Origin of the sequence: Brachyspira suanatina (genome assembly GCF_001049755.1) — a bacterium.
GTDB lineage: Bacteria > Spirochaetota > Brachyspiria > Brachyspirales > Brachyspiraceae > Brachyspira > Brachyspira suanatina.
In genome coordinates this window covers 344928-402598 of sequence record NZ_CVLB01000003.1, presented here as the reverse complement: position 1 = coordinate 402598, position 57671 = coordinate 344928, and the positions used below count along the sequence as shown (strand labels likewise).

General features: G+C 26.1%; 50 protein-coding genes (1 of these 50 only partly in view). 29 read left to right on the top strand and 21 right to left on the bottom strand.

The annotated features are described in order from the left end of the window. The 6 genes from BRSU_RS13585 to BRSU_RS13560 all read left to right on the top strand — a co-directional run. Positions 1–47: the 3' portion of a MaoC family dehydratase gene (locus tag BRSU_RS13585; protein ID WP_048596121.1), read on the top strand. It extends 358 nt beyond the left edge of the window; the window shows 47 of its 405 coding nt (coding positions 359–405); its start codon lies beyond the left edge, outside the window; it ends in the stop codon at positions 45–47. A 60-nt stretch (positions 48–107) separates the two neighbouring features. Then, positions 108–1253, top strand: a complete 1146-nt coding sequence (locus BRSU_RS13580) for an acyl-CoA dehydrogenase (protein ID WP_048596120.1) — start codon at positions 108–110, stop codon at positions 1251–1253. A 37-nt stretch (positions 1254–1290) separates the two neighbouring features. Next, positions 1291–2076, top strand: a complete 786-nt coding sequence (locus BRSU_RS13575; protein ID WP_012671413.1) for an electron transfer flavoprotein subunit beta/FixA family protein — start codon at positions 1291–1293, stop codon at positions 2074–2076. 38 nt (positions 2077–2114) lie between these two features. Next, complete coding sequence (locus tag BRSU_RS13570; RefSeq protein ID WP_048596119.1) at positions 2115–3134, top strand: electron transfer flavoprotein subunit alpha/FixB family protein; 1020 nt, start codon at positions 2115–2117, stop codon at positions 3132–3134. A gap of 195 nt (positions 3135–3329) precedes the next feature. Next, positions 3330–3860, top strand: a complete 531-nt coding sequence (gene hpt / locus BRSU_RS13565; RefSeq protein WP_048596118.1) for a hypoxanthine phosphoribosyltransferase — start codon at positions 3330–3332, stop codon at positions 3858–3860. Between the two features lie 313 nt (positions 3861–4173). Further along, positions 4174–5634 (top strand): polysaccharide biosynthesis protein, encoded by a 1461-nt coding sequence (locus tag BRSU_RS13560; RefSeq protein WP_425339097.1) that lies wholly within the window; start codon positions 4174–4176, stop codon positions 5632–5634. A 711-nt stretch (positions 5635–6345) separates the two neighbouring features. On the opposite strand, the gene BRSU_RS14420 is transcribed toward BRSU_RS13560, so the two are convergent. After that, complete coding sequence (locus tag BRSU_RS14420; RefSeq protein WP_083997923.1) at positions 6346–7362, bottom strand: Gfo/Idh/MocA family protein; 1017 nt, start codon at positions 7360–7362, stop codon at positions 6346–6348. A 168-nt stretch (positions 7363–7530) separates the two neighbouring features. Between BRSU_RS14420 and BRSU_RS13550 the strand changes: the two genes are divergently transcribed. Next, positions 7531–7935: a hypothetical protein gene (locus BRSU_RS13550; RefSeq protein ID WP_048596116.1), complete on the top strand. Its 405-nt coding sequence runs from the start codon at positions 7531–7533 to the stop codon at positions 7933–7935. Between the two features lie 102 nt (positions 7936–8037). Here the strand turns inward: BRSU_RS13550 and lepA are convergent, their stop codons facing one another. Next, on the bottom strand, positions 8038–9849 hold the full coding sequence (lepA, locus tag BRSU_RS13545) for a translation elongation factor 4 (protein ID WP_012671408.1): 1812 nt from the start codon (positions 9847–9849) through the stop codon (positions 8038–8040). 200 nt (positions 9850–10049) lie between these two features. On the opposite strand from lepA, the gene BRSU_RS13540 reads away from it, so the two are divergent. From BRSU_RS13540 to BRSU_RS13520, 5 genes are all read left to right on the top strand, one after another. Further along, positions 10050–10826, top strand: coding sequence for a basic amino acid ABC transporter substrate-binding protein (locus tag BRSU_RS13540; RefSeq protein WP_048596115.1), 777 nt, complete (start codon positions 10050–10052; stop codon positions 10824–10826). Between the two features lie 96 nt (positions 10827–10922). Next, a complete protein-coding gene (locus BRSU_RS13535; RefSeq protein ID WP_048596114.1) occupies positions 10923–11693 on the top strand; it encodes a transporter substrate-binding domain-containing protein in 771 nt (256 codons plus the stop codon). A 141-nt stretch (positions 11694–11834) separates the two neighbouring features. Beyond that, the gene (locus BRSU_RS13530) at positions 11835–12263 is read left to right on the top strand and encodes a PTS sugar transporter subunit IIA (RefSeq protein WP_048596113.1); all 429 of its coding nucleotides are present in this window, start codon (positions 11835–11837) and stop codon (positions 12261–12263) included. Positions 12264–12327: 64 nt separating this feature from the next. Next, complete coding sequence (locus BRSU_RS13525) at positions 12328–13104, top strand: MgtC/SapB family protein (RefSeq protein ID WP_048596112.1); 777 nt, start codon at positions 12328–12330, stop codon at positions 13102–13104. A 9-nt stretch (positions 13105–13113) separates the two neighbouring features. Continuing rightward, positions 13114–13959: a hypothetical protein gene (locus BRSU_RS13520; protein WP_048596111.1), complete on the top strand. Its 846-nt coding sequence runs from the start codon at positions 13114–13116 to the stop codon at positions 13957–13959. A gap of 559 nt (positions 13960–14518) precedes the next feature. Here BRSU_RS13520 and BRSU_RS13515 read toward each other — a convergent pair. Next, complete coding sequence (locus BRSU_RS13515) at positions 14519–14905, bottom strand: hypothetical protein (protein ID WP_048596110.1); 387 nt, start codon at positions 14903–14905, stop codon at positions 14519–14521. Between the two features lie 400 nt (positions 14906–15305). Here BRSU_RS13515 and BRSU_RS13510 point away from each other — a divergent pair, with 400 nt between their 5' ends. The 4 genes from BRSU_RS13510 (at position 15306) to BRSU_RS13495 (ending at position 20938) form a co-directional block, all read left to right on the top strand. After that, entirely contained in the window at positions 15306–18164 is a 2859-nt protein-coding gene (locus BRSU_RS13510) for a chromosome segregation SMC family protein (protein WP_048596109.1), read from the top strand. Positions 18165–18809: 645 nt separating this feature from the next. Continuing rightward, complete coding sequence (locus tag BRSU_RS13505) at positions 18810–19046, top strand: immunity 17 family protein (protein WP_048596108.1); 237 nt, start codon at positions 18810–18812, stop codon at positions 19044–19046. After that, positions 19043–19756: a uracil-DNA glycosylase family protein gene (locus BRSU_RS13500; protein WP_048596107.1), complete on the top strand. Its 714-nt coding sequence runs from the start codon at positions 19043–19045 to the stop codon at positions 19754–19756. Before BRSU_RS13505 ends, BRSU_RS13500 begins: the two co-directional genes overlap by 4 nt. 75 nt (positions 19757–19831) lie before the next feature. Next, on the top strand, positions 19832–20938 hold the full coding sequence (locus tag BRSU_RS13495) for an ankyrin repeat domain-containing protein (protein WP_048596106.1): 1107 nt from the start codon (positions 19832–19834) through the stop codon (positions 20936–20938). 69 nt (positions 20939–21007) lie between these two features. Here BRSU_RS13495 and BRSU_RS13490 read toward each other — a convergent pair whose 3' ends face one another. Next, positions 21008–21673: a redox-sensing transcriptional repressor Rex gene (locus BRSU_RS13490; protein WP_048596105.1), complete on the bottom strand. Its 666-nt coding sequence runs from the start codon at positions 21671–21673 to the stop codon at positions 21008–21010. 774 nt (positions 21674–22447) lie between these two features. On the opposite strand from BRSU_RS13490, the gene BRSU_RS13485 reads away from it, so the two are divergent. Next, entirely contained in the window at positions 22448–23179 is a 732-nt protein-coding gene (locus BRSU_RS13485) for an NAD-dependent deacylase (protein ID WP_048596104.1), read from the top strand. Between the two features lie 64 nt (positions 23180–23243). Here the strand turns inward: BRSU_RS13485 and BRSU_RS13480 are convergent, their stop codons facing one another. The 4 genes from BRSU_RS13480 to BRSU_RS13465 all read right to left on the bottom strand — a co-directional run bounded on the left by BRSU_RS13480 (position 23244) and on the right by BRSU_RS13465 (position 29151). Beyond that, positions 23244–23717, bottom strand: coding sequence for a bacteriohemerythrin (locus BRSU_RS13480; RefSeq protein ID WP_048596103.1), 474 nt, complete (start codon positions 23715–23717; stop codon positions 23244–23246). A gap of 10 nt (positions 23718–23727) precedes the next feature. Then, entirely contained in the window at positions 23728–24171 is a 444-nt protein-coding gene (locus tag BRSU_RS13475) for a bacteriohemerythrin (protein ID WP_048596102.1), read from the bottom strand. A gap of 937 nt (positions 24172–25108) precedes the next feature. Continuing rightward, complete coding sequence (eno, locus tag BRSU_RS13470; RefSeq protein WP_048596101.1) at positions 25109–26404, bottom strand: phosphopyruvate hydratase; 1296 nt, start codon at positions 26402–26404, stop codon at positions 25109–25111. 365 nt (positions 26405–26769) lie between these two features. Continuing rightward, on the bottom strand, positions 26770–29151 hold the full coding sequence (locus tag BRSU_RS13465; RefSeq protein WP_048596100.1) for a DUF2142 domain-containing protein: 2382 nt from the start codon (positions 29149–29151) through the stop codon (positions 26770–26772). Between the two features lie 270 nt (positions 29152–29421). Between BRSU_RS13465 and BRSU_RS13460 the strand changes: the two genes are divergently transcribed. The 4 genes from BRSU_RS13460 (at position 29422) to kdsB (ending at position 31660) form a co-directional block, all read left to right on the top strand. Beyond that, positions 29422–29862 (top strand): hypothetical protein, encoded by a 441-nt coding sequence (locus tag BRSU_RS13460; RefSeq protein ID WP_048596099.1) that lies wholly within the window; start codon positions 29422–29424, stop codon positions 29860–29862. 66 nt (positions 29863–29928) lie between these two features. After that, positions 29929–30315, top strand: coding sequence for a hypothetical protein (locus BRSU_RS13455; protein ID WP_048596098.1), 387 nt, complete (start codon positions 29929–29931; stop codon positions 30313–30315). Positions 30316–30374: 59 nt separating this feature from the next. Next, positions 30375–30860 carry a PTS sugar transporter subunit IIA gene (locus tag BRSU_RS13450; protein ID WP_048596097.1) on the top strand — a complete coding sequence of 162 codons (486 nt, stop codon included), beginning with the start codon at positions 30375–30377 and terminating at the stop codon, positions 30858–30860. Between the two features lie 29 nt (positions 30861–30889). After that, positions 30890–31660 (top strand): 3-deoxy-manno-octulosonate cytidylyltransferase, encoded by a 771-nt coding sequence (kdsB, locus tag BRSU_RS13445; protein WP_048596096.1) that lies wholly within the window; start codon positions 30890–30892, stop codon positions 31658–31660. Between the two features lie 403 nt (positions 31661–32063). On the opposite strand, the gene gpmA is transcribed toward kdsB, so the two are convergent. Then, entirely contained in the window at positions 32064–32810 is a 747-nt protein-coding gene (gene gpmA, locus BRSU_RS13440; RefSeq protein ID WP_012671388.1) for a 2,3-diphosphoglycerate-dependent phosphoglycerate mutase, read from the bottom strand. Positions 32811–32939: 129 nt separating this feature from the next. On the opposite strand from gpmA, the gene BRSU_RS13435 reads away from it, so the two are divergent. Then, positions 32940–34505, top strand: coding sequence for a DUF6348 family protein (locus BRSU_RS13435; RefSeq protein WP_048596095.1), 1566 nt, complete (start codon positions 32940–32942; stop codon positions 34503–34505). Between the two features lie 429 nt (positions 34506–34934). Here the strand turns inward: BRSU_RS13435 and BRSU_RS13430 are convergent, their stop codons facing one another. The 11 genes from BRSU_RS13430 to BRSU_RS13380 all read right to left on the bottom strand — a co-directional run bounded on the left by BRSU_RS13430 (position 34935) and on the right by BRSU_RS13380 (position 49403). Further along, positions 34935–36347 (bottom strand): glycoside hydrolase family 1 protein, encoded by a 1413-nt coding sequence (locus tag BRSU_RS13430; RefSeq protein ID WP_048596094.1) that lies wholly within the window; start codon positions 36345–36347, stop codon positions 34935–34937. A 23-nt stretch (positions 36348–36370) separates the two neighbouring features. Then, positions 36371–37732 (bottom strand): PTS transporter subunit EIIC, encoded by a 1362-nt coding sequence (locus tag BRSU_RS13425; protein ID WP_048596158.1) that lies wholly within the window; start codon positions 37730–37732, stop codon positions 36371–36373. Between the two features lie 26 nt (positions 37733–37758). Then, positions 37759–38601: a BglG family transcription antiterminator LicT gene (gene licT, locus BRSU_RS13420; RefSeq protein WP_048596093.1), complete on the bottom strand. Its 843-nt coding sequence runs from the start codon at positions 38599–38601 to the stop codon at positions 37759–37761. 577 nt (positions 38602–39178) lie between these two features. Further along, entirely contained in the window at positions 39179–41065 is a 1887-nt protein-coding gene (locus tag BRSU_RS13415; RefSeq protein WP_048596092.1) for a tetratricopeptide repeat protein, read from the bottom strand. A 146-nt stretch (positions 41066–41211) separates the two neighbouring features. Next, positions 41212–41778: a DUF4234 domain-containing protein gene (locus tag BRSU_RS13410; RefSeq protein WP_048596091.1), complete on the bottom strand. Its 567-nt coding sequence runs from the start codon at positions 41776–41778 to the stop codon at positions 41212–41214. A gap of 268 nt (positions 41779–42046) precedes the next feature. Next, complete coding sequence (locus tag BRSU_RS13405) at positions 42047–42871, bottom strand: hypothetical protein (RefSeq protein ID WP_048596090.1); 825 nt, start codon at positions 42869–42871, stop codon at positions 42047–42049. Positions 42872–42974: 103 nt separating this feature from the next. Further along, complete coding sequence (locus BRSU_RS13400; protein WP_048596089.1) at positions 42975–43844, bottom strand: hypothetical protein; 870 nt, start codon at positions 43842–43844, stop codon at positions 42975–42977. Between the two features lie 359 nt (positions 43845–44203). Continuing rightward, positions 44204–45022, bottom strand: a complete 819-nt coding sequence (locus tag BRSU_RS13395) for a hypothetical protein (protein ID WP_048596088.1) — start codon at positions 45020–45022, stop codon at positions 44204–44206. 353 nt (positions 45023–45375) lie between these two features. After that, positions 45376–46407, bottom strand: coding sequence for an ankyrin repeat domain-containing protein (locus BRSU_RS13390; protein WP_048596087.1), 1032 nt, complete (start codon positions 46405–46407; stop codon positions 45376–45378). A 191-nt stretch (positions 46408–46598) separates the two neighbouring features. After that, positions 46599–47177 (bottom strand): ankyrin repeat domain-containing protein, encoded by a 579-nt coding sequence (locus tag BRSU_RS13385; RefSeq protein ID WP_047108528.1) that lies wholly within the window; start codon positions 47175–47177, stop codon positions 46599–46601. 756 nt (positions 47178–47933) lie between these two features. Next, positions 47934–49403 carry a S41 family peptidase gene (locus BRSU_RS13380; RefSeq protein ID WP_048596086.1) on the bottom strand — a complete coding sequence of 490 codons (1470 nt, stop codon included), beginning with the start codon at positions 49401–49403 and terminating at the stop codon, positions 47934–47936. 212 nt (positions 49404–49615) lie between these two features. Between BRSU_RS13380 and BRSU_RS13375 the strand changes: the two genes are divergently transcribed. From BRSU_RS13375 to BRSU_RS13355, 5 genes are all read left to right on the top strand, one after another. Next, a complete protein-coding gene (locus BRSU_RS13375) occupies positions 49616–50314 on the top strand; it encodes a hypothetical protein (protein ID WP_048596085.1) in 699 nt (232 codons plus the stop codon). 23 nt (positions 50315–50337) lie between these two features. Beyond that, entirely contained in the window at positions 50338–51447 is a 1110-nt protein-coding gene (locus BRSU_RS13370; protein ID WP_048596084.1) for a glycosyltransferase family 2 protein, read from the top strand. An 83-nt stretch (positions 51448–51530) separates the two neighbouring features. After that, positions 51531–52049 carry a YcxB family protein gene (locus BRSU_RS13365; RefSeq protein ID WP_048596083.1) on the top strand — a complete coding sequence of 173 codons (519 nt, stop codon included), beginning with the start codon at positions 51531–51533 and terminating at the stop codon, positions 52047–52049. 66 nt (positions 52050–52115) lie between these two features. Further along, positions 52116–52724, top strand: coding sequence for a regulatory protein RecX (locus BRSU_RS13360; RefSeq protein ID WP_048596082.1), 609 nt, complete (start codon positions 52116–52118; stop codon positions 52722–52724). Between the two features lie 81 nt (positions 52725–52805). Then, on the top strand, positions 52806–53639 hold the full coding sequence (locus tag BRSU_RS13355; RefSeq protein WP_048596081.1) for a DinB family protein: 834 nt from the start codon (positions 52806–52808) through the stop codon (positions 53637–53639). A 317-nt stretch (positions 53640–53956) separates the two neighbouring features. On the opposite strand, the gene BRSU_RS13350 is transcribed toward BRSU_RS13355, so the two are convergent. Then, positions 53957–54943, bottom strand: coding sequence for a D-alanine--D-alanine ligase family protein (locus BRSU_RS13350; protein ID WP_048596080.1), 987 nt, complete (start codon positions 54941–54943; stop codon positions 53957–53959). A gap of 176 nt (positions 54944–55119) precedes the next feature. Here BRSU_RS13350 and trhA point away from each other — a divergent pair, with 176 nt between their 5' ends. Beyond that, positions 55120–55791: a PAQR family membrane homeostasis protein TrhA gene (gene trhA / locus BRSU_RS13345; protein WP_048596079.1), complete on the top strand. Its 672-nt coding sequence runs from the start codon at positions 55120–55122 to the stop codon at positions 55789–55791. Positions 55792–55844: 53 nt separating this feature from the next. Then, positions 55845–57503, top strand: a complete 1659-nt coding sequence (locus tag BRSU_RS13340; protein ID WP_048596078.1) for an AMP-binding protein — start codon at positions 55845–55847, stop codon at positions 57501–57503. Positions 57504–57671 lie beyond the last annotated feature (168 nt).

Genomic DNA, 57671 nt, shown 5'->3' with positions numbered 1-57671 from the left:
AAGGCAAAGTTGTTTTATCTGGAAAAGCAACTATAATGAAAAAATGACAATTGTTAAATTTATTATAAATAAAAAAAATTGATAAAGATATTATCAGGAGGACTAGAATGGAATTTAATTTGCCTAAAACACATGAACTTTTCAGACAAATGATCAGAGAATTTGCTGAAAAAGAGGTAAAACCTTTAGCAACAGAAATTGACGAGGAAGAAAGATTTCCTGTTGAAACTGTTAAGAAAATGGCTGAAATCGGACTTATGGGTATACCTATTCCTAAGGAATACGGTGGAGCTGGTGGAGACAACTTAATGTACGCTATGGCTGTTGAAGAATTATCAAGAGTTTGCGGTACTACTGGTGTTATTCTTTCTGCTCACACTTCTCTTGGAACTTGGCCTATATTACAATTCGGTACAGACGCTCAAAAACAAAAATATGTTCCTAAATTGGCTAGCGGTGAATGGCTTGGAGCATTCGGACTTACTGAACCTAATGCTGGTACAGATGCAGCAGGTCAACAAACTGTAGCTGTATTAGATGAATCTACTCAGGAATGGGTACTTAATGGTTCAAAAATATTCATAACAAATTCAGGATATGCTAATGTATATGTAATATTTGCTATGACAGATAAATCAAAAGGATTAAAAGGTATTTCTGCTTTCATAGTTGAATCAACAACTCCTGGATTTAGTGTTGGTAAAAAAGAGAAAAAATTAGGTATTAGAGGTTCTGCTACTTGCGAATTAATATTTGAAAATGCAAGAATACCTAAAGACAACCTATTAGGAGAATTAGGAAAAGGATTTAAAATTGCTATGATGACTCTTGATGGAGGAAGAATAGGAATTGCTTCTCAAGCATTAGGTATTGCTCAAGGTGCACTTGATGAAACTGTTGCTTATGTAAAAGAAAGAAAACAGTTCGGAAGAACAATAGCTAATTTCCAAAATACTCAATTCCAATTAGCTAACCTTGAAGTTAAAGTAGAAGCTGCAAGACTTCTTGTTTATAAAGCAGCTTGGAGAGAAAGCAACCATCTTCCATATTCAGTAGATGCTGCAAGAGCTAAATTATTCGCTGCAGAAACTGCAATGGAAGTAACAACTAAAGCCGTTCAGCTTCATGGTGGATATGGTTATACAAGAGAATATCCTGTTGAAAGAATGATGAGAGATGCTAAGATTACTGAAATCTATGAAGGTACATCTGAAGTTCAAAGAATGGTAATAGCAGGAAACCTTTTAAAATAAGCCAATTAGTAAATAAAACATTTATGGAGGAATAGAAATGAAAATAGTAGTTTGTATAAAACAGGTTCCAGATACAACAGAAATTAAACTAGACCCTGTAAAAGGTACATTAATAAGAGATGGTGTTCCTAGTATAATGAACCCAGATGATAAAGCAGGTTTAGAAGAAGCTTTAAAATTAAAAGATAAATATGGTGCTCATGTAACTGTAATAACTATGGGACCTCCTCAAGCTGAAGCTATATTAAGAGAAGCTTATGCTATGGGAGCTGATAGAGCTATTCTTATAACTGATAGAAAATTCGGCGGTGCTGATACATTAGCTACTTCTAATACATTAGCAGCTGCTTTAAGAACTTTAGAATATGATATTATTATTTCAGGAAGACAAGCTATAGACGGTGATACTGCTCAAGTTGGACCTCAAACAGCTGAACACTTACAAATACCTCAAATTTCTTATGCTAAAGAAATTCAGTATAATGAAGCTGATAAATCATTAACTGTAAAAAGAGTAATAGAAGATGGATATTACCTATTAAACGTTCAATTACCAGCATTAATAACTGTATTATCAGAAGCTAATAGCCCAAGATACATGAGAGTTAAAGGTATTGTTGAGGCTTATGATAAAGAAATTGAGATTTGGTCTTCTGAAACTATCAAAATTGACCCTTCTTTGATAGGTCTTACTGGTTCTCCTACAAAAGTTAAAAAATCATTTACTAAAGGAGCTAAACAAGCCGGTAAAGTATTTGAAGTTGATACAAAAGAAGCTGTTAATATCATAATTGAAAAATTAAAAGAAAAATTTGTTATTTAATTTTAATTAACAAAGAACCTTAGAAAAGGAGATAGATAATGAATTTAAGTGATTACAAAGGAATATTAGTATTTGCTGAGCAAAGAGACGGTGTAATTCAAAACGTAGGTTTAGAATTAATTGGTGAAGCAAAAAAACTTGCTGCTAAATTGAATGTATCTGTAACAGCAGCTTTAGTAGGACATAAAATAGAAGGTTTAGCTCAAACTTTAGTTGAGTATGGTGCTGATAAAGTTGTTGTTGTTGACAATGAACTTTTAAAACAGTACGATACTGAAGCTTATGCTCAAGCATTAACTGCAATAATCAATGCTAAAAAACCTGAAATAGTATTATTAGGTGCTACTACTTTAGGAAGAGACTTAGCTCCTAGAGTATCTTCAAGAATCTCTACAGGACTTACTGCTGACTGTACAAAATTAGATATAGATGATGAAACTAAAGTTTTCGGAATGACAAGACCTGCATTCGGCGGAAACTTGATGGCTACTATTGTTTGTCCAGATCATAGACCTCAAATGGCTACTGTAAGACCTGGCGTAATGCAAAAATTAGCTAAAGAAGAAGGTAAAAAAGGTGAAGTTGAAGTATTACCTTTAACTATAGACACTTCTAAAATGAAAGTTAAAATCTTAGATGTTGTAAAAGAAACTACTAAGAAAGTTGATATTACAGAAGCTAAAATATTGGTATCTGGCGGTAGAGGTGTAGGTTCTAAAGAAAACTTCAAGAATCTTGAGGCTGTAGCTTCTAAAATTGGTGCTATCGTTTCTGGTTCAAGAGCTGCTGTAGATGCTGGATACATAGAGCAGGCTAGACAAGTTGGTCAAACAGGTAAAACAGTAAGACCTAATATATACTTCGCTTGCGGTATTTCTGGTGCTATTCAGCACATGGCTGGTATGGAAGAATCTGAATACATTATTGCTATAAACAAAGATAAAGATGCTCCAATGTTTGGAATCGCTGATTTAGGTATAGTAGGTGATGTTAACAAAGTACTTCCTCTATTAGCTGAAGAGTTAGCAAAAGCAATAGAAGCTAAAAAAGCTAATTAATTTAATTTAAGCTTAAGCTTTTAATAAAAAACAAAGCCGATGGATAAAATATTTTATCTGTCGGCTTTTAATTTAACATATATTTTAATATCATTAAACTATAAAAATGAAAATACTTAAAATATATTTTTAATTAAATTATTATTTATATACGATAATATATAAAAAATCACTATAAAAATTAAGGAATAAATTATGAGAAAAGATGATCATATATCAAAAGTACTTATATCTGAAGAGAATATAAAAAATAGAGTTAAAGAATTAGCAGAACAAATTTCTAATGATCTTAAAGATAAAGAAAACATACCATGCATAATAGGACTTTTAAAAGGTTCTTTTATATTCATTGCTGATTTATCAAGACATATTGATGTACCTGTAGAAATTGATTTTATGATAGTATCTAGCTATGGAAATAATAAAATAGGTTCTGAAATTAAAATACTTAAAGATGTTGATATACCTCTTACAGGAAGAGATGTAATCATAGTAGAAGATATAATAGATACAGGATACACTTTAGAAAAAATTTGTGAGGTATTAAAAACTAGAAATATTGCTTCTCTAAAAATATGCACACTTTTAAATAAACCTTCAAGAAGAAAAGTTGATATAAAAATAGATTATAATGGTTTTGATATAGAGGATGAATTTGTTGTAGGATACGGAATTGACTATGCTCAGAAATACAGAAATCTTCCGTATATTGGAGTAGTTGAATAAAAATAAATTACCGCACGCTAAGCAGTATTATAATTATAATGAATTTATAATTATAATACTATTATACAATAATATAAAATTAACCGTGCGTTGAGTAGATTTCAAATTTAAAAAAAACTTGGGTGGGTCCAAAAATTATAATATAAGTTTTAAAATCTTAATAAAGTTCTAATAAAAAAATAGGCTATCAAGTCTTAAAGGGCTGGGTATGTAACTAAAATTCAAAATGATTTTAAAATAAACTATATAATAAAATCCTTGTATAATAAATAAAAAAAATATATACTATAAATCGAATTTTAATATATTTGGGATTGTATATAAAATGAATAAAAAAAATATAGTTATAATTGGGGCTGGAAATGCAGGTGAGACACTTGCATATGAAATATTAACTTCTGATGATAGTAATGAATATAATATACTTTGTTTTTTAGATGATGATGAAAACAAAAAACAAGTAAATATTAATAATAATTTAATTGATGTAAAAGGCAAAGTTAAAGATATAGAAAACACAATAGAATATTATAAAAATCAAAATATCAAAATAGAAGAAATCATTATTGCAATACCAACTTTAAAACAAAAAGAACTTCTTGAAATATTAGATATTATATATCCTACAGGAATAAAATATAAAATACTTCCAGGATTTTTTGAGATAATAAAAGGAAATGCCTCTATAAAAGATATTAGAAATATTGAACCATCTGATTTGCTTGGACGAGAAGAAATTGGCTTTGATGAAAAAGAAATATCGGCATACTATCAAGATAAAACAATACTAGTTACAGGCGGAGGAGGATCTATAGGAAGTGAGCTTGTTAGACAATTAATTACATTACCTGTAAAAAAAGTTATGGCTTTAGATAATTCTGAAAGTGCAATTCATTCTCTTATAATGTCTATAAATGACAGAAAAAACGAAAAAAACAAACATAAATTCCAATATATAATTTCAAATGTAAGAGATTACGTTAAAGTTGATAAAATATTAAAAGAAGAAAATCCGGATATAATTTTCCATGCAGCCGCTCATAAACATTTGCCTTTTATGGAAGCCTATCCTGAAGAAGCAATTAAAAATAATATACTAGCAACTGAAAATATAGCTACTCTTGCAATTAAAAATAATATTAAAAATTTTGTATTTATATCAACAGACAAAGCAGTTCGCCCTACTTCATTAATGGGAGCAAGCAAAAGAATATGCGAAAGAATGATAATGTCATTATCTCATGAACAAAACAGTACTGCATTTAAAATAACAAGATTCGGTAATGTTTTAGGAAGCAGCGGAAGCGTTATACCTGTATTTGAAAAGCAGATTAGAGAAGGAAAGCCATTAACTGTGACTCATCCTGAAATGGTAAGATTCTTTATGTCTATAAGAGAAGCTGCAAGATTAGTTATTAAAGCATGCACTTTAAATGACGGGATAATATTTACTTTGGATATGGGAAAGCCTGTTAAAATTTTAGACTTAGCTAAAAACATGCTTAAAATGTACGGACTTACTGAAAAAGATATTCCTATAATATTTACAGGAATCAGAGAAGGTGAAAAACTTTATGAAGAAATTTTAATGGACGATGAAACATTAATACCTTCGCAGTATAAAAAATTATTCATAGCAAAAGATCCTGTAAAATGCTTAACACCTGAGGAACGCAAAGTAATGATTGATGCTTTTGATATTGCCTCACTTGATGCTGATAAAGAAACAATAAAAATGCTTATGCGTAAGTATATAGAAGAGTATACCGGATAATTTTTTATTACTGATAGAGCTATATTATTACAAACTACTTGTTTTATAATAAAAAAATACGCACGCTAATTAAAATTTAAAATATAAGCTATGTTAAAATTATAATTCAAACAATAAATAAAAATAAGCTTACCGTGCGTTAATAAAAATTTTAAATCTAAATAACACTTGGGTGGGTTCTATCATTTATGATTTAGCTTTAAATATAATTAAAACTAGAATTCAAAAAATATCAGCAAATATTAAAGGGCGGGGTATGTTAATAAAATTTTGAACTTATTTTTATCAATTTTTACCGGACTTCGTCAAAGTTGCAAAAGCACATAATTAATATAGAAGTCATATAAAATAATTTTAATATTCTAGTTTTATTTAAATAAAAAAATGTATCATATCATTTTGTCTTTTTTGCAAATTAAAATATTAAATTTAAAGTAATGCTGTAAATTTAAGAAGGCTGGGGTATATAATTTAAGTTTTAAACCTTTTTACACTACCCACCCTTTAGACTTTATAATTTATATTGATATTTTTATTTTTTATTTTTTTACTGCTCAATTAGAAATGTTAACACCCACCCAAGTGGTATTAAATTTTTTACTTTATTCAACGCACGTTTAAATAGATTTATTATATAATAAAAACTTGAATTTAAAATAAATATATATTTTTTACTTTGCCCTGCGTGCGTTAAATTAATAAACTACAACTTTATAAATCTATTTTAGTTTTTGTGTCTGATGATAATTTAATACTCTCTATAATTTTTACAGATTCCAAAGCAGTAGAAGCATTTGATATTGGCTGTCCTCCATTTTCTAAACATTCTATAATATTATTAACAGCATCAAGCATTCTTTCATTCTCATAATTTCTATTGTATTGTTTTGTCAAAGTTAAAGCTTCATATCCTGACCCTGCCTCATTATCATCAACTTTTTTGTATTGATATAATTCAAAACTATTTCCATTATTGTATAATCTTATTCTTCCATTCTCCCCCATTATATCCATTTCAAGCATATATTTAAAAGGAGATGTGCTTAATGCTTTAATAAATCCAACAGCACCGGATTTAAATTTTATCATACCGCATCCTCCATGATCACTAATACCATGAACTTCCCTTACAAAATCTGTCTGTTTTTCTCCTACAATATACTCTGCTTCAGAGTTTGTAAAATAAAGCATTAAATCTATAATATGACTTGCACTTGTATGCAAAGCGGTAGCTCCATATCCCACTATTGTATAAATTTTACCTATAGCATTTTCTTCTATAAGTTTTTTTATTTCTTTATTAATATTATCCCATCTTAATATATAATTAACTGCAAATACAGTATTATGCTTATTTGATAATTCTAATATTGATTTTGCCTCTTCTATTGAATATGATAAAGTCTTTTCACAAAAAATAGCTTTAACTCCTGTTTCTATACACTTCTTTGCTATATCGTAATGAAACTCTATAGGTGTGCATATACTCACTATATCAAAATCATTTTCTTCAAGCATTTTTTTATAGTCAATATATCCTTTCTCTATATTTTCATCTTTTTGTATTCTCTTAACTAAATTAAAATCACTATTACCGCATATGGCTGTAATTTTAGTATCTTCTGTATTTTGATAAGCCTTTATATGCGACCATATTATTTTCCTGTTAGGGTCTTTATCTATAAAATATGCTATTTGTCCAAGACCTATTATGCCAACTTTATACATGACAAACTCCATTATTATAATGATAATATTATATAATACAGATATTCTTTAATTTATACAATCATATAATATGGATAACTTAAAACCTTGATTATTTTCTATGTATAAATTAAATTATTATAGCTATTTTATATTATTAGTTTTTTAAACTCATTGGAATATTATTATATGAACATAAAAATAATTAAAGCAGCAATATTAACTGTAGGAATATTATTAATACTAGGAGCAATATCAGGATTCTTTTCCATTTTTATTGCTTCAAAAAAGTATGTACATACCGTATGCATAGTTAAACAATATAATACTAAAAAAGTATATAAATCTAGAAAATTAAGATACGAAAATACAATGCTTATAAGTTATGAAACTGAAAGATACGGAACACTATATACAACATTAAAAAGCTATTACCCTTTTAGAAAAGTCGGTGATAAATTAACTTTATGGTTCGATCCAAATAAACCAAAAAATATAAAACTTCCTTTTTCTGAAAGCTGTATTTATATGTTATTAATAGTTTCCGGATCAATATGTATATATGCCGTAATTTGGCTGTATGGTAAAAAATAAAATTGATAATATTTGTAATAAATGAACTTATAATAAATTTTGATTCTTGATTTTATATATAAAAATAGGCATTATTTCTAATGCCTATTAATTATTATTAAATTATTTTGTGTTATCGTCAGTTTTAAGTACGCTTATAAATGCATCCTGAGGTATCTCAACATTACCAATAGCCTTCATTCTCTTTTTACCCTCTTTCTGCTTTTCAAGAAGCTTTCTCTTTCTTGTGATGTCACCTCCATAACATTTTGCTGTAACATTCTTTCTTAATGCACTTATATTCTCACGCGCGATTATTCGTCCGCCTATTGCAGCCTGTAACGGAATCTGGAACATATGCTTTGGAATAAGATGCTTTAATTTTTCTATGATTTGTCTGCCCCTAGTTTCAGCATTGCTTCTATGCGACATAAATGATAATGCATCCACTACTTCGCCATGAACAAGTATATCAATTTTTTCTATTTGGCTTTCTCTGAAATCTGAAAAATCATAATCGAATGAAGCATAACCTCTTGATATAGATTTTAATTTATCATAAAAGTCATATACTACTTCGATTAATGGCAAGTCAAATTTAATCTCTGCCCTTTTATCATCTAAATAAGTTAATGATGTTTGTGTTCCTCTTCTGTCTATACAAAGAGAAATAATATTTCCTAAATAATCGGTTGGTACTATTATAAGAGCATTTATGAAAGGCTCATAACATTTTTCTATATACTGCCCAGACGGAAAATCTGCAGGGTTATCAATTAATTTTTCTTCGCCGTTTGTGAGTTTTAATTTTACTTCTACAGAAGGGCTTGTTATTACAAGATTAAGATTAAACTCTCTTTCAAGACGCTCTTGAACAATCTCTAAATGAAGAAGCCCTAAAAATCCGCATCTATATCCAAACCCTAAAGCAATAGAACGCTCAGGCTCATAAACTAAAGAAGCATCATTTAATTTTAATTTCTCCAATGCCTTTTGTAAGTTTGTATAATCTTCATCTTCTGCCGGGAAAATTCCTGCAAATACCATAGGAAGTACTTCTTTATATCCTATCAAAGGTTCATCTGAAGGGTCTTCTTCAAGTGTGATAGTATCCCCTATTTTTATATCGGATATGTTTTTAATGCCCGCAATAATATATCCAACTTCACCGCTTTTTAATCCATTAGCAGATTTAAGCCCAAGCAAAAGAGTTCCGCATTCTTCAACTTCATACTTCGCTTTAGTTTCCATTAAAAGAAGTTTATCATCTTTCTTTATAGAGCCGTCAAATATTCTCACTATCATAACAGCACCGCGAAAAGGATCATAGTAAGAATCGAATATCAAAGCTCTTGTTTTTTTATTAGTATTATCTTTAGGAGCCGGTATCATCTTAACAACTGCTTCAAGTATCTCATCTATGCCTATATCATTTTTTGCACTTGCTAAAACTATATCATCTTTATTAACACCAAACTCTTTTTCCATCTGCTCTTTACAAAGTTCGATATTAGCAGCAGGCAAATCTATTTTATTAATAACAGGTACAATCTCCAAATTATTTTCAAATGCAAGATAAAAATTAGAAATAGTTTGAGCCTCAACACCTTGAGCGGCATCAACTACAAGTATAGCTCCTTCACAAGCAGCAAGAGAACGTGAAACTTCATAATTAAAGTCAACGTGTCCCGGTGTGTCAATCAAATTAAGAGTATATACTTCTCCGTCTTTAGCCTGATATGATAATTTAACAGCCTGACTCTTTATTGTTATTCCTCTCTCTCTTTCTATATCCATAGAGTCTAGTATTTGTGCTTTCATCTCTCTGCTTGATACTGCTTTAGTATGTTCTATAATTCTGTCGGCTAATGTACTTTTTCCATGGTCTACATGTGCTATAATACAAAAATTCCTGATTTTTTCTGCGTATGACATTTATTAAAATATATCCTTATATTAAAAATTGATAAAATTATTCTTATTAGTGATGATATATTATAATATAGTGAGTATGTTTTTGCAAATATTTTTATGTATATTTTTTTTACAATTCTATATAAAAAAATATTGACTTTTTTCTATAAAATATTATTTTATAATTGCAACATTTAATACTTAATAAATATATTTTTCAAATGAAAAACATTATTATTTTTATACTATTAATCTTTATTACCGCCTGTAATAACTCTTCAAATGCAAATATATCTGAAAATACTAATGAAACATCCAGCATCACAAATAATATTTATTCCAACAAAACATTAAGAGTAGGAATATACCTTTATGATTATCCTATGCTGTATATAAGTAATGATAATATAAACGGTTTTGATTATGATATAATAAATTCAATAGCCAATGAAGAAAATTTAAAATTAGAATTTGTACCAATTCAATTTTCAGAATTAATACCAGCATTACAGACAAATTATATAGACCTTATTATTGCTGGTATGAGTATAACAGAAGAAAGAAAACAGCTTGTAAATTTCTCTGATAAGTATTGCAGCTCCGGACAAGGTATCATACTAAATAAAGAAAATGATGAAATAAAAATCAATGATGATTTAATAGGAAAAACTGTAGGAGTTATAAAGGGTACTATATCAGACAATATTATATCTAAAGTAGAAGGAGTTAATGTAGAAAGATTTGATGTTGCAAGCAGTGCTTTACTTTCATTAAAAGTAAATAAAATAGATGCTGTTATGCTCGATACAATTACTTGCGAAGACTATGTAGAATTTGATAATACTATAAAATTGGCTGAAAATATATCATTTAAGTTAATGGATTATGCAATAGCTGTGAGAAAAGATGATAATACTTTACTTCAAATAATTAATAGAGGTCTTCATACTATAATGTCTAATGGAGTATATCAAAAATTAGTTGATAAACATCTATAATTATTGCTTTAAATTAAAATAAACTCTTGACTTTTTTATGTATACATATTAATTTATTATCTAAAACTAAACAATATTTGATGTTAGGAAAAGACAATGAAAAAAATCATATTAATTATTTTGATGATTTTATCATTAGTAATATTATCATGTAAAGACTCTTCCAAGAATATCACAATTAAAAATGAAAGCCATACAAAGCAATATATCAATATTGGTATATATGTTTATGATTATCCTTTTGGTTATTTATCAAATGGAAATATAGGCGGATTTGATTATGATTTAATGAATGAGATATCAAAAATATCAGGCTCTAATATGAATTTTATTCCTATGCGTTTTGAAGAACTTATACCAGCTTTAGAATCTAAAAAAATAGATGCTATCATAGCAGGAATGACTGTAACTGAAGAAAGAAAACAATATCTTAATTTTTCTGATAAATATTATACATCAAGTCAGGCAGTTTTAATAAGAACGAATGATGAATCAATACAAACTGAAGAAGATTTAATAGGCAAAAAAGTAGGAGTAATAAGAGATACAGTTGCAGACACTATGATTTCCGCAAAAGAAGGAATAGAGATAGAAAGATTCGATACAGGAAGCAGTATAATACTTTCATTAAAAGTAGGCAATGTAGATGCTGCTATATTTGATAGATCAACTTGCGAGCATTATATTTTATATGATAAAAGTATTAAACTTGTAGAAAATATAAAATATCCTGAAGAAGATTATGCCATAGCTTTTAGAAAAGATGAGAATGTATTATTAGATGAAATAAATAAAGCTCTATCACAAATAATGACTAATGGCTCGTATGATAAATTAGTAGAAAAGCATTTAGGTACTAATCAATAAATCCCAACATCCTTAATTGTAAAATTATTGTACAAAAATAGTTGTTTAAGTAAAATTTTATTCAAATTAAATTTGAATAATGAAAAACAATTATTATATTTATAATATAAAAGCAATAAAATGTGAATGGGGGGATTGATTATGAAACCTAATTTAATATTAATGAGTCATGGCAATTTAGCATCCACACTTATTGAATCTGCCAAAATGATCTTGGGCGATTTACCAAAAGATGATTATGATGTAATACATCTGCATACGGATAACACTTTCGCCCAAATAGAAAATCAACTAAAAGAATTATTAGATAAATTTGGAAATAATCAAATCTTAATAATGACAGATCTATATGGCGGAACTCCTTTTAATATAGCGAGTAAATTTTATAGAAAAAATGATAATATCTGTTTAATAAGCGGAATGAATCTGGATATGGTTATAGAATATTTCTCTTCGGACCTTCATCATAATATAAGTAAATTTATAGATGAAATTATCAGTGTTTCAAAAGATTCTATAGCATTGTACACAAAAAATGAATCTGAAATATATGCCGACATAGATATATAAACTGTAATTATTAATATTTTTTTTCGATAATACTAATGCTCATTAAATATTTGGATATTATTTTATGTTTACAGAATATATTAAACATACATTAGGCGACTTTAGTATTGTAGAAATAACAACAAGAATATTAGTTGCATATATTATGGGTATATTTATAGGCTGGGAAAGAGAACAGCATAAAAAACCTATAGGAAGCAGAACTACAAGTATTGTTTGTATGGGAGCAGCTCTTTTATCATGCTATGAGGATGTATTTGCACGTGCTGTAATATTAGAAAATGCTGAGCTTATTAAATTAGGAATAGATGCTTTGAAAAAAGTACCTGATTATAACAGAATATCTGCTCAAATAGTTTCCGGAATTGGTTTCTTAGGGGCAGGAATGATCATACAAAATAGAGGAAAACTGCATGGCATAACTACTGCCGCTATAGTATGGGTTACTGCTTGTATAGGAATAGTAATAGGCTCTGGACAATGGGTACTATCTACTATAGGCTGTATATGTATATTTTTAAGTACTTCTATTTATAGATTTTTTATACCATATTATATATCAAATAAGAAAAGAGCCATAGTATACTTAATCGAACATTCTTCAAAAATAGATTTTGAAACTGAATTAGGCGAATATGGAATTAGACTTATTAATTTAGAGATAGTAGGCTGGAAAGAAAATAATGATAAGAATACTCCTAATATCATAAGCAAAATAAATATATTTGTACCGAAATTAGATTATAAGAATATAGAAAATATTTTTATAAGTTTAAATATAAAGCCTTTAAAAATGCTGCGTAATATGAGAGAAAAAATTGATTTTGACAGTATTGAATAGATAATTATTATGAATATAAGCGTATATATAGAAAATCTAAAAATATATGATTATCATGTAAAAGAAAAAGAAATAAAAATATCGCCTATAACCATATTTTCAAAGAAAGATATTAATATAGCAAATTTAATTTGGTATATAAGTAATTTCCATTTTTTTGATTTCTATAAAATAAATGATTATGAATTATTATCCATAAGTAAAATAATAAGTGCAATAATGGAAAATTATAAATATAATGGCAATATAGATAATGATATGATATTAGAATGCATCGATTTTCTAAATGATATATTAGAGTTTTCAAAGAAAGAAATACTTTTAAAAATATTTAAATGGCATAGTAATATTGATATAGAAAAAATTTATTTAAAATTAAATTATAATGCTGAAATAAATATTAATTCATTCTTTGAGTCTGACAATATAATAAATATTATTTTCACATATAATAAAAAAAGTTTTTCATCAAAAGTTCTTTTCAACAGAAAAATTGATATTTTTTTCATTGTTCTTGAAAACATATTTAAGATTTTGATTAATAATAATATATTAAATACTTTATATATATCTGATTTTCAAAATATTGATTTAGCAAATGCTGATAAAAAAAATATGCCTGAAATGGATTTTATATTTAAATTAAATGAGATATCTCAAAAAGAAAATATTGAAAACATAAATAATAAACTAGACTTAATAAAAATATTTATGAAGTATTATAATCATAATATTATGATAGAATATTTTGAAGATAAAGAACTATCAAATATAATTTCAAGTAATCTTAATAGAAGAAATTTTTTATTAGTATCTGATGATACAGAAAATTTAAATAATTTAATTTATATGTAATTTTTAAATTTTAGTTGAGTTATATTATATAGCCTTACTCTACGTGCGTAAAAATTAAAATACTTAATAGAATATATTCAAAAAGAGATATAAGCTATAAAATTAATTAATATAAATTTGCACTTTTGCAACTTTTGCGGCGGGAAAAGTTGATAAAAATAAGTTTTGAATTTTATTAACATACCCAGCCCTTTAAACTTTACTGCCTTGTTCTGAAATATAATTTTATTTATTTTTACAGCTTTAATTGTAAACTAAGAACCCACCCAAACTTTATTTAAATTTAAAATTTATTTAACGCACGATTAATAAAATTTAAATTTATAAATGAATTATAATTAAGAATTTATTTATATTTAAAACTTTACTCTGCGTGCGTTATTTAATCAATAAATTTTAAAAACTCTTGGGCGGGTGCCAAAAATCCAATTAAAATAATGAAAAAATATAAAGCTAAAATTACAAAATAATTTTTTTAAAACTAAAGGGCGGGATTTAAAATGAGGCAAAATAAAAGGCTTGACTAATATAATTAATCAAGCCTATATATGATTATAATTCATTGTTTTTTAGTAAGATTATATTTAGTTGTTTTATTGCCTTCTTGAGAAATTTCTACTGAACATGTAGAAGTATCACTAAATAGTATTTTTACTATCATATCAGGTGCATTTGGACCGCTGTAAGTAACAGTATATGAACTTCCGCTTCCTTCAATTCCTTTAATGGCGGCACCTTGAGCTTCTATACCTGGAAATGAAATATTTCCATTAGAATCTACTTTCATTACTAGTTCTGGAACTGAGTCATCAGTATACCAATCACCTGCATATTTAGCAGTTGAATTTCCATCACCTGAACCTGTTTTATCTTTATTGGAACAGCTTACAGATAAAATACCTACTAAAAATAGAGTGAATAAAATACTAAATAGTTTTTTATTCATATTATAACTCCTCATGTATTTATCATTTGTTTATATAAAATATTCTAAAATATTAAATTATTATGTCAATATTTAAAATAAATTTATTAACAATAATGAAAAATAAAATGCTTATGTTATAAGTTTTCTAATCTATAAAGGAAAGGCTTGTAACTTTAAGAAAATTTATTTTATACACGCTAATAATATTTGCTTAATTTTCATAAAAAATACTTCATAAATATAATAAAATTATCTTAATCTTCATATTTAATATGCATTATACCGAAAATAGTTAGGACTAATAACATATAAAAACAAATAAATTTACAGTGTTTTTATATATTGTTTATTTAATTAATTGATTATTTTTTAATAGAATTGTATAATTAACTAATATATATTTAATACAGGAAAAGAGATGTACATAAAGAATCTTAATTTGCACGGATTCAAATCATTTGCCATAGAAACAAATATAGAGTTCAATGAGGGCGTTACTGTAGTGCTTGGACCTAACGGAATAGGGAAAAGTAATATAGTAGAGGCTTTTCTATGGGTTATGGGCGAGCAGTCCGCAAGCAGATTGAGAATCGACAGTGCTAAAGGGCTTGAAAGTGTTATATTCCATGGTACAGATACTAGAAAGCCATCATCTCTTGCACAGGTAGCTCTTACTTTAGATAATAAATCCAGATGGATAAAAAAATACGATCTTGATGAAGTTATAGTAACACGTAAATACTATAGAAAAGGACTATCAGAATACTATATCAATGATGAGCAAGTACGTTTAAAAGATATAGTTGATATGTTTTTGGATACAGGACTTGGTAAAAATGCCTATTCGGTTATAAAGCAGGGTACTGTTTCAGAGATAGCTAAACAGAAGCCTGAAGAAAGAAGAAGCATTATTGAAAATGCCGCAGGAATAAGTAAATATCTTGAAAGAAGAAGAGAAGCTGCTAAAAAGCTAGAAGAGTCAGAAAGAAATCTTGATAATGTTAAAATAGAAATAAAAGACGCTGAAAAACATTATAAATCTTTAAAAGAACAGGCAGCAAGGACCGAAAGATATTATAATCTTAAAGATGAACAGAAAAAAATAAATATAAGTTTAAATGTTAATCAGGTAAAAAAATTAAAAATCACTTTAGAAGATCAAAATAAAAGCCTTGAAGAACATACAAATAAAAAATCTGAATTAGAAAAAGAGCTTCAGGATTTGGATAAACAGAAACAGCAGGAGCTTTTAAAATTCGAAGAAACAAGAACATTATCAATAGAGCTTGATAAACAGGTTTCGCTTATAATGACAGAGCTTACTCATATAGAGAAGATGTCTAATCAATTAAAAAATCAGCTTGATAATGCCGGAAAAGAAAAAGATGAAACTATTAGCAGGAAGAATTCTCTTCTAAAAAGAATAGAAGAAGATAAAGCCCAAATAGCAGAACTTGAAGAGGCAGTAAAAACTATAGCTGAAAATATAGAAAAATCACTTAAAGAACAAGAAGCAGAAGAAACTAATATTGCAAATGAACAAAATAAAATAGCGAGCTTAAATGATCAAATATCTACTTTGACAAATGACAATCAGAATGCAACATTAAAAATTGCTGATGCTAGAGAAAGACAGTTAGAAGTTATAAATAAAATAATCACAGAGATAGATGAAAAGAAAAAAGATGTAATGGGTAACAGCTTTTATCAGAATATAGGAAAGCATGAAACTGACATTGATATAGGATTTAATAATCTTTTAAATGCTATAAATATAAAGATGAACACAATAAAAGAATTTGAAGAAGATGGAGTATTATCAAATTTAAATGAGCTTAGCTATAATTCATTATGCAGTTTTATTCGTAATTTAGGTGAGAGTTTAGATACAGAAAAAAAAGATGCATTATTTTTGCAGGGTATATTTAAAGAGTATACAAAAATAAAAGACCCTTTTGTTGATTTGCTTTTCGACAAGGAAGGTACTTATATGCAAAAAGAAGCTATAGATAAAGAAATCGCCGATTTAGAAAGTTTTATAAAAAATAATATAGAAAAAATCGAAGAAATAAATAATGAAATAAAAATAGCTACTGATAATATTAATAAATCAAATGCTAATCTTACTACACTAACAATAGAAAGAGCAAAATACGAAACAAATAAAAAAGCATCTGAAGACAGAAAAGAAATGATATTAAAAAGTATGAAGATGATAGAAGATGAATTTGGCTCTCTCAATGAGAAAATAAACAGATTAGAAGAAGAGTATAAAAAACTTAATGAAGAATATAAAGAAAACTCCATTAATTATAAAGAATTAGAGAAGAAAAAATCCAAAACTGAAAGCGAATCAAGACATAAAGCAAATGAAATCAAAAAGGCAGAATCTGCATTATCCAATTTTGAAACTAGTTTAGCGAAAAGAGTTAAAAAACTTAATGAGATAAATGAAAATATAACAAGAGTTGGTGAGAGAATAAATCAAAGCAATGATAAAATAAAAGATATTTATAGTCATTTCTATGAAAATTATGCTCTTAACTTAAAAGACTTTGAAGAAAATACTCAGAACTTAATAGATGAAGAATCTTATAAAAATAAACTCAATACTATTAATGAAAGAATAAAAAATCTCGGACATATAAACGAGATGGCACTTGATGAATATCAGGAAGCTAAAAATAGATTTGAATTCCTTACTAAACAAAAAGAAGATTTGGAAAAATCAAAAGAAGAGATATTAAAAATAATAGCTGATGCTAACAAAAAAGCCGGTGAAGATTTCTTAAAAACATTCAATGAAATAAATAAAAAATTCTCAGAAACATTTAAGATATTATTTGGCGGAGGAAATGCCGGACTTAAAATACAAAATGAAGAAGATTTATTAAACAGCCCTATAGATATATTCGCTCAGCCTCCGGGAAAAAGAATGGAGAACATTGTATCTTATTCAGGCGGCGAGCTTACTATGACAGGGCTTGCTTTAGTATTTGCGATATTCCTATATCGTCCTAGTCCTTTCTGTATACTTGATGAGGTGGATGCTGCACTTGACGGAGCGAACATTATAAGATACAAAAACATGGTTAAAAATCTATCTGATAAAACTCAGTTCTTAATCATTACGCATGATGAAGTATCTGCAACTATAGCTGATGCTTATTATGGAATAACTGCTGAAGAGAAAGGCGTTTCAAAAATATTCACTGTAAAAGTAGACAAAGATGGTAAAGTTAATGGCAGTGAAGAAAAGCTAGTTAATCAGGAATAACTCACCACACGTTAGATAAAACTAAAAATATAAGTTTATCTCAAACTCAAATTTCATCATATTAAAAAAATTATCTATACGTGCGTTGAAAAAAATTTTAAATCTAATAAACACTTGGGCGGGTGCTATAATTTATAATTCAAGTTTTAAAAATAAATAAAGTTTATATTTTTTATAAAAGTACAGAATCTAAAAGGGCGGGCAAATGTAATTAAATTTTTAAATTTATTTTTATCAACTTTTCCCGAACTTCATCAAAGCTGCAAAAGCACATATATATAAAATAATTTTAATATTCACATAAACAATAAACAAAAATGTCATAGCAGTGAATCTTAAATATAGTGCAATGTAATTAAAGTTTTAAAAATTTATTTTCATCCCCCACCCTCTAGGCTTTTTAATTTATTTTGCAATTTTAATTTTTTATTTCTTTATAATCTAATTAGAATTTTTTGGCTACCCACCCAAGTGTCATTTAAATTTACAATGCATTCACCGCACGCAGAATATTATTATAATTATTGAGCGTATTATTTAATTGCAATTATCATTATATATAAGAGTTTACTTACCGTGCGTTATGGAAATTTAAAAATTTAAATAATTTTGATTTTATAAATAAATATAATATAATTATAATATATGGAAAGTTTAATAAATTATATAAAAAAATTTCCCTATTTATTTGGAATATTAATAGGACTTCTATTTATTCTAGCTGCGATTTTTAAATGGAATTGGCTTTTAAACAATAACAGATCAAATTTTATGATAAGCATATATGAAATGTTCGGTGAGATTGGAGTTAGAATACTTACTGGCATTTTAGGAGCTGTAATAATAATAAGCTCTATAATTATTTGGATAATAAAAAAATGAATATTGAAAAGCATTTATTTAATGATATAAATTTCTTTCCTAATAAAATGAAAATTTTGATATTAGGTACTTTTCCTGTTCCATTGTATTCTAATATAGAAAAGTTTGAAAAATTAAGTAAAGAAGAACAAAATAATGCCTGGTATTATTCAAGTAAAAGAAGCGAGTTTTGGAAAATAATAGCTGACTGTTTTTGTATAGATTATAAAAGCTCCGATGATTTTCTCTTTAATAAGATTAAGAAGAAAAAACTTTTTGAAGAAAATAAAATAGGTATAGCAGATGTATTTTCAAAATGCAAAAGAAAAAATGAGAATAGTGCAAGAGATACAGATTTAATAATATTAGAGCATAATAATATACTTAAGAATCTTATTACAGATGAAAATAATTATAGAGATTTACAGGCTATTATATTTACAAGCCGCTTCACAGAAAAACACTTTTTTAAAATACTTAATGATCTACAGTATAATATTGAAGAAAGCAAAGAAGTTTATGAATACTACAATAATGGAATCAATGAAAAAGGAATAAGTATTGATATAATAAATGCCTTAAGGGAAAGATATTTATATGTTAATGCTTCAAGAAAGATTAAATTATCTACAATAACTTTGAAAATAAGCCCTATAAAAGGTGTAAGTTTATATTCTACTAAAAAAGAACTTTATAAATATTATTTAAATAATAGTAAAAATAAATCATAAACTAATTAAAATTAATATATCTTATTCCGAAATTTGATAACAGCAAAAATTCTATACTTTAAGGAAGAATTAAAAATGCGTTATTTAAGTTTTATTTTGATATTTTTAAATACTTTTTTCGCCTTGTTCGCACAAATGCCTAATACAGGAAGATTAGATCAGTTACTAGATTATGCTAATGCTGGAGATACTAACGGCATAAAAAGATTAATCTCACAAGGACCTATTTCAAGTTTCATAGACTACGGAGATAGTCAAGGGCATAATGCCTTAATCACAGCAGCTTCTAAAGGATATAAGGATATTGTACTTCTTCTTTTATCCCAAAATGCAAATGTTAATCTCACATGTATACATGGAAAAACAGCTTTAACTTATGCCGCAGATGCAGGCTATGTTGATATAGTTTCTTATTTGCTTGCTAAAAATGCTAATCCTAATATAAAAATAAATAGTGGTACAACAGCATTATTACAGGCAGCAGGAAAAGGATATTACAGCATAGTAGAAATGATAGTTAATGCAAATGCAGATTTAAAAATGATGGGTACTTATAGAAGCGGAAATGATGATGGAATAAATTATAATATGACTCCTTTAATGGTAGCTTCTTATAATAACCATGACTTAATAGTAAGATTATTATTAGATAAAGGAAGCGATATTAATTATATAAATGAATATGGTGCTAATGCCCTATTCTATGCTATAGCCAGAGGAAATAATGATATTGCAAGACTTTTATTAGAAAGAGGAGCTGATGCAAATATAGTTGCTACTTATGGCCCTTATGGTAATATTACACCTCTTGCCCTAGCCTCTACATTAGGTTTAACAGATGTTATATCATCATTACTCATAGGAAAATCTGATATAAACTTCAAAATGAGAGATGGAAGAACTGCTTTAATATGGGCAGCAATTGCTGGTAAAAGTGAGGCTGTAAATTCTTTAATAATGAATAAAGCAAATTTAAATATTGCTGATAATGACGGAAAAACTGCTTTAATGTTTGCTGCTGAAAACGGAGATTATGCTTCAGTAGAATATTTAATTAATGCAGGTGCTCATTTAAATACTTTAGATAAATTTAAAAAGACTGCTTTAATGTATGCTATGGAAAATGGCAACACAGAAGTTATTGATTTACTCACTAGAGCAAGTCTAACTTATAATAAATAATGCATTAATAAATATAGAATACAAAAATAGGGACTGCATAAGTCCCTATTTTTTATTTTCATAACTTTATCAATTATTTTTATCTGCTTTTTCTTTATGCTTTTTACTGCTTGAAGAAGTATCTTTCACATCATTTATAAAATAGAATAAAGATTCAATCTCATCAGCTATATTAACATCATTGATTATACAATCAGGTCTTTCTAAAAGTTTTATAGGAGCAAAATTTAAAACACCTTTTATACCGGCATTACATATAACATCAAACATTCTTTGAGCTTCCAAATCAGGTACAGTCAATATTGCTATTTCTATTTTATTATTGATTATAAAATCTTTTAATTCTTCTATAGGAAGTATTGGTATAGATGCATTTCTATCAATTTTTTCAGGATTATGATCAAATGCTGCAACTATTTTTATAGATTCACTTTCAAATCCTCTATAATTAACTAGAGCTTTTCCTATTTTACCATATCCTACAAGTATAATATTATGTGATATTTGTTTACCTAATATGCTGTCAATTTGTTCTAGTAAATCGTCTATATTATATCCGCCTTTCTTATTTCCAGAAATGTTAAATAATGAAAAATCTTTTCTTACTTGAACTGATGTTATACCTATTGCATCCCCTAAATTATTAGAATATGCTTTTATAAATCCGAAACTCTTCATGCGTCTTAAAGCATTCTTGTATTTTAATAAACGCATAATTTGTGTTCTGCTAATCATAATATATCCTTAAATTTTTTCTTCTAGTTTACTATACAGTAATATGTTATATTATAACATATTAAAGTTATCTGTCAATAAAATATTAGTATAGAATGTCTATTTTATTGTATATTATATACAAACTAAGAACATTAATAATATTTTTTATAGTATTTGATTTATTAAAAAAATACTAATTTATTATAAAACTATAGTATATAAAATTATATTAATAAATAAAGTTTATATTATGTTATAACTTAGATCTATTATTAAATTGTGTTATATAAAAATAAAAGAAATTATTATTTCTAACAAGTAAAATATATGTTATAATTAACACTTATTATATTTAATTTTTTAGTTCTTTATGAATAATAATCAAAAAATAAATATTTGTCTATCTTTTAATTATAATTCTGGCAGATATATTTATACAAAAATGATTTTCTAAAAATTCTATATATAATTTCATTTATTATATAGAGAAAATATATGATAAAAAGTAGATTACTATATTTAAAAATGAAAAATTGTGAAATAAATTTCTATACCCAATATAGAAATTTATTAGAAATGTTTCAAAATGTAATTATAAATTTGCAATACTTGATTTTTATATACTCTCATTAAAAAAATTTTTTAATCTTCAACAATTTATAAATAAAAATAGCTTTACATATTAAAATAAAAAATTAATATATAATTTTATAAGTAAGTTTTTTTAATAAAATTGTAGAAAAAAAGACATTATATTATATAATTTGAAAAATAAATAATTAGGTTAATATTATGATAGATTATAAATTAATAGCACAAACAATAAAAGAATCAAAATATGCTGTATCTTTCACAGGTGCAGGAATAAGTGTAGAAAGCGGTGTACCTCCTTTCAGAGGAGAAAATGGGCTTTGGGAAAAACATGGAAGTCAGTTCGCTGAAATTTCATATTTTGTAAAGCATCAAAAAGAATCTTGGAAATCTTTGAAAAAAGTTTTTTATGATCCTATAACAGATGTTAAACCTAATAAGGCTCATATAGTATTAGCAAATTTAGAAAAGATGGGTATTATGAGAAGTGTGATCACACAAAATATTGATAATCTTCATCAGGAAGCCGGAAGCAAAATAGTATATGAACTTCATGGTACAGCCCAATATGCAGTTTGTATGAAATGTAAAACAAGATATAAAATTAATAAAGAAATACTTGCTATGGATCCGCCTTCATGCGAGAAATGCGGTTCTACTTTAAAACCTGATTTTGTATTTTTTGGAGAACAGCTTCCTGCAATAGATTTCAATTCTTCTATAGAAGATGCGCAAAAAAGTGATTTATTTATTATAGTAGGTACAGGCGGAGAAGTAATGCCTGCAGCACAGATTCCTCATATAGCAAAAAGAGCAGGTGCTAGAATCATAGAAATTAATCCTCAGCCATCAAATTTTACTAATTACATAGTAGACATTTATATTCAGGAAAAAGCAGGAAAAGCATTTGCAGAAATAGAAAAATATTTATAATAAAATAAAAATATAAAAAGCCTTATAGTTCTATTACTATAAGGCTTTATTTATATGCAATATCTTAATTCATTTCTTCTTCATACATTTTAGCTAATGTAGCTTTTACTTCAGATATAAATTTTTTATCCTCAAGTACTATATGATTCAAAAGCCAATCTTTTAAAAAGGTAATAAAATCTTTAATTACTAAATTATCACCTCTTTCATAGCTATTAACCTCATCAACTATTTTTAGAGAAAAAGATCTATGTTTGGAAATATGGTCTTTAGCAGCAGAATAATTTATAGCATTCATAATTTTTTCTTCATAAGCGAAGTGATAAGTAGCATAATCTATAGTTCTTTTTACGATTTCTTTGAATGCTTTTTGTACTTCTTCATCTCCGATATCGCCTTTTACACCCGTTTCATAAAGGTCGTTTATGATGTTTACTAATTCTTTATGCTGATTATCTATTCTTTTATAACCAGTTTTGAATCTTTCTTCCCATTTAATCCAACCTTTTCTCACAGTAATTTCTACCATTTCTTCCATATAAAGCTCCTTATTCTTCTTTAGAAAGCTTTTCTAATGCTTCCTTCACTTCTTTTATAAATTTTTTATCTGTAACTAAAATATGGTTCAAAAACCAATCTTTTAGATACTGTACTAAATTATTGATAGCATCTAAAGAGCCGCTCTCATAAGATTTGACATAATTGTAAATTGTATTCGTAAATTCTTTATGGTATGAAGAATGTTCTATTAATTTATCATATTTAATAACATGCATTATCTTCTCTTCATAAGAAAAATGGAATGCCACATAATCTACTGTTTTCCTTAAAGCCTTTTTAAACTCAGCTTTAAGTTCTTCATCTTCGGAATCTCTATTATCCATACAATCATGCAAATCATTTATTATTTCTATTAATTCTAAATGCTGATCATCTATTCTTTTATATCCTACTTTGTACTTATCTTCCCATACTATGTATTTATCGCTCATAATTATTCCTTCAATATAAAAAAAGACAATTATGTTTAATATCGTAATATATATACTATTTAATTATATAAATATTTTTCTATTTTTAAAGATAAAAATAAAATTTATTAAAAATTTATTTTTTTGTTAGATTAATCAAACAATTAAAACTAATTAAATTAAATATTATATAAGTATCTATTTTTACAGTTTCAATAAAACATTAATATCAAATTTCATATCATGATGTAATAAACTAAAAATTTATTGCATTGTAAAAGTATATATTATTGCCTAATAAAAACATATAAAAACTTTTATACAGTAAATTACTTTATTAAAATAATTAAAAAATCTCGCTTTAATCCTATAGTAAATGACAGTATACGCCTTCACCGAATTTAATAGAGTATAAATTTTTATAACTGCAAAAAATTAGGCATAACAGTTTAATATTATACTCCACTTATTTATTTTATTGCTATGCTCGCGATGAAGTTCAATAATCAGCAAATAAATAAATTTATTTGCACAACTGTGACCTTTGGGGCTGTCTTAGGATCGCTTTTTTATTGCTAACAATAAACTACATAAAAAAGCTGGCAACAATAAATTGTTACCAGCTCTCGTTTATTTTTTATTATTGCTAATAAAAATTATTTGACAAGTAAACTTGACAGAGGCAAATAATTTTTATATTTCAGATATTCATTATTTTATAACGTTATAGAAAGCTTTTTATTTATTATTGCTATGCTCGTCTACGCCATATAATAAGCTAGTGAGTAAACTCACTAGCTGGCTACGACTCGCTTTCTTGTTGCTGCGATAAACTACATAAAAAAGCTGGCAACAATAAATTGTTACCAGCTCTCGTTTATTTTTTATTATTGCTAATAAAAATTATTTGACAAGTAAACTTGACAGAGGCAAATAATTTTTATATTTCAGATATTCATTATTTTATAACGTTATAGAAAGCTTTTTTACCTAAGTAAACAGCTCTGTTGCCTAATTCTTCTTCGATTCTTAATAATTGATTGTATTTTGCAATCCTATCACTTCTTGAAGCAGAACCAGTTTTGATTTGACCAGCATTAGTAGCTACAACTATATCAGCAATAGTAGCATCTTCTGTTTCACCAGATCTGTGAGAAACTACAGCAGTATAGTTATGAGTTTTAGCAAGTTCAATAGAATCTAAAGTTTCTGTTAATGTACCGATTTGGTTAACTTTTATAAGAATAGAGTTAGCAACGCCTTTATCTAATCCCATTTGAAGCCTTTTTACATTAGTAACGAACAAGTCATCACCTACTAATTGAACTTTTTTACCTAATTTTTCTGTTAAGATTTTCCAACCTTCCCAGTCATCTTCAGCAACACCATCTTCTATAGATATGATAGGATATTTATTGCATAAATTAACATAGAAATCAACCATTTCAGCAGGAGTTAATTCTCTGTTGTCTGATTTATGGAATACATATTTTTTCTTATCTTTGTTATAGAATTCACTTGAAGCAGGATCCATAGCGATCATTATATCATCACCAGGTTTGTATCCAGCTTTTTCTATAGCTTGCATAATTACTTGAAGTGGCTCTTCATTATCTTTAAGAGTAGGAGCGAATCCGCCTTCATCACCAACAGTAGTGCTTAAGCCTCTGTCATGAAGTATAGCTTTTAAGTTATGGAATACTTCAGCTACATAACGTATACCTTCTTTGAAAGTAGGAGCACCAACTGGCATAACCATATATTCTTGGAAGTCGATTGGAGCTGATGAGTGAGCACCACCATTTAAGATATTAGCCATAGGTACTGGTAAAGTTTTAGCATTAGTTCCTCCAATATATCTGTATAATGGCATACCTAATTCTTCAGCAGCTGCTTTTGCTACAGCAAGTGATACACCAAGTATAGCATTAGCACCTAATTTTCCTTTATTTTCAGTTCCGTCAAGTTCTATCATAGTTCTGTCAATTTCAACTTGATCTAAAGCATCCATATCAATAAGTTCATTACAAATAATTTCATTAACATTTTCAACTGCTTTTTGAACACCTTTTCCTAAATATCTTGATTTATCTCCGTCTCTTAATTCTACTGCCTCATGTTCTCCTGTAGAAGCTCCAGATGGTACAGCTGCTCTTCCCATAACACCACTATCAAGCCATACATCTACTTCTACTGTAGGGTTTCCTCTTGAATCTAATATTTCTCTAGCTACTATATTATCTATTAAAGACATATTAAAACTCCTTATAAATTATAATTGTATATATAATATAACATAAAATATAAATTTCAAGTGAAAAAAATGAACAATTAAAATTTACTTTATAGCATAATAATTGAATCTTATATTTTTGTATATACCAATTCTAATAACATTCATTATTAATATTTTTTAATTACATGACTTTATTGCATGATTTTCAAGATTTAAATCTTTAGATTCTTCAGGCATAATATTAAGCCAAAAATTCATAACTTTATAGCTATATGTATCTACTTTAAATATTTTTATAATTTTTTAATGACTCATAAGCAGCTGTACTCTCCTATTATTATGATTATTTTATTCCTACTATAAAATTATAAAATATATATTTTTTATTTATAAAAAGTAATAAATATTTTATTTAATACTAATATATTGTTCATTATTATAATGATAAATATGTAATTTTTTATTAATTCAAAATCTAGTTTAAGAAATCTATTAGAAAGTAATATTAATATATAGAATAATATTGGTAAAAAATATCTTCCCTGTATTCCTATTATAATATTATTTCCTACTGGTGTCCAACTTACATATAAAGCTGAGAGAATTAATCCAATAGAAATAAGTATTATAAAAAATAAAACTAATTTTATTTTTAATTCATTTATATATACTTTATTATCAAACACCAAAATTATTACAAGAAGAAATAAAAAAATATAATATGATGCATTTGGTATACTTATATCAAACCATGATAAATCTTTTCCTATCATAGATTTAATATTTGTGAAAAATTCTTTCAATATTGTATTAACAAAAATGATACAATATTGAAAAATATTATTAAATACAAAATGTATTTGTTCTTTTTCATTAATAGTGTTGGTCCATTTAATATTACTATAATTTATTGAAAATTTTAACCATATAAAATTAATTAAGATAGACAATATAATTATTGGAAGTATAATAATAAATTTATTATTTTTAAATTTAGTTTTAGGTATAATAAAAAGTATAAAACATATCGGTAAATATGTTATTTTTGAACCCGATATAAATATTACTAAAATATATAGCAGTATAATTTCTTTTATAGTAATATATTTATCTCTATATTTTATATTTAAACATATGGCAATTAATAAAGAAGAAGCTGCAATAACTATTGGATCAACGGCCAATGATATAGTCTCCTGTAATACCATAGGAAAAAACATAATGATATATAATGATATTTTTTTTAATGGAACGTATTTTATAGATAAATAAGTTAGAATAACAAAAAATATAAAATTAAACAATCGTCCTAAATATGCTGACTTCAAATAATTTAAATTAAAAATATTTCCTAAAGCTATACCTAAAGATTGAGGAATATATGATATAAATGAATATAAAGCAGTATTGGGAAATTCTATAAATTTCATTTCGCTAGATACTGTATTTTGTTTTAATATATTTGATATTAAATTATTATAAGAACTAATCCTATGTGTCATATTTACTATATTACTTTCAAATGTTCTCCCGCCATAGTTTTTATCATTTTTGTCACTAATTAAATGACCTTGAGATATTTCATAAGATCTAAGAAAATGATTTCCTTCATCTGGAGTTTCTAAATATGGTAATAAAACCATATATGATAAACCTATAATTGTAAAAGATACTAAAAATATTTTTTCTATTTTCATTTGCTTATATTCTGAATACGAATAAAATACAAAAAAGAAAGAAGATAATATAAAACTATATATAAAAAATATCATAAATTTAGCAGAATTATTATATAAATTTAAATAATTATATGAGAGATTTATATTGAATAGTAATACAAAAATAATTATATAAATAATATTTTTTAGATTAATTAAATTAAATTTTTTTATAATAAAAATACCTAAAATTATATAAAATATATTAAAATATATAAATAGTATGTTATATTTAATATTTAAATTAATTTTAATAAATATATTAATATGCATTACAAAAATTAAAGACAAAATAGATACTAATATAGTAATTTTATTAACAATATTGATATTATTCAATTTACTAATATTTTTACAATTATAAAATATGAATATAATTTCTAAACCAAATATTATTAGACTTTTAATATATAAAATATTTAATCTATAAACATACAATAATAAAAATATATACATTAATAATATTATACAAACTATATATTTATATATTTTTTCAAATAAAAAAAATTTATAATAAAAAAATGCTAAAAATATATATAAAAATAAAAATACAATTATTATTATAGGTTTTATAGATAAAGTATAATAAATACTATCAATCTTTTCAAAATCTATAATTTTAGTTGCAACTAAATTACCAAAAGGACTTCCGTTTTCATCAATATTAATTTCTTTAATAAAATAATTATTTTGAATAATTTTATTTGTATCTATATAAACTCCATATATATCGCTATTTCTAAAAATTTTATCATAGTATTTAACTCTAAAACCATAACTATAATTTGTAATAGATTTATTTGTAAATATATAATCAGTTAAAGCTTCATTATCTACTACATTATTAGAAGTAAAAATTTTTTTAGTTTTATCTACATTAAATCCATTTAATTCTAAAGTTTTATTTATATGATTTTCATCAAATTTAAATTCTGATAAATATCCTATTCTTTCTTTTTTACCTAATAAACTTAATATCATTATTGATATCAATAATGTAACAATAAATACTAAATATATTTTAAAAAATAGATGTTTATTATTCATATATTAATCCTATAAAAGTATTGAGTTAATTAGATATAAATTCTGATTTTGCAATAAAAATTTTTGAAACATAAATAAGATCTGCATGCCAGAATAAAACTTGAAATTGTATAGAAATATTTGTTTGTTTGTTTGTTTGTTTGTTTGTTTGAACAAATTATCCATATTTTTCTGAATTATAATATGATATAATAAATAATCAAGTATAATAAAATATTTATATTATTTTTTATCATTTTATTTGTTTTATATTTTAGGAGTGTTTTTATTATGAAAAGAATTTGTTTTATATTTTTATTTATATTGCTATTTTTGGAAGGCTGCAATATGTATGTCAGTGATAAAGTAAGTATTTTGATGTTTGATGAAGATACTAAAGGAAACAGACTCACAAATGAAACATTAAATTTTATTTTGGTAAAAAGAGAAGATACTAACAGCTTCAATAAACTGACATATATTTCTGGAATTATTAATAATAAAAGTGGAAATCAAATGGTAAAAAGCATAGAAGAAGCTAAATATATAGAAGATATAAAAAATACAAATAATGTTAAAGATTTAAATTTAGATAATACAAAAATGACTATTAATTATAGTAAAGATAAAATGGTATTTACAGATATAGATGGTACAAAATACACACTTCCATTGAATAATTCTAAAAATACTTGGTTTTATAAACTATTGAATAGTACCAATTTACAGTAATTTTATATCAAATTATAAGTTGACATATTATAAAAAAAATGTAATATTGTAACGAGGATTTATATTATGCCAAAATATCTTTTACCCCAAGACGAACTTTCAAGGGCCTCTGATTGGATAAGCAATTTTCTGATGCGAGAAGGATATCATGCTGACTATACTATAGAAAGTTTATTTGAAATAGACAAATTTTTTAAAGAAAAAATTAATTTGGTTTTGGAAAGAGATGATAATAGAAATTTCATATTTTCTATAAGTGCGTATATAGGTGAAGTTATAAGGAAAAAATTTAATGGCCATTGGGAATTGTCCAGAGATATAGATTTAGATGATGAAACTATAGGAATTGGTTTCAAAAATCATAAAACTATATATCCGCTTAATATCACATTAGAACTAATACAAAAAAAATATACTATGAAAGAATATTTAAAAGATAATTTTGGAATTTAATATTAAATTTTTTATATTAAATTATTATATTATATATAATATAATGAAGGTTAAATTATATGATTTCATTAAATGATGTTGAAAAATACATAAATAATTCTTATGTTATTTTAGATTTAAAAGCTGACAACAAAGAAGAAGCTATAAGTGAAATGTTAATATATTCTGAGGCTAACGGACTTAGGATAAATATATCTCAAATAATAGAATCTATGTACAAAAAAGAAGATATTATAAGCAGCGGATTAGGTTATGGTGTAGCTTTTCCGCATGTGAGGACTAATCAAGTTGAAGATAATGATATAATATTTGCAGTATCAAAGAAAGGATTAAACTATTCTGCACTTGATAAAAAACCTGTACATTTACTTACAATGTTTTTAACCAATAAAAATAGTAATGAAAAATACTTAGGTTTGCTTTCTTTATTTACAAAGATTTCAAGAATGAGTATGTATCCTGTTGTATTATTAGAATCAAAAACAATAGAAGAATTTAAAGGAAAATTAATAGAAATTTCCAGAGAAATGCTTAATACTAAATAATTAAAACTAAATATTATTGGAGTAATAATATGGCTAAAATCACAGCAATAATACCTGCCAGATATGAATCAACTAGATTTCCAAAAAAATTAACCTATGAATTATTAGGAAAGCCTATAATAATAGCTGTTTATGATAATGTTAAAGCTGCTAAAAAAATAGATGACTGTATTGTTGCAACCGACTCTAAAGAAATAATGGATATATGTGAAAAGAATAATGCTAAGGCAGTAATGACTTCATCAGATCATACTTCAGGAACTTCAAGGATAATAGAAGTTGCTAAAAAGATAGAAAGCGATATTATTATAAATGTACAAGGTGATGAGCCTTTAATAAATGAATCAGTTCTTAATCCTTTAATAGATGCTTTCGATGATGAAAATGTTGATATTGCCACTTTAAAAACAAAGATAGATGATGACAGCCCATTAATAAAAGATGAAAATGCTGTTAAAGTTGTTACTGATATAAATAATTATGCTATGTATTTTTCTAGAGCAACAATACCTCATAAAAGATTCGATCAGAATATTAGTGCTGAATACTATAAACATATAGGAGTTTATGCTTTTAGAAAAGATATTCTATTAAAGATAGAAAGCTTACAAGAATGCAAATATGAAATGATAGAAAAGCTAGAACAATTAAGATGGCTTTATAATGGCATGAAAATAAAAGTTTTAGAAACTAAAAAATTTCTTCATGGTATAGATACAAGAGAAGATTTAGAATTCGTTCAAAATTATTTGAGAAATTTTGCTCAAAGTGAATTAAATAATGAAAATTTATATAAGTAATCATTAATCACAACAAAAAATGTCATCATTAAAATGTATTATTCCTAAATACCAATTTTTATTATAAGAATTTAATATGCTTAAAATTATTTTTATAGCATCAAATGTAAGTTTATTTTTATTTACAGACTTTGAAAAAATTTTCATTGCTATATTGGATACAGTCTTTGAACTTATTAAGAGTGTATTCATTATTATATTTTTAGTGAAAAGATTTTTAGTAACAAATATTAGCCGATTTTTATACAATATTTTTATTGAGCCTATAATTTATATCTTTGGTTTTCTAAATAAAAAGAACAATTAAAACTAAATATACAATTTAATAAAAAGAGGAAGTCTTTAATTATCTAAAGACTTCCTTTTATTTTTAGAAAATAAAAAACTATATATTTTTATATTCTTATTTTTTCTTACCTTGATTTGCTACGGCTTCCATAGCTTTTTTAACAGCTTCAGGATCTCCTAAATACTGTTTATTAACTGCTTTGAAATTATCATCAAGCTCATAAACTAAAGGCATTCCTGTAGGTATATTAAGCTCAGTGATATCGGCATCAGAAATATTATCCAAATATTTTACTAAAGCTCTTAAGCTGTTACCATGTGCAGCAATGATGATTTTTTTACCTGCTTTAATATCTGGAAGTATAACATTTTCCCAGAAAGGCACTACTCTTGCAACTGTATCTTTCAAACATTCAGTAAGAGGAAGTTCTTTTTCTGACAAGTTTTTATAACGCGGATCATGTCCAGGATATCTCTCATCAGATTTTTCTAATGCTGGAGGCGGAGTATCATAACTTCTTCTCCAAATTTTTACTTGATCTTCTCCGTATTTTTCAGCTGTTTGTGATTTGTTTAATCCCTGTAAAGCTCCGTAATGTCTTTCATTTAACTGCCAGCATTTGTCTACAGGTATCCATAAAAGTCCCATTTCTTCTAATACTAAATTTAAAGTTTTGATAGCACGAGTTAGTGTAGAAGTGTATGCTTTATCAAAAGTAAATCCTGCTTTTTTTAACTCAGCTCCGCCTGCTTTGGCTTCTTCTATTCCTTTTTCTGATAATGTAACATCTGCCCAGCCTGTAAACAGATTTTCTTTGTTCCAAACACTCTCACCATGACGAATTAAAACAACTTTTGTCATCTTTATAACTCCTTATAATGATATTAAGTGCTATTATATACTAAAATCATAAAAAAGTTAAATAAAAATATATTGTTTTATTATTATAAATATATTATATTTTACCAATAACAAATAAGGATATTATGTATGAATAATGAAGAATTAGATTTACAATTTCACAAATTATATGAAGAAGGAAATCATAAAGGAATTATTGAATTAATACTTTCCTTACCTGAAGAACAATTAAATGATGATATTAAAGGGCAGCTTGCCGTAGCATATAATAATACTGGAGAATTTGACTTAGCAATAGAAATATTAAATTCTTTATCCGAAGAAACTAAAAGCCATCATACTTGGTTTTATAAAATAGCTTATGCATATTCAGGAAAATCTGATATGAGTAATGCTAATTTAAATATAGACAGAGCATTGTATACATTAGAAATGAACAAATCTTTAATAAGCAATGAAGAATATGATTATTACAACAATTTATATAATAATTTAAAAGAATATATACAAGGCGGAAGTATGCATTATGAAGCTAATTCCGTTAATATTGATGATCCTGATTCTATCATAAAAGATATATCATATATTTTATCAAATGATATAGATAATGAAATAATAGAGGGAAGTATTGTTATAAAAAAATGGAATATATTTATAAATGCTTATCCTGATACTATAACAGATAAAAGTGCCGTTATAAACTATTATATATCCAGTCCTGATTGGGACAGAAATATATTTGAATGCTGTGCCAGTGCAGGAAAAGATGCTAATACTTCTGTAGGGCTTTCAAATGGAAGTTTTATATTCGGTATAATGACAGGCATAAAAGCTATGAATGAAAACAGAATACTTGATGAAGTAGAAACTGAATTTGCCGGTAAAAAACATAAATGGAAAGTTTATACAAGTAATTTAGTTAATATGGGCGGCGATAATGGAAAGCCTAAAAATGTAAATATTTATTGGGATATGTTCAAAGATGACATTTTAAAAAGAATAGGAAATCAAAAAATATGCTACATTAAAATATACGGAGCTAAGGCAGGTAACGACTATTCTATAGGAGAGCTTAGAATCAATGATGTTAATATACCAGAGCTTGCTGAAAAAATGAATAAATATGTAAAAACTTGGGATGAAACAGATTTTTCATCAGACAAGCAGTTTTTCTTTTTAGTGCAGGATAATGAGACTTATACTCCTTATCCATTCAGTAATGATGAGATTTTAAAATTTATTCGAGAATATTCAAATATAGTTTTAAATTTAAAAGAGTCCGAAGAATCTTATGATAAATTAGGAAATTTAGCAGAAGAGCTTACAAAGGATTATAGTCTTGCAAGTGATTTATTTTTATTCTTACCTGAAATATGTGCTGATAATGAATTTTATAATGAGCTTCATTCTGGAGAAATTGTTAATTTCAATTTTCAGTCATCTCAAAAAAATTGTTCTGTATACAAAACTCAGCTTTATACATATCATTTAATCAATAATTATCTATTTGAACTTTTTAGAGAAGGGGCATTTAACGGCAAGGAAAATGATATATATTTAAGATTTATAAATATGAGTGCAGGATACAATATATATTCTCAGATTAAAGCTGACTATGAAAAGAAAAATCAAAAGTTAGAAAATCTTGAAGTAAATTTAGGTTTTAATGTAGATGATGATTATGAGATTAGATAACGCACGGTAAGTGAATCAATAAATATAATAAAAACTATATTTCAAATAAAATAATATTCTTAATTTTGTTTGTAAATGCATTATAAATTTAAATAAAACTTGGGTGGGTATTAAAATTTCTTTTTAAACAACAAAGAAACAAAAAACAAAAATAACCGAATAAGGCAATAAAATATAAAGGGCTGGAAATTAGAAAAGATTAAAAAAACAAATTTTATTCTAACTCCCCACCCTTTAAATTTAAAATCTTAACTGCTATTTTTATATATTTTATTTTGTTATTTTACTCTGTTATTTTAATACCCACCCAAGCGGTTATTATATTGAAAATTTTTATTAACGCACGGTAAATATATTTTTTTATATAGTTTTAATTATGATTTTAAATAAGTTTACATTTTAAATTTTATGGACCGTGCGCAATAATTATCAATCTAAATCTTCACCATTGGAATCTATTACTTTCTTATACCAATAAAAACTATCTTTTTTTATTCTTGATAGATCTTTAATATCATGCTCATCTCTATTTACGTATATAAATCCGTATCTTTTTCTGAAACCTTGATGAGAACTCATTAAATCCATAACAGACCATGGACAATATCCTATTAAATTTACTCCATCTTCTATGGCTAATTTACAAGCTTTTATATGCTCTCTTAAATAATCTATTCTGTAATCATCATGAACTTTACCATATTCAGTTAATGTATCATGTGCACCAAGTCCATTTTCTGTTATAATCAAAGGTAATCTGTATCTCATATAATATTCATTTAGTACTATTCTAAGACCAACAGGATCTATTTGGGCACCATATTCAGTAGCTTTCAAATTTTGATTTCTCTCTATTTTCCAATATCCATACAAATCAAAATCTATATCATTAACTCTTGTACCTTTTTTATGCTCATTATCTTCAGGTAAAAATCTTGCTGTTAAAGTTCTATAGTAATTTAACGCTATAAAATCTATCTTGGCAGATTTAAGTATCTTCTCATCTTCATTATTCATAATAGGCATAATATTCATGTCTTCTAAATATTTTTTATAATATCCAGGATATTCACCATTATAATATATATCCAAAGCATAATCTGTTTTGAAATAATTATTCATTCTAGCAGCCCATACATCTTCAGGCTTATTTGTATATGGATATGTTACAGTAGATGAAACTGCTGGTCCTATTTTAGCATCTTTGATAATTTCATGACAAGCATTAACAGCCAAAGCATGAGCTACAAACATATTATAATCCATTTGTGCTCTAATTTTTTCTATGAAATTTTTTATGCTTTCATCTTGATCATTAATATTCATTCTCTCATTAACTCTTATCATGAGATTTTGTTCATTATTAGGCTGCCAATATTTTACCCTATCGCCAAAATTCTCATAACAAACCCTAACATATTTTTCAAATTCATATATACATTCTCTAGATTCCCATCCATTATATTTTTCTACCAAATTATAAGGCAAATCAAAATGATATAATGTTACTAAAGGAATGATATCTTTCTCCAATAAACTATCTATTAATCTATTATAAAAATCTATCCCTTTATTATTTATCTTTCCATTTGGAAATATCCTGGCCCAAGATACAGAAAATCTATAAGCTTTTATTGACATCTCTTTCATAAGTTCTATATCAGAATTATAATTATGATAGAAATCGCTTGCTATTTTACTGTCTGCCTGAATATCTGATTTTTTAAAAGAATTAAAATCAGCAACGGTCATTATCTTTCCATCTTCATTCCATCCTCCTTCTATTTGAAAAGCTGAAGAAGATGCTCCCCATAAAAAATCTTTTGGAAATGTTTTATTCATATAATCATCCTTTAGTATTTTAATTATTCTGTTATATCTTTAAATCCAACTATATAAGTTAAAATTGCTGAACCAAAAAATGCTATAGCTATACCAGCTAAGTATGATATAAATGCTTTAGCACCTGCTTCTGCATAAACGGCTATTGTAAGTATTCCCTGATTGGCAAATGCTGTTCCATATGAACCGCCCCATCCCATAACACCGCCTGCTATAGCTCCGCATATGATAGCACATAACATTGGTTTTTTTAATCTTAATGTTGCTCCGTAAATAGCTGGTTCTGTTATACCAAATAAAGCTGTTATACTGGCTGAAGCTGAAATTGTTTTTAATTGTTTATTTTTTGTTTTCAAAAATATTCCTAATGCCGCACCTGCCTGTGCAAAATTGGCAGCACCGGCAAATGCAAGCAAACTTTGTTTTCCTGTCATAGCAACGTCATTTATTCCTATAGGAACTATAGCTCTGTGAGCTCCAAATATTACCAATACACACCACATAGCACCAATAAAAGCACCCAATAATATAGGACTGAAATTCATAATTAAATAATAGAACCAATTTACAAAATTACCTATATATATACCTATAGGTCCGAAAACCATTAAAGTAGCAGGTATCATTATTAATAAACCGAATGTAGGCACTAAAATAATTTTTACAACATCTGGAATAATTTTTTCTAGTAATTTTTGAACATAAGAATATATAAATATTGCTATTATTATAGGAATAACTGATGATGTATAATTTGCTTTTGTAATCACTATTCCAAATAAATTTACATTACCTTCAATACCCATAAGAGAAACTATATCCGGATAACACATAGTTGCCCCTATTATCATAGATATAAATTCATTGCATTTGAATACTTTAGCACAAGTATAACCTAATATAATAGGCATGAAATAAAAAACGGCATTAGAAGCAGCATTCAATATAATATAAGTATGAGACTCTTTTATATCTATACCTTTTGAAGCAAATATCATAACAAATATGGCTATGATACCTTTTAACATACCTGAACCAGCTATTGCAGGAACAACCGGAGTAAAAATAGCAGCAAAACTATTTAAAATTTTATTGAAAATAGAAGTTTTCTCTTTTTCTTCAGAAGAATTTAATTTTTCTACATCTATAAACTCTTTTACTGCATCATAAACTTTTCCAACTTTATTTCCAAATACAACTTGAAACTGGCCTCCATGTTCAACTATTGTAACTACTCCGCTCATACTTTTTACTTTTTCTCTATCTATATTTGAAGAATCTTTTAATACAAATCTCAGTCTTGTAAAACAGTGAGTAACTTCCAATATATTTTCTTTTCCGCCTAATTCTTGAATAAGATCTTTTGATAAACTTTTATAATCCATAATAAATATCTCCTTTAATTAAATATTCATTCTTTTCTGCTTACTTTTTCTATATGTATAGTTAAATATGCTTGTTCTTCTTCGCTCAAAGAATAAGAATATAAATCTAATATATATTTTACTATTTTTAATGTGCATTCATAAGATTCATGATATTTATCTTTTAGAATAGATAATAAATCTCCGTCATTTTTAGTATCATATAATTTTTTACTGAATAATCTTAAAGAAAAAAATTTAAGATGTGTTAAAAATCTATTATAATATAAAGAATCTTCATCAAATTCTGTATTAAAATGATTTTTAACTATTTTTGTTATTTCATATATTAAATTAGTAGCCTTTTCTATTTCATCTATTAATCCATCGCCATCTATCTGGGCATTTATTATATGCAAAGCTATAAATCCTGCCTCATCCTCTGAAAGTTTTACATTAAAATCTTCTTCTATAATATCCAAAGCCTTTAATCCTATATTATATTCATCTTTATAGAATTTTTTTATATCCCAAAGCATCATATTTTTTATATTTATACCATCTTTTGTTCTTGATACAGCCATATATATATGGTCCATTAAAGTTATATATAAAAAATCGTTTAAACTTCTTTCCGCCTTAGTTTTAGCATATTTAATAATTTTTTCTGTAGTATTAAGATACTCTGTTGGTATATCTTTTAATAATTGCTGAAGTTTGCTATTATTATCTGAATTTTCTAATAGAAAAGTTTTATCAATTTTTTCTTCATCTATAATATCTCCCACTTTTTTCCCAAAAGCTATACCTCTTCCCATAACAATTTTTTCTGTTTTACCATTCTCAAAAACAACAACGACATTATTATTAAGTATCTTTGCTACTTTCATAAGGAGTTCTCCTAAAAAATAAAAACCTATTTATATAAAAACAAAATATACAATACTTCCGAATTTCGTCTTTATATAAATAGGTTTAGCTTGTCTTAAAAGATAAAAAAACAATCACTATCCAATATGATATAAATATCATAAACGATATAACATTAATTGTCAAGGATTTTTTTATATTAACTTGTTAAAGCTATATATAAACTTTTATTTCTTTTAAACTTTAAATGCATTAAAGGCACGTTAAATAGATTTTAAATTTAAAAATCATTTGGGTGGGCGTTAACATTTCTTTTTAAACAATAAAGAAACAAAAAACAAAAATAACAGAATAAGGCAATAAAATATAAAGGGCGGGGAATTAGAAAAAATTCATTCTAAAACACAGCCATTTAAATTTTTTATCTTTATTAAAATTCTAATTTTAGAATAAAATATAAAAGTTTAGAGGGAAACTATATAAATAAAAAATTTTTAACTTATTTTTTATCAACTTTTCCCGGACTTCGTCAAAGTTACAAAAGCACATAAAATTTATTTATTTAAGAATAGTTACAAATATAATCAATCTTTGCCGCTATTTAATATCGCAGCCTTTATCTTTACAGAATTGTATTGCTACTTCATTTCCTTCTCTAGCCATACCAATAATATGATTTTTTATTGTTTCTTTAAATTGTTCGTCAGCTAAATTGTATGCTGTATATAAATCATTATATGCATCTTCAAAATCTTTTTTGTTTTTATTTAGTTTTTTATTATTAATATTATTTAATAATTCTATTTTTATAACAGCTCTTCCAAGATAAAATTTAGATATATTAGGATTTAATTCTATAGACTTATTATAGTATTCTATAGACTCACTATATTTACCTTGTAATCCTTTAGTATTTCCTATATTAAAATAAGCTTCTGAATTATCAGGATTTAATTCTATTGATTTATTAAAATCTTCTATTGCCTCATCATATTTACCCTGATAGTTTTTAGAATTTCCTCTATTATTATATGCCACTGAATTATTAGGATTTAATTCTATTGATTTATTAAAATCTTTTATTGCTTCTTCTAAATAAGATATATTATTATCAATATCATATAAATTATTTTTAGCATTACCTCTATTACTATAAGCTTCCGAATAATTAGGATTTAATTCTATAGCCTTATCATAATATTCTATAGCTTTTTTATAAAGTCCTAATCTCAAATAGCTTGTTGCTTTACCAAAATAATTCTCTGCTTTATTTTGATTTAATTCTATAGCTTTATCATAATCTTTTATAGCTTCTCTATACATAGTAAGTTTATATTTCGATGTTGCTCTATTATAATAAGCATTTTCATTTTTATTATCCAAATTAATAATATCTGAAAAATATTTTTCTGCTAGTTTATAATCTTGAATATTAGCAGCTTGAATACCTAAATTTAATAAATTTGATATTTGCATATTTTTATTACTCTCATCTACTAATTTTTTCGTTTCTACTCTACTTTCTTCTTTTATATTTTCTATTGCATCATTATATTTTTTTTCTAATTCATTATATTTTGATTTTAAATTTTGAATTAACTCATTATGTTCACGCTCTACTATTCTTCTATTCTCTTTTAGAATATCATCTATATTAATAGTTATTTTTTTACTTTGATCCTCAAATTCTTTATTATATTCATCTTTAATGCTATTGATATAATCCGAAACTTCATCTTTTATATTTTTTAACTTTTTATTTATATCATCATCTATCTTTCCAAATTGTTCTTTTTTGAAATTATCAAAGTCTTTTTCCATTTCATTTTTTTTAATATCTATCTCTTTTTTCAAAATATTTAATTGTTCTTTAGACTGTTCCAAAACATTATTATTAATTAAAATTCCTGCAAAAGTAAATACAACCATTATCACTGATAAGAATGCAAACCAGAATGTTAGTACATCATTTGAATCTTTCATTGTTTCTGAAAGCGAAGCCTTTAATAAATCCAAACCTATTTCAAAAGATTTTTTTAATAAATCAAAACCATCTCCTTCACACATATTCATAATATTATTATTGTTTATTGATATTCTATCCATTGTACTTACAGATATTGAAGAAGTTTCATTACTAGATACTATGTTTTCATTTGTTTGATTATTTGTTGATACGGATAAATTATAAAATATATTAGACATGCTTTTTTCATATGATTGAAGAGCATTATTAAATCTGTTTTCTACATTTTTTGAATGTGTAAAATAAACACCGCTGAATAATAATAAAGATATGAGAAATAAAATTATAAAAAATATATTATAATATTTATGTAAAAACTCTAATACATCTTTTAATTTATCTCTATTCGATTTTTTATATAAAAAAAGCATTATGGCTAATATTATTAAAAAAGACAAATAATACATTACCAAATTTAAATTATTAATTATAATACTATTAAAATTACTAATATTCATATACAAACCCAATGGAAATATTATAAACAATATTTTGATTTTTATCTATGAAATTATATACAAATATTTACATTAAAAATAGTAAAAACTATATATAGTTACTTTTTAATAATTAAATGAATTATAAAAATTATTTGTAATAAAAATTAATTTTTATTATAATGAGCTTCTTTTACCTTCTTCCATATAGTGTTTAATTTCTTTTGCATAATAATATCAGGAATGAGTAACATAGCAGTAATTACTATAACAATAATAATGAGTGCCAATATAGTACCTGCAAATACTAATAATACTTCAGGATTCAAAGTAAAACTATCATATGCTCCTCCATAAAGTACTGCCATACCGCTTACCAATACTCCCATAACAAAAGCAAATATTAATCCTCCTATAATTGGCATACCTACAAATAATACAATAATAAATGAAACCATAACTGTTTGAGTAACATCATTTTTATCGTTTTCATCAATTTTTAAAGCTATTTCTTTATGAATAATATTTCCGTATTTATTATAGCAAAATATGCTGTAAAGATTGCATGTTATAATACTAAGTAAAAGTTCTAATGAAGGAGATATATCTTTTCTTTTGGTAAAATTCTTCACTTCTAAAGTAATATAATAAATCCAATAGAAATGGTATATTCCTAAAGTAAAGAAGTTTAGAAAAAACATTGTAGGGATTGATCTTACAGCACCTATATTCATAAAATTATTCCTATTGTTGCTATGCTCACCTCACCTTAAAGTAGTGAATAAGTAAACTTATTCACTGGCTCGGCTCACTTGTTTGTTGCTATGCACCCCAACACCTGCCAAAGGCACGCTTCGCGAGGTGGACTTCGTCGGCACGCTTCACGAAAGTGCATATTAAAAACCTATTTATTAAATGTGAAAACTTGTTAGTAATTAATAAAATCCAACAATATTGCCTCACTTCCTTTATTAGAAAAAAGATATACAACAAAATAATCATTTAATTTATTAAAATATCTACAAGTTTTATCTGCGAACCATGAACAAAGCCATAAATCGTACCTTTGCCGTCATTATCATCAGGAGGTAAGTAATACACTTCAATCCAGTTTTTTTCCCAATCACTTAAATCGCCGTTAATATCAACTTCCAATAAAAGTCCACCATTATTAATCATATCATTTTTCAAAATCTTTCCTATTATTTTTCCATTTGGTTTATCTCTTATATTCACATAATCATCTTTAGAATTATATTCAAGAATACTATAAATAGCTTCTCCTTTAAATTCATAATTATCCTTAGTAAAATACTCTGTTTTAATATCTCCCAATAGTTTGAAATTTACAAGCTCTCCATAAGCCTCTCTTCCTGCTTCACCTTCACCATAAAAAGAATAGTTTCTTATTGTTACCTCCGCCCTTACAGCTGATACTCCTAAAAATGCTTTATTCAAAGGAGATGGTAAATTTAAATTTTTATCATCTAATAAAACACCAAAGTCTAATCTTTCAAATTCTTTATAATCATCTATATTATGGGAATCTGTACTAAATAAAAAAGGCAAGTCAATATTATTATCAGGATAAAATCTTAAAGCATTATTAGTCTCAAAATCATCAGCTCTTTCAAGTACCCCTGTCAATGTAACCTCCCCATCAAAATAAATTTTAGCAGCAGAATAAGTGCCATCAAGTTTTTTTACTTTAAGTGTATTTTTTGTCATTTTACCATTATCACTTAAAAGTTCATTGAAGTGTGCCGCATCAGGCGGAAATGCCCATAAAAAATTAATGCTTAAAAGAAATAAAATAATTTTTTTCATTGAATAACTCCTGTTAATATATAAAAAATTACTCGCCAATAAGCTCTAGCAACTTCCTTTGTCAGTTGCTGCTCGTAATTTTTTATTCTGTTGATATGCTCTTTTAATAGCCTCCGTTTTCAAGTTTTATCTGTGAACCATGCACAAAGCCATGAATTGCATCTTTTCCGTCTTCAGCCTCTGGAGGAAGATAAAATACTTCAAGCCACTTTGTTTCGATATCTTGATAATTCTCATAATCAATACCTTCTCCATTGATAGATAATAAAATTCCACCATTATAAATCATATCTCTTTTCAAAATCTTTCCTATTATTTTTCCATTTGCTTTATCTCTTATATTCACATAATCATCTTTAGAATTATATTGAAGTTCGTTGTAAGAAACATCTCCTACATTATAATTATTTTTACTAAAATACCTTGTTTCTACATCACCTAAAGCCTTAAAACCTACAATATCACCGTAAGCCTCTCTAGATGCTTCACCTTCTCCATAAAAACGATAATTTCTAATTGTAACTTCAGCTCTTACAGCAGCAGTACCTAAAAATCTTTTATTCAAAGGTTCTGGTAATTTTACTTCAATATTTTTTAATAAAACACCGAATTCCAATCTGTCAAATTCAACGCCGCTAAAATCCCAAGAATCACCATATTTAAAAGCACCTTGATTTTTCAAATCCATTTCAGATGAAGCATATAAAAAAGGAAGATCTACATTATTATCAGGATAAAATCTTAAAGCAGTATAATTATTTCCCATATCATAATTATCAGATCTTTCAAGAACTCCTGTTAATGTAATCTCTCCATCAAAATAAACCATACCATAACTTTCTACATTATAGGCTTTAAGTGTATTTTTTGTCACTTTACCATCATCGCTTAAAAGTTCAGAAAAATATGCTTCACTAGGTGGAAATGCCCATAAAAAATTAATGCTTAAAAGAAATAAAATAATTTTTTTCATTGTAATAACTCCTATTGTTGCTATGCTCGCCCACCGAAGGTGCCTACTCGGTCGCCTTAAAGTAGTGAATAAGTAAACTTATTCACTGGCTTGGCTCGCTTGGTTGTTGTTATGTCACCCAAAGGGTGCCTACCAGGTCGCCCACCGAAGGTGCCTACTCGGTCGCCTTAAAGTAGTGAATAAGCACGTCTGTGCTCGGCTCACTTTTTTGTTATATAGTTTTCAAAATCTTGTAATTTTTTATTCTGTTGTTATGCCCCCGTAAGTGTGTCTTGCTGCATTTTTTATTATATATAAAAAACTTATTTTTTACTACATTCACAATTTTTTTATTAGTTATATATAGTTTTAATTTTCTATTATTTTATCTGTGAACTATGCACAAAGCCGTAAATTGCATCTTTTCCGTCTTTAGCATTTGGAGGCATATAATATACTTCACACCAATCTTTCTCTCCACTTCCATAATAATCATCAATAGCTAATAAAATCCCTCCATTATTAATCATATCGTTTTTCAAAATCTTTCCTATTACTTTTCCATTTGCTTTATCTCTTATATTCACATAATCATCTTTAGAATTATATTCAAGTTTAATATAATAAGAATTTCCAGCATGATAATAAACGTCAGAAGAATTATCTTTAGAAAAATATTCTATTTGTACATCATCAAGTAATTTAATATTTACAAGATCGCCATAAGCCTCTCTTCCTGCTTCACCTTCTCCATAAAAAGAATAGTTTCTTATTGTTACCTCCGCCCTTACAGCAGCAGCACCTAAAAATCTTTTATTTAAAGGTTCTGGTAATTTTACTTTAATATTTTCTAATAAAACTCCGAAGTCTAATCTTTCAAATTCTTTATAATCATCTATATTATGGTAAGATGTGCTAAATAAAAAAGGCAAATCAATATTATTATCAGGATAAAATCTTAAAGCACTATAAATAGTATCAACATCAGAATTATCAGTTCTTTCCAACACTCCTGTTAATGTAATTTCACCATCAAAATAAATTTGAGCAGCAGAATAAGTGCCGTCAAGTTTTTTTACTTTAAGTGTATTTTTTGTCACTTTACCATTATCACTTAAAAGTTCAGAAAAATACGCTTCACTAGGCGGAAATGCCCATAATAAATTAATGCTTAAAAGAAACAAAATAATTTTTTTCATGATAACTCCTTGCTTATAAATAACAATTATTAAATTCTTACTACTGATTAAAATTATAAGAATCAATAAATTTTATATTTTTGCAACTTTTTCCCGCCGCAAAAAGTTGCAAAAAGTGCATATTAAAAACCTATTTATTAAATGTAAAAACTTGTTAGTCTAAAGCTAGTAATTTTTTATCTTGTTGTTATACCCCATGCAAGTGTGTCTTACCTACATTTTTTATTATATATAAAAAACTTATTTTTTACTACATTCACAAGTTTTTTATTAGTTCTATATAGTTTTAATTTTTTCTTATCCTTATATATAAATTAAAACATAAATATTACAAATTTATAAAACATTCACTATTATACTATTTTATAACCGTATTCTTTTGCTATATCACTAGCTGTTTTACCTTCTTTATTTTTTATATTAAGATCAGGATTGAATTTTAATATCTCATCTACAAGAGGTTTATATTTAAAGGTTACAGCATACATTAATAAAGTGTTTCCTTTGTTATCCTGTGAATTGATATCTGCACCATTATCTGTTAATAGCTTTACAAATTTAATAACATTTTTAGTTGCTTCTTCTTGTTCTTTTTTTCTATTCCCTGTTATAAATTCACTTATGTCAGCATTAATTTTTCCAAACATATTATATGTCATATTTTTACCATAATCTATAGCATAAAAATATAATAATGTATAAAATAAAGCTGTTTTTCCTTCTTTGTCTTTTATATGAAGATTGGCATTTGCTGATAAGCACATATTTACTATTTCAATATTATAATCCTTAACAGCAAACATCAATGTTGTTATTCCTTCATTATCCTGAGCATTAACATCTGCGCCGTTTTCAATTAAAAACTTTACAATATTTTGGCTTTGGTATGCTAAAGAATATTGTATTAAAGCAGTTCTTCCAGTTATATCTTTTTTATTAACATCAATACCATTTTTTATTAGATAATCCATAGTTTCTATTTTACTAGCATAAAATAAAGCAGTAGCACCGTCATTATCTACAGTATTAAAATCAGGATTATATTTTTCAAATAATTTTAACATTTCAAGTTCATCTAAAGCAGCAGCCCAGAAAAATGCATTTCTTCCGCTATTATCTTTTATTTTAGTAACATCTGCATTATGTTCTAATAAAATTTTAACAGTTTCTATTTTTCTTCCTCTTATAGCATTCATTAAAGGAGTATATCCTTTTTCTTCATCTTGAACATTAATATTAACTTTATCAATTAATTTTTCAATTTCATCAATGTAATCATAATGGCAGGCATTCAAAAAATTTCTTTCATCTTGAGATATACCATAAGAAATATTTACCATTAAAACTATTCCAACAATAATTAAGACAATATATTTTTTTATCATTTGAATCCTATTATTATCAATAAAAATTGTTCGCTAACAAACTCTAGCAAATAAATTTGCTAGAGGCTCACAATTTTTATAAACTATATTTTATTATTACTATGCTAACCATAAGCGGACTTACCTACAGCATCGCCAATATAAGCCAGCAACTAAAGTTACTGGCTGCTATGTCTAACTTTTTATTATTCTTATCTTTTTGCACCAAGCTCTATTAATTTTTCTTTAGCCTCTTTTTTACGAGATAAAAGCAGAGCAGTTACTCCTAAATCATCCATGTGATTTACATCAAGACCTAAATCTTTTACTAAATATTCAAATACATCTATATTACGAAAATCCGCTGCTATAATAATTCCATTAGCATTATTGCCGGTTCTTGAATTAACTAAATTAGGATCATGTTCAACTAACATCTGTATAATTTCAACATTACCTGCACCGCAAGCCCAAAGAAAAGCATTTCTCTCTCTGCCGTCATAAATAGAAGGATCAGCACCATTATCAAGCAGATATCTTATCATATCTTTATTTCTACTAAGTACAGCTAATATGATAGGAGTTTCTTTATTAATCTCATAAGATCTATCTAATATAGAAACCTCATCCTTTATGGTTATTCCAGTATTAATATTTTCTTTGTTTATTAATTTTTTGAGACCTTCTAAATCATTATTTACTATAGCATCTAATATATTATTATTATTATTTGAACAAGATATAGTAAAGATACTCAATAAAAATGATAGAATTAAAATTAGTTTTTTCATTATACATCTCCATTATTGTATTGTTAATATTTTTATAAATATGCGTACTTACTTACTAATTTGGCATTAGCTTTATTATTTTTTAATATTATTTATGATGTTGTGTTTGAATATGCAATTAATGACATAATACAACTTTTCATAAAAATAAAACCTCATTTAATAATATATATTATCAAAATAAAAATGTCAATATAGGCATATATGGTATACACAAAAATAACTACATTTTGTAAATTTTAGTTTTTTCAATTTTATTGTTTGTCAATCAATACACTTTATGTAGAATTATCTACTTTTTTGCCGCACACGCTCTGCGGACTTCGTCAAAGTAGCTGCCACAGGCACGCTTCGCGAAAATGCAATTGCTAGAACTTTATATTTTAAGAATATCTATCAAATATGGTGTAATACCATAATTTTAGGTTAAAATGCAGTTGTTCGCGAAGCGTATCCGAGCCTGTCGAGGATATAAGGTTCTCGCCGCAGGCGGGCTTCGCCTTATACCAATACCGAAAGGTACCTTGCCTACGGCACGCAGAGCGTCGGTAAAAGAACTGGGGGTGTTACGAAGTACGCAGAGCGGTGGGGCTAGTCCCCACAAATAATAAAACTAATAAAATAATTTTTGACAGAATATAGTTGTTTAGGTATATACTATTTTTATATGAATAATTTAATATATATTTATGCAATTAAAAAAGGTGATAATATTAATAATACTATCACCTTTTATATTAAAGAAATTAAAACTTATTAATTTTCTTCTTTTTCATTTGACCAATTTTCTCTAGGCTCTTCTTTATCTTGAGGAGGCTCTTTACCTGTTTGTAAATATTCAATAGCAGCCTTCAACTGTTTATCATAACGAAGATCATATATCTCTTTATAATTATCTAAGTTTCTTTCGTTATATATTAAACGCTCAAGTAAATAATCGCTAGGCATTATATTTTGATTTCTTAATTCTTCTTTGAAAGCAGGCAAAGCAGTTGCATCTGAACTTTCATTAGGGTATTTTTTAGCATAAGCAGAAATCTGTCCGCCTTTTCTAAGCTCTGTTAACGCTGTTATATCAGTGCTTGTAAGTTTAGGCTCTACCACAACAAAGTCAGGAGTTAAACCTTTACCATGAAGTCTTCTTCCATTTGGTGTATAATAATGTGCTACAGTAAATTTGAAAGAAGTATTATCTCTAGCATCTAATGGAAGCACATACTGAACACTGAATTTTCCGAATGTAGTTTCACCCAAAAGTTTAGCTCTTCCGCTGTCTTGTAATGCACCTGAAAGTATTTCAGAAGCAGAAGCACTGTATTGATTAACTAAAACTAATGTATCGCCTTCAAGCCATTCATCGCCTTTCTTAGAAGCATAATAATCCTGATTTTCATTTCTGCTTCTTCCTCTTGTATAAACTATTTTTCCTTCAGATAGGAATTCTTCTACTATATTTATAGCAGTATCAAGTCTTCCGCCAGGATTGTTTCTTAAATCAAGAATAAGTTTTTTCATACCTTGTTTTTTAAGATCTATTAAAGCATTTTCTAAATCTCTAGCAGTATCATCACCGAAAGTAGTTATTCTTATATATCCTATATTATTATCAACCATTTTATATTTAACACTTTTTATTTCAATGATTGCTCTTGTAAGAGGATATTTAATAGGCTCAGCCACTCCTTCTCTTACTATAGTTAAAGTTACTTTACTGCCCTCTTTTCCTCTCATTATATTAGCAGCATTATCAACAGACATATCTTTTGTGCTTTTTCCGTCTATCTCTGTTATTATATCGCCTGATAATATACCAGCTTTTTCACCCGGACCATCTTCTATAGGAGAAACTACCATTAAGCCTTTATCAGCATTCTTTGAAATAGAAAGTCCTACTCCACCGTATTTACCAGACATTTCAGTATTTAATGCTGTATTTAATTCCTCATCAAGTAAAAATGTAAATGGGTCTTCAGTAGCTTCAAGCATACCTTTTATAGCACCATACATAAGTTTTTTTGTTGTTACACTATTAGTATCAACAAAATTCTGCTGTAATGTTGCAAATACTTTTTGGAACAATCTGCTGTAATAATAAAAATCATTATCAGACTGAGCATTTCCCTGCTGTGCTATTGCAAGCGAAGGACTTTTAAAATTGAAAAAAGAAATTGCTACTACAAAAATTAAAAGAAATATCCATAAAAGTCTTTCTTTGTTTTTCATCATGTCTAAAATCCTTATATTGAAAATATATGTATAAAAAATATATTAATCTTCTAAAATTTTATACCTTATATAAGTAAATTATAACATAAATAGTAAAAAATTTATATACATAAACTTTAAAATATTATGATAACTTTATATTATTTACTTTACTTTTAAAATTCTTTCTATATAATTAATATGTAATGCTTTATAATTAAATGGACATATTTATGAAATATACTAAAAATCTTATATTAGCTTCTATAATATTGTTAGTATCATTATCATGCAGCAACATGCCTACAGGAATAAAAGATAATCTAAAACTAAAAAATAGGGCCGGACGATATTCTCTTAAAGGCAATTTTAATAAAGATATAAAATTAGACTTTATAATATTTGAAACAGGAAATATAAATTTCATAGGAAGCAAAGGAGATACAGCAAATAATCTAGGAACTTATTTTTTGGGAGACACTGAAAGTACTAATAAAACATTTTCCTTCGATATAAAAGAAACTATAAATGGAATTGCTCCTAATAGCTATTTTATAGATTTTCTATACGGTAAATTTAGATATTCTAATAATGAGATTTATTTTCAAAAAACATCTGATAGTACAAATATAAAATTTTATGAAAGAGTAGGAATATATTATAGTCAAAATAAAAATAATAAAATCACCATATCTAAAAACAAAATTGAATGGAGTTATTTTACAGATGCTTATATTGATATATCTGATTCATATACTGAAGATAGAGTATTCACAAAAACAGTAGATTTCACAAATACTACCGGTGAAAATCATAGCTTTACTATAACATTTACTTTCACCGATAATTCAATAAAATTAAAATTTACTATAACAGATCCGGCATATAGTAAATACAATACAGAAGAAGAATATAGAATTGTTTGGGAATAAAAAATTTATAAGGTTATAATTTTATGATTAAAGTATCTGTAATTTTGCCAATATATAATGTAGAAAAATATCTGCCTAAATGTTTGGAAAGCATTATAAATCAAACATTAAAAGATATAGAGATAATATGTGTTAATGACTGCTCCTCTGATAATTCAGAAAATATAATAAAAGAATATGCCAAAAAAGATAATAGAATAAAACTTATAAATAATGAAAAAAATATTGGTGTAGGACTTTCAAGAAATATAGGTGTTAATTCAAGCAATGGAGAATATATTTCTTTTATAGATTCTGATGACTTTGTAGATAATAATTATTTAGAGAGTTTATATACCACAGCAAAAAAATATGATGCCGATATAGTTTTTACCAACAACATATATACAGTTAATGAAAGTAAAGGATATATAAAACCTTATTATCATAATAGATTAGAAAAATGGAAAAAAGATTTTAAAGATAAATGTTTTGAAGGAATAAGCAATTTTAATGTAAGCACAATAGAAAAAGAAAATACTCCTGAATATCCTCTTGTTGCTGTTTGGAATAAATTATATAAAAAAGCATTCATTACAAATAATAATTTAAAATTTCAAAATTATATAGTAGCTGAAGATAGTGAATTCTTTTATAAATATTTAGTTTATAATCCAAAAATGTATTACAATAATAATGCTAAATATTATTATGTTCAAAGAAAGTCATCAGCAGTTCATTCTATAGAAAAAGATGAAAAAACTGTATCGGATGCTTTATCCGTATTCAGCAATATATTTAACTTTTATAAAGAAAAAAATATTAATCTATTAAAAGAATCCAGTTATTATAATTTCAATTCTTTTTTATTTGTATTCAATAATTATAAAGCTGATAATAAAAATGAATTCTATAAAAAATGTCATGGACTAATGAAAAAATTAGATGTTGAAATAGACAGAGATAAACATGCATTTTATGCTTATAGTGTATATGTGATGAAAACTTATGATGATTATAATATATATTTAGAAAAGATTGAATCAATCAAGAAAAAAGTTTTTGATGCAGCTTGGTGGATACCTTCAATTACATTAAGAGAAAAATATAAAAAAACAAATCTCGATAAGCTTGCAAATAAAAATTGGAAATAATAAAATAAACTAATACTTGAAAAAACATTCAATTATACTATACTAATAAAATTAAAAATAATAAAAGGTATTGAAACTGAATAATGAAAAAAGAATATAAATATAGATTGACAGAAGATGATTTTATAGATTTTCAGCTTCATTATTTGAAATCAAATTCAAATATGAATTCATCAGTAAAAAAAACCATTATAATACTTGTAGTATTGTATATTGTAGTATTTGCATCTATGGCAATATATTTTAGAGATAATGCTTTTTTAATAGTAGTAATAGCTTTACTTGTATCTGCTTTTTCTATTCTTCAAATATTCACATATAAAAAACGCCTTGAAAAAAAGATTGTTAAAAAAGTAAAAGAGTATGTAAGAAGCGGTAAATTGGATAAAGTTTTCGGAGATAAAGAATTAACCATATATGATAATAAAGTAGTTTTCAAAGAAGAGAGAGGAACAAGCAGTTTCAATAAAGATGAAATTAAAAAAATAGACTCTACAAATAAATGTGTATTTTTTTATATAGATGAAATGTCTGCTATAATAATACCTAAACAGATATTGAGTTCTGAAGATATAGATTTTCTTTTATCATATAAGAAATAAATTTTAAATTATACTTGAAAAACTATTTATATTTATTATACTGTTTTTATTATGGTTATTGTAAAAATGAAATTAAAAGGCGATAAGATACATATCAAAGTATCAGGCGGAGATGTATTCACTATACCAAAAAACGGACTCTATGAACTGGATTTATACGAGGGAATGGAGCTTGAATACGATGAAATACCTCATATAAGATTCAGAGCTTTTGAATCTGCTGCAAGAAAATCTGCTGTATCAATATTGAAACGCGGATTTATAAGCGAGGGTATGCTTAGAGAGAAACTCACAAAAAAAGGGCATAAAAAAAGATTTATTAGGCATGCCGTAAATTACTGCAAAGAATATGATCTTATAGATGATAAAAGATTCGTAAAGATAGCAATTAATAGTTTAAAGCTTAAAGGCAAAAGCAAAAGACATATAATAGATTATTTAAAGAAAAATAAAGTAAAGCCAAGTTTGATAGAAAAAGCTCAAAATTCTATAAGCGATAAAATAGATGATAAAGCTTTAAAAGATGCTATAAGAAAATATTATAAACTATATGAACATAAAGAAAGAAAAGAAGATTATATTATAAAGACATTGATGCGTAAGGGTTTTAAATACGATAGAATCAAAACTCTAGTAAGAAAATATATAGATAAAAAAGAAAATTATAAAGATTAATTAACACAAAATCATATTCAATATTGAATTATCAAAATAAAATAATATAATATAAAAAAATATTTATTGGGACTTACCTATATGATAGATAATAAAGTTAAAGAGCTTGCCAGAAAAATAGAAACTGAATCAAAAAAACTAGACAAAAAAATAAAAGATATAGAAAAAATTAAATTATCAATAACTAAAGATTTAAAAAAGAATGTTAAAGAATTAAAAACAAATCAATTAAAAAAACTTCAGGAAGAGAAGAAAAATATTACAGATAAAGTAAAAGAAATGAAGTCTAATCTTTTAAATGCAAGAAAAGAAAATACCACAGAAGAAGTAAATAAAAAAATAGATGAAAAAAAGAGAAATATAGAAAATAATGCAAACAAAAAACCTATAGATAAAACAGCAAAAAAAATCATGAATATGATGGCTTTATACAATAAGAATGCCAATAAAAAACTTATAGAAATTCTTATTACAGTCAAAGAAGAAGATTTAATAAAAGAAACTAATGCATATTTCAAATCTGTGCTTGGAACATTTAAACATATTATTCAATGCGATATATATTTCTTTAATGTATACAGAAAATATTCAAGCAAAAAGAAAATAGAAAATGAAGATATATTAAACTATCTGAATGAAGATTTTACTTTCAATATAAATATAGATGAAGATTTAAACAGTTTAATAGATATAAGAAAAAAATTAGATGATGTTATAATAGCCATTGTTAATAGTATAGAAGATTTTAATATATCAGGAAAAGTAATTATTCCTAATGCGGTAATAAAAAAGCCTAGATATCATTTAATAATGCATGCCTTAAATCATGGAACTCATCATAGAGGAGAGATTTCTGTAATGCTTGATCAAATGGAATATAAAAACGATTATTCAAATTTAATGACTATGATATAAAAAATTAATATATAGCTAAACAAATATATTTTGTCAATTTTTGCTTTTTTATTAATTTAAATAATATTTTTTTATAATATAAAATATTATTTAGTATTACTTAAATATGTTTTATATGTAATATAAATTATTGATTTTTATACAATAATGAGTAATCAGCCGCACGTATAGATGGCGTTTGATAATATGAAACGGTACCGTGCGGGAAGGTGCCGCAGCTCGCGGTTGAGAAACTTTAAAATTTTCAGTACATAATAAAACAGATATGCAAATAAATACCAAGCATATCTGTTTTTTTATTTAATTAATAACAAATATTATTTTAAAAGACCTAATATATATAAAACAAGATCATTAAAATCAAGATTTATATGCCTGGCCATTGCAGGTATATCAGAAGTATTTGTCATACCGCCTTGAGTATTTACTTCCATAAGATAAACTTCATTATCATCGCCGACTATAGCATCTATTCTTGAAAGTCCGCTGCAGCCTAAAACTCTATAAGCCTTCTTACATGTTTCTACCACTTTGTTTTCCATTTCTTTTGATAATTTGGCAGGCATTTCCATTTCTGTTTTTCCTGGTGTATATTTTGCCTCATAATCGTATATTTCATTTTTAGGATTTATCCCTAATATTGGAAAGACATAAGTATTATCATCATCTTGTTTTACTAATCCAACTGTAATCTCTTTTCCTTTTATATAAGGCTCTAAAAAATAATTTTGAATATCTTTTATATCTTTTACTACATTTTCAAATTCTGATTTTGTCTTTATCAAATGAACTCCCACACTTGAGCCGTCTGATATAGGCTTTAATATTATAGGGAAATTAAAAGAAAGTAAGCTTCCTTTCACATTATTATCATTAATTTCTTTAACATCTTTAAGAATCATAAAATCTGCAGTAGATACATTTGATGACTTCCATATTCTTTTAGTATAAACCTTATTCATACAAACGGCACTTACTAAAATATTTTCACCTGTATATTTAATATTAAGACTCTCCAAAAGACCCTGAATAGTTCCGTCCTCTCCTGAAGTACCATGCAAAATATTGTAGCAGTATTCAATATTATTTTCTTTCAATGTTTTTACCAACTCATAAGAATCTTTAACATCTATTAAAATACAATTATCTTTAATTTCATCGAAGCTGGTTAATGCCTTATAAACATTCTGTCCGCTTCTGAGTGAAACTTCTCTTTCGGAGCTTAATCCGCCATGCAAAACTGCTATTTTTTTATTTTTAAACCTATTTAAAATATTTTGTTTTAATTCACTGTTTAATATCATTTTATATACCTATTATATTTAATTGTACTTATCAAAAAATAATCTTAATTTTATTATATCGTATAATTTTATATTTTTATAATGAAATTTTTAAATTGAACAATTATTTTAATATGAAAAATAGTTATAAATTACCATTTACTTTATTATAAATAAGGTTTATTATATAAAACACTATGAACGCTGATTTGAATAATAATATAGTAAAGAATTCTGTTTCTAAGATAAGTGCAGTTATATGCATAATATGTGCTAGTTCTGCAATAGCTGTCTTAGTGCTTTTAATAATTAATTCTAAAACTGCAAGGGAAATTACTTCATTTTCTCTATACTCAAGTTTTTTAACAATATTTTATATAATAAATTCAATATATCATTTTTTCCCTTTTAATAATAAAGCAAAAAAGGTTTTTTATATATTATCCCATGCTTTTTTTATTATGATGATATGGGGAGTGTACATTCCGCCATGTTTAATATCATTACAAAATGGTTGGGGCTGGAGCTTCTTTGGTATTATTACAGGACTTTGCGCACTAGGTATTACTTTAAGAAGCGTATTCGGATACAGATGGCGAGGCGCTACTGAAACAATATATTATTTTTTATTAAATTGGGTTTGGCTTATAGCTATATCAAAAATAGCTACTGCCGTAGGAGAATACGGAGCGATATTATATTTAACAGGTTTTCTTCTTTTGAATATAGCAATGGTATTTTATAGGCTTGCTATGTATGAAGCAAACAGAAGATATACTTTATTTTTACCTTTATTTTACTCACTTTTAATAATATCTAATGTATGTCATGCAGTTTTTATGTTTAGATATGTTGCTAACATTTTCTAATTTTGTTATATTTTATATATGAAAAATACATATTGAGGGGGAGGAGATAAAATATGATTAAAGAAAGACTAAGCGACTATATTCAAAATACTATAAAAGAAAATTGGGATATTAATGCATTAGCTGATTACGGTACTAATAATATATTAAAATATTCTGATATAGCTAAAAATATTCTAAAAATACATATAGGTTTTAAAAAGCTTGATATACATAAAGGTGAAAAAATAGCTCTATGCGGTGCTAATTCCGTTAATTGGGCTTTAACATACATATCTATAGTAAGCTACGGAGCTGTGGTTGTTCCTATACTTGTAGACTTCTCAAAAGAAGATATAGCATCAATATTAAAAGATTCAGGAGTTAAGTTTTTATTTGCTGATTCTCATATTTTAAAAGGAATCGACTCAAATACTTTATCGCTTCTCACTAAATCTTTTCATTTACATAATTTCGATACTTTCACTATAGAAGAAGAAAATGCAGAAGAAAAAAAAGAAAGTAATAAAAAAATAGAAAATATATTCAGCGATATAGAAATCGAAGATATAAAAAAAGAAGATTTTAATCTTACTATATTTGAAAATGACACTTTAGCTACTATAATATATACTTCAGGAACTACAGGATTCAGTAAAGGAGTTATGCTTAATCATAATTCATTAGCTGCTAATATAAGATTTGCTATTAATAATATGCCTATAAAGCCTAATGATCATATACTTTCTTTCCTTCCTCTTGCCCATGTATTCGGATGTTTATTCGACTTTTTATTTCCATTCTCAAGAGGGGCATGCATATATATGCTTAATGCGATACCTAGTCCTAATATATTACTTAAAGCATTCGATGAGGTAAAACCAAATCTTATATTGATGGTTCCTCTTATCATAGAAAAAATTTATCTTAAAAAAATACTTCCTACTATAAGCAAGCCTTTAGTTTCTAATTTATTAAAATTGCCTATTATATCATCTATACTAAAATCAAAAATAAGAAATACTCTAACTCAATCTTTCGGCGGAAATTTCCATGAGGTTATAATAGGAGGAAGTGCTTTAAATAGCGATGTAGAAAAATTTCTTATGGATATAGGTTTTAAATTCACAGTAGGATATGGTATGACTGAATGCGGACCTTTAATAAGTTACGGACCTTGGGATAAGCATGTGCCTAGAAGCTGCGGATGCATAATAGACACTTTAGAAGTAAAAATAGATGCTGAAAAAGAAGGCGATGTCGGTGAGATTATGGTTAAGGGTGAAAATGTTATGCTTGGATATTATAAAAACTACAAAGCAACTGCTGATGTACTTTCTAAAGACGGATGGCTTAGAACTGGGGATTTAGGGGTGCTTGGCGAAAACAACAGAATATTTATCAGAGGAAGAAGCAAGAATATGCTCCTTGGTGCCAGCGGACAGAATATTTATCCTGAAGAGATTGAAAGCAAGTTAAATGCTATGCCTTATATATTAGAGTCTTTAGTTTTACAAAGGGATAATAAACTTCATGCTTTACTATATTTGGATGCTGAAAGAATAAGAGATGAAAAATTAAGCGAAGAAGAAGTTAATAAACTTATAGAAAACAACAGAATAGAAGTTAATAAACTGCTTCCTGAATTTGGAAGGATATCAGGATTTACTATCCAAAAAGAAGAGTTTATAAAGAATCCTACTAAGAAAATAAAAAGGTTCTTATATAAATAAAAACTAGAAATAAAGGGTTTGAATATATATTTATTCAAACCTTTTTCATTTGAATTATTTTTCAATCCCGCCCTTCAGGATTTTTAATTATACTTGTCATTTAAACTTCATTTTTCTTTTTAATGTTAATCTGTTATTTTAGCTGCCCGCCCAAGATCTGATTAAATT

What these genes read in the sequence shown, in the direction of transcription:
- BRSU_RS13510 (WP_048596109.1), top strand. Translation starts at nt 15,306, where the DNA reads ATGTACATAAAGAATCTTAATTTGCACGGATTCAAATCATTTGCCATA.
- kdsB (WP_048596096.1), top strand. Translation starts at nt 30,890, where the DNA reads ATGGCTAAAATCACAGCAATAATACCTGCCAGATATGAATCAACTAGA.
- BRSU_RS13575 (WP_012671413.1), top strand. Translation starts at nt 1,291, where the DNA reads ATGAAAATAGTAGTTTGTATAAAACAGGTTCCAGATACAACAGAAATT.
- BRSU_RS13455 (WP_048596098.1), top strand. Translation starts at nt 29,929, where the DNA reads ATGCCAAAATATCTTTTACCCCAAGACGAACTTTCAAGGGCCTCTGAT.
- BRSU_RS13485 (WP_048596104.1), top strand. Translation starts at nt 22,448, where the DNA reads ATGATAGATTATAAATTAATAGCACAAACAATAAAAGAATCAAAATAT.
- eno (WP_048596101.1), bottom strand. Translation starts at nt 26,404, where the DNA reads ATGTCTTTAATAGATAATATAGTAGCTAGAGAAATATTAGATTCAAGA.
- BRSU_RS13550 (WP_048596116.1), top strand. Translation starts at nt 7,531, where the DNA reads ATGAACATAAAAATAATTAAAGCAGCAATATTAACTGTAGGAATATTA.
- hpt (WP_048596118.1), top strand. Translation starts at nt 3,330, where the DNA reads ATGAGAAAAGATGATCATATATCAAAAGTACTTATATCTGAAGAGAAT.
- BRSU_RS13370 (WP_048596084.1), top strand. Translation starts at nt 50,338, where the DNA reads ATGATTAAAGTATCTGTAATTTTGCCAATATATAATGTAGAAAAATAT.
- BRSU_RS13385 (WP_047108528.1), bottom strand. Translation starts at nt 47,177, where the DNA reads ATGAAAAAACTAATTTTAATTCTATCATTTTTATTGAGTATCTTTACT.
- BRSU_RS13520 (WP_048596111.1), top strand. Translation starts at nt 13,114, where the DNA reads ATGAATATAAGCGTATATATAGAAAATCTAAAAATATATGATTATCAT.
- BRSU_RS13500 (WP_048596107.1), top strand. Translation starts at nt 19,043, where the DNA reads ATGAATATTGAAAAGCATTTATTTAATGATATAAATTTCTTTCCTAAT.
- BRSU_RS13350 (WP_048596080.1), bottom strand. Translation starts at nt 54,943, where the DNA reads ATGATATTAAACAGTGAATTAAAACAAAATATTTTAAATAGGTTTAAA.
- trhA (WP_048596079.1), top strand. Translation starts at nt 55,120, where the DNA reads ATGAACGCTGATTTGAATAATAATATAGTAAAGAATTCTGTTTCTAAG.
- BRSU_RS13580 (WP_048596120.1), top strand. Translation starts at nt 108, where the DNA reads ATGGAATTTAATTTGCCTAAAACACATGAACTTTTCAGACAAATGATC.
- licT (WP_048596093.1), bottom strand. Translation starts at nt 38,601, where the DNA reads ATGAAAGTAGCAAAGATACTTAATAATAATGTCGTTGTTGTTTTTGAG.
- BRSU_RS13505 (WP_048596108.1), top strand. Translation starts at nt 18,810, where the DNA reads ATGGAAAGTTTAATAAATTATATAAAAAAATTTCCCTATTTATTTGGA.
- BRSU_RS13480 (WP_048596103.1), bottom strand. Translation starts at nt 23,717, where the DNA reads ATGGAAGAAATGGTAGAAATTACTGTGAGAAAAGGTTGGATTAAATGG.
- BRSU_RS13395 (WP_048596088.1), bottom strand. Translation starts at nt 45,022, where the DNA reads ATGAAAAAAATTATTTTGTTTCTTTTAAGCATTAATTTATTATGGGCA.
- BRSU_RS13410 (WP_048596091.1), bottom strand. Translation starts at nt 41,778, where the DNA reads ATGAATATAGGTGCTGTAAGATCAATCCCTACAATGTTTTTTCTAAAC.
- BRSU_RS13460 (WP_048596099.1), top strand. Translation starts at nt 29,422, where the DNA reads ATGAAAAGAATTTGTTTTATATTTTTATTTATATTGCTATTTTTGGAA.
- BRSU_RS13405 (WP_048596090.1), bottom strand. Translation starts at nt 42,871, where the DNA reads ATGAAAAAAATTATTTTATTTCTTTTAAGCATTAATTTTTTATGGGCA.
- BRSU_RS13360 (WP_048596082.1), top strand. Translation starts at nt 52,116, where the DNA reads ATGAAATTAAAAGGCGATAAGATACATATCAAAGTATCAGGCGGAGAT.
- BRSU_RS13390 (WP_048596087.1), bottom strand. Translation starts at nt 46,407, where the DNA reads ATGATAAAAAAATATATTGTCTTAATTATTGTTGGAATAGTTTTAATG.
- BRSU_RS13540 (WP_048596115.1), top strand. Translation starts at nt 10,050, where the DNA reads ATGAAAAACATTATTATTTTTATACTATTAATCTTTATTACCGCCTGT.
- BRSU_RS13415 (WP_048596092.1), bottom strand. Translation starts at nt 41,065, where the DNA reads ATGAATATTAGTAATTTTAATAGTATTATAATTAATAATTTAAATTTG.
- BRSU_RS13435 (WP_048596095.1), top strand. Translation starts at nt 32,940, where the DNA reads ATGAATAATGAAGAATTAGATTTACAATTTCACAAATTATATGAAGAA.
- BRSU_RS13340 (WP_048596078.1), top strand. Translation starts at nt 55,845, where the DNA reads ATGATTAAAGAAAGACTAAGCGACTATATTCAAAATACTATAAAAGAA.
- BRSU_RS13570 (WP_048596119.1), top strand. Translation starts at nt 2,115, where the DNA reads ATGAATTTAAGTGATTACAAAGGAATATTAGTATTTGCTGAGCAAAGA.
- BRSU_RS13365 (WP_048596083.1), top strand. Translation starts at nt 51,531, where the DNA reads ATGAAAAAAGAATATAAATATAGATTGACAGAAGATGATTTTATAGAT.
- BRSU_RS13400 (WP_048596089.1), bottom strand. Translation starts at nt 43,844, where the DNA reads ATGAAAAAAATTATTTTATTTCTTTTAAGCATTAATTTTTTATGGGCA.
- lepA (WP_012671408.1), bottom strand. Translation starts at nt 9,849, where the DNA reads ATGTCATACGCAGAAAAAATCAGGAATTTTTGTATTATAGCACATGTA.
- BRSU_RS13355 (WP_048596081.1), top strand. Translation starts at nt 52,806, where the DNA reads ATGATAGATAATAAAGTTAAAGAGCTTGCCAGAAAAATAGAAACTGAA.
- BRSU_RS13380 (WP_048596086.1), bottom strand. Translation starts at nt 49,403, where the DNA reads ATGATGAAAAACAAAGAAAGACTTTTATGGATATTTCTTTTAATTTTT.
- BRSU_RS13465 (WP_048596100.1), bottom strand. Translation starts at nt 29,151, where the DNA reads ATGAATAATAAACATCTATTTTTTAAAATATATTTAGTATTTATTGTT.
- BRSU_RS13450 (WP_048596097.1), top strand. Translation starts at nt 30,375, where the DNA reads ATGATTTCATTAAATGATGTTGAAAAATACATAAATAATTCTTATGTT.
- BRSU_RS13495 (WP_048596106.1), top strand. Translation starts at nt 19,832, where the DNA reads ATGCGTTATTTAAGTTTTATTTTGATATTTTTAAATACTTTTTTCGCC.
- BRSU_RS14420 (WP_083997923.1), bottom strand. Translation starts at nt 7,362, where the DNA reads ATGTATAAAGTTGGCATAATAGGTCTTGGACAAATAGCATATTTTATA.
- BRSU_RS13515 (WP_048596110.1), bottom strand. Translation starts at nt 14,905, where the DNA reads ATGAATAAAAAACTATTTAGTATTTTATTCACTCTATTTTTAGTAGGT.
- BRSU_RS13535 (WP_048596114.1), top strand. Translation starts at nt 10,923, where the DNA reads ATGAAAAAAATCATATTAATTATTTTGATGATTTTATCATTAGTAATA.
- gpmA (WP_012671388.1), bottom strand. Translation starts at nt 32,810, where the DNA reads ATGACAAAAGTTGTTTTAATTCGTCATGGTGAGAGTGTTTGGAACAAA.
- BRSU_RS13525 (WP_048596112.1), top strand. Translation starts at nt 12,328, where the DNA reads ATGTTTACAGAATATATTAAACATACATTAGGCGACTTTAGTATTGTA.
- BRSU_RS13530 (WP_048596113.1), top strand. Translation starts at nt 11,835, where the DNA reads ATGAAACCTAATTTAATATTAATGAGTCATGGCAATTTAGCATCCACA.
- BRSU_RS13430 (WP_048596094.1), bottom strand. Translation starts at nt 36,347, where the DNA reads ATGAATAAAACATTTCCAAAAGATTTTTTATGGGGAGCATCTTCTTCA.
- BRSU_RS13490 (WP_048596105.1), bottom strand. Translation starts at nt 21,673, where the DNA reads ATGATTAGCAGAACACAAATTATGCGTTTATTAAAATACAAGAATGCT.
- BRSU_RS13425 (WP_048596158.1), bottom strand. Translation starts at nt 37,732, where the DNA reads ATGGATTATAAAAGTTTATCAAAAGATCTTATTCAAGAATTAGGCGGA.
- BRSU_RS13375 (WP_048596085.1), top strand. Translation starts at nt 49,616, where the DNA reads ATGAAATATACTAAAAATCTTATATTAGCTTCTATAATATTGTTAGTA.
- BRSU_RS13475 (WP_048596102.1), bottom strand. Translation starts at nt 24,171, where the DNA reads ATGAGCGATAAATACATAGTATGGGAAGATAAGTACAAAGTAGGATAT.